This window comes from Caulobacter ginsengisoli, assembly GCF_030814835.1.
Lineage (GTDB): Bacteria > Pseudomonadota > Alphaproteobacteria > Caulobacterales > Caulobacteraceae > Caulobacter > Caulobacter ginsengisoli.
In genome coordinates this window covers 163,955-217,852 of the sequence record NZ_JAUSVS010000007.1, presented here as the reverse complement: position 1 = coordinate 217,852, position 53,898 = coordinate 163,955, and the positions used below count along the sequence as shown (strand labels likewise).

Genomic DNA, 53,898 nt, shown 5'->3' with positions numbered 1-53,898 from the left:
GCCTCGTTGAGGCTGGGCGAATCCACGGTCTGGCGGGCGGCGGCGAGCATGCGAACGTAAATGGAACATTTTGGCCGCTTCGAAAAGGGCTTGAAATTAGCGCAAAGACTAATTAGCTAGTCTGCTCATGAACGAGATCTTCAAGGCGCTGTCCCATCCCGCCCGCCGCCGCATGGTCGCCATGCTGCGGCAGGGACCGCTGGCGTCGGGGGATATCGCCGCCCGGTTCGACATGGCCTGGCCCACCGTCACCGCCCATCTCGCGGCGCTGAAGGCGGCCGGCCTGGTGGAGACCGAGCGGGACGGCACGACGGTGCGCTATCGGCTGGTCATCTCGGCCGCCGAGGAAGCCATCGCCTTTCTGATGCAACTGACCGGGACCGGTTCGGACGATCCCGAGGAGCCAAGCTCATGACTGCTTCGCAAAAGCGCTTCACCCTGACGGACTGGGCCGCCGCGGCGGGGATCGCCGGCATGGCCGGCCTGGCCTTCGCCGTCTGGCAATGGGGCAAGGCGGGCCCGCTGCCGGTGCATTTCAACTTCCAGGGCGTCGTCGACCGCTATGGCGACCGGCGGGAGCTGGCGCTGGGCATCGCGGCGATGGCGGCGGGTTCGGTCGCGCTCTGGATGGGCCTGGCCCTGTTGGCCCGCACCGACGCCGCCCAGGGCTGGAAGGACAGCCTGCGCCTTGGCCGGGGCCTGGTGGTGCTGGCCATGGGCTTCATGTCGCTGATCCTGGCCGGCATCGCCCTGGGCTGGGCCGGCGGGGGCCTGGGCCCGCAGCGCTGGACCCTGGGCCTGGTCGGGCTGCTGTTCACGGTCATCGGGGCGGTGATCGGCAAGGTCCGGCCCAACCCCATCGCCGGGGTGCGCACCTACTGGTCGCTGACCAGCCGCCTGGCCTGGGACAAGTCCAACCGCCTGGCCGGCCGGCTGTTCGCCCTGATCGGCATCGTCGCGGTCCTGGCCTCGCCCTTCGCGCCCATGCCCCTGGCCATGATGGCGCTGGTCGGCGCGGTCCTGGTCGCCGCCGCCTGGGCGGTGCTGGAGAGCTTCCTGGTCTGGCGCACCGATCCGGATCGGAAGGCCAAGGCGTAACCAGCTTCTTCTTCTTCTTCTTCTTCTTCCCTTTTCGTCATGGCCGGCCGAAGTGCCGGCCACCCATGAACTCGGTGGATCAGAAGAGTTTCGGACATCGCCGCCGCCAACCGTCAACTCTTGTGATCATGGGTGGCCGGGACAAGCCCGGCCATGACGGTTGAGAGAGGGTGGGGTCGCCAAACGACCGCTAGGCCGAGGCCTACGACCCCTGCAGCCGCGAAATCTCCAGCTCCAGCTCGCGGATGCGCAGGTCGGACTCCCGCTGGTGCCGCTGGTCCTTGCGCCAGCCCAGGATGGCGCCGGAGATGGCCCCGAAGGCGGTGAAGGCGAAGGTCAGGCCCGAGACGACCATGGTCCAGTCGACCGGCTTGGCCTGGCTGGCCGACTCGGCGACGCCCTCGGCGGCGGCGGCGGTCTTGTCCTCCGGCGGGGCGGCGTCGATGGCGTCGGTGACCGGGCTGGTGGCGTCGGCCACCGTGTCATAGCCCGAAGGCAGCACCCGATGGCGCAGCACCAGCGAGCCGGCGAAGATCAGGGCGGCCAGCGCCGCCAGCAGGGCCAGGGTGCGGGTCAAGCCAAACACCCGCTGTTTCTGTCTCTCGGTCATCTCAAGCCTCCCACGCTGTAGTAGCGATCCCGGCAGCAGGGCTAAACCTTACAGCCTGACTGGCGGATGAACACGATTTAACCGTATGGAGCCGCCGCGAATCCGCCGCGTTCATAGGTCGGTAATGCTATGGAGGGTTTCGTGCCGCTGGTTCGCGGGCGGCGCGCCCGATAGTTTCCCTGCAGGACTTCGAGATGAGCAACGGCCAATACGGGCGCCCCAGCGGGGGCGGCCTCTTCGGCGCCAAGGGGCAACGCAGAACCCCGCTGCAGGCCTTCGCCTACTGGACCACGGTGCTGGGCGTCTGGGGCCTGATCTTCCTGGTCGCCTTCTTCGCGGTGTTCGCCACCGACCTGCCCGACGTCTCGGGCCTCAACGCCGTCAAGCGCCAGCCCTCGATCTCCTACCTCGACCGCTCCGGCTCGCTGGTGGCGGTGCGCGGCAGCCAGTACGCGCCGCCGGTCGATCTGGACAAACTGCCCGCCTATGTCCCGAAAGCCTTCATCGCCATCGAGGACCGCCGCTTCTACTACCACCCCGGCTTCGATCCGCTGGGCATGGCCCGGGCCCTGGTCAAGGACGTCTCCTGCTGGTGCATCGCCGCCGGCGGCTCGACCATCACCCAGCAGCTGGCCCGCAACCTGTTCCTCACCCTGGACCAGACGCCCCGGCGCAAGGCCCAGGAGCTGATCCTGGCCATCTGGCTGGAGATGAAGTTCACCAAGAAGGAGATCCTGGCCCTCTATCTGAACCGGGTCTATTTCGGGGCCGGCGCCTATGGCATCGAGGCCGCCGCCAAGCGCTATTTCAACAAGCCCGCCTCCCAGCTGACCCTGGGCGAATCGGCCCTGCTGGCCGGGATGATGAAGGGCCCCTCGCGCTACAGCCCGGTCTCGGCCTCCAAGCGCGCCGCCAACCGCGCCACCATCGTGCTGGACGAGATGGTCCGCACCAAGGCCATCACCCCGGCGCAGCGCAAGGCCGCCTTCGCTTCGCCGGTCAGGGTCTCCTCGGTGCTGGCCAACCAGAGGGCGCAGTATTTCACCGACTGGATCGACGCCCAGGTCCGCAGCCTGGTGGGCGAGCCGACCGAGGATCTGGTGGTCGAAACCACCCTGGACCTGCCCATCCAGGCCGCCGCCGAGCAGGCGGTGAAGGCCGGGGTGCGCAACAACGCCAAGGCCGGGGTGCAGCAGGCCGCCCTGGTCGCCATCGACGGCGAGGGCCGCATCCGCGCCTATGTCGGCGGGGCCGACTACGGCGATTCCCAGTTCGACCGGGTGACCATGGCCAAGCGCCAGGCCGGCAGCGCCTTCAAGCCCTTCGTCTACCTCACCGCCATGGAGGCCGGGCGCAACCCGGGCCAGATGGTGGTCGACGAGCCGGTGAAGATCGGCAGTTGGGAGCCCAAGAACTATACCGGCCGCTATCTGGGCTCGATCACCCTGCAGACGGCCCTGGCCCAGTCGATCAATACGGTGGCCGCGCGGCTGGCCAACGATGTGGGCACCTCCAACGTCGCCTCGACCGCCAAGCGGCTGGGCATCACCTCGAAGATCCAGCTCGACCCGTCGATGGCGCTGGGGGCCGTCGAGGTCTCGCCGCTGGAAATGGCCCAGGCCTATGCGCCGTTCAGCAACGGCGGCTTCCTGGCCAAGGGCTACGGCATCGAGCGCATCCTGACGGCCAAGGGCCGCGTCCTCTACGACCACAGCGTCGACGACCGCCGCCGCCCCGCGGTGATCGGCTCGCCGGCCCTGCAGTATATGAACCAGATGATGCGCCAGGTGGTGCAGGGCGGCACCGGCACGCGGGCCCGCGTCCCCGGCTTCGACATCGCCGGCAAGACCGGCACCACCAGCGACTACCGCGACGCCTGGTTCGTCGGCTACACCGGCGGCTTCGTCACCGCCGTCTGGACCGGCCGCGACGACAACACGGTGATGCGGCGGGTGACCGGCGGCGGCGCCCCGGCCGAGATCTGGCGCGGCTTCATGGTCCAGGCGCTGCCGCGGCTGAAGACCCAGGCCATTCCGGGCGGCGTGATCGAACCGCCGGGCTCGACGGGCGTGACCGGGGCGCTGGGCGATCTGCTGTCGAACCTGGGGCTCAATCCCGGCGACGACAAACAGGAGACCCCGCCTCCGGTGGACGAGGCCCCACCGCCCAGGCAGGCGCCGGCGCCGGAAGAGTTGCCGTACTAGCCGATTTCCGCGCCTCCTCTCCTCTCCGAGGAGAGGTCGACTCTGAGCGCGCGAGCGCGAAGAGCGGGTGAGGAGACAGATCGGCGGCCACGTATCGGGGAAAACACCCTGCGCCTGCGGCATGCTGAACCGCCGCAAGGCTCCCCCTCCGTGGGACGCCGCCTTCGGCGTGTCCCTCGCTCCCCCTCGCAAGCGAGGGGGAGAGGCGCGCAAAGATTATCTCCCAAACGCGTGCAGCCGTGACCCCTCGCTCCGCAGCCACGCCCGGTGCGGGGCGGGATCGCCGATCAGGTCCTTCACCACCGCCCAGAACCTCGGCCCGTGATTGGCCTCGACCAGGTGGGCGCATTCGTGGGCGGCGACATAGTCGGCCACGGCGAACGGAGCCAGGGCCAGGCGCCAGCTGTAGCGGATCGAGCCCGGCTTGCCGGCCGGGCCGCCCTTGCAGGAGCCCCAGCGGCCCTTGGCGTCCATGATGGCCAGGTTGGGCATCGGCTTGCCCAGCTTCTCGGCGTAGACGGCGGTGCGTTCGGTCAGCACCCGGCGGGCCTCGGTCCTGATCAGGCGAATGGCCCGGTCGGCATAGGCGGCGTCATCGGGCGAGGTCAGCACGCCATCCTTGAGTTTGGCGCGGCCGGGGCCGGCCTCCAGCCGCACGGTCTCGCCGAACAGGGTGAGGGTTCCGCCGGGGGCCAGCCTTGCAGGAACCGGCAGGTCGGCCAGCTGGGCGGCGATCCAGTCGGTCTTGTCTCTGGCGAAGGCCACGGCTTCGGAGAGCCGCCGGGCGGTGGGGGCGATGGCCACCACCTCGCGCTTGACCCGGTCGACCCGCAGGCTGACCCGCCGGGCCCGGGGATTGACCGCCAGCCGCAGCGGATGGCCGGCCGTCTCCAGGCGGTCGCCGTGGGCGTAGGGCGCTTTGAACAGATTCATTGCCGCTAGGGATAAGCCTAGAAGTCGGGATCGCAAGCCCGGATGAAGTCGAACACCCTGGGGAAGATCTCTTCCCTGAAGCGCCGGCCGTTGAAGACGCCGTAATGGCCGACGCCTTCCTGCACATAGTCGAGCTTCAGGTTTTCGGGGATCGACGAGCAGAGCTCGTGCGCCGCCTGGGTCTGGCCGATGCCGGAGATGTCGTCCAGCTCGCCCTCGACGGTCATCAGGCCGATGTCGGTGATGGCGGCGGGCTTCACCAGGTTTCCGCGATGGATGAGCTCGCCCTTGGGCAGGGCGTAGGACTGGAAGACCAGGTCGATGGTCTGCAGGTAGAACTCCTCGGTCAGGTCCATGACCGAGAGGTATTCGTCATAGAAGGCGCGGTGCTTGTCGGCGCTGTCGCCGTCGCCGGCCACCAGGTGCTGGAAGAACTGCTGGTGGGCGCTCTGGTGGCGCTCCAGGTTCATCGACATGAAGCTGGCCAGCTGCACGAAGCCCGGATAGACGCGCCGCAATGCGCCCGGATAGGGGGCGGGCACGGTGTAGACCATGTTCGACTCGAACCAGGTGAAGGGCCGCTCCTCGGCCAGCCTGTTGGTCACGGTCGGGGAGAGGCGCGCATCGATGGGCGAGCCCATGAAGGTCATGGTGCGGGGGCGGCTGGGATCGTTCGCCTCGGCCATCAGGCTGGCGGCGGCCAGCACCGGCGGGCCCGGCTGGCAGACGGCGATGACATGGGCCCGGGCGCCCAGGGCCCGCAGCATCTGCTGAATGTGGTCGATATAGTCGTGGAAGTCGAAGCGGCCGTCCATCATCGGCACGTCGCGGGCGTTCGACCAGTCGGTGACGAAGACGGCGTGGTCGGGGGCGAAGGCCTCGACCGTGCCGCGCAGCAGGGTGGCGTAGTGGCCCGACATCGGCGCGACGATCAGCACGGCGGGGTCCAGCTGCAACTTGCCGGCCCGGCGCATGTCGGCCATGTCGCGGTCGAACTGGATCACCCGGCACCACGGGCTTTCCCAGACCACGGTCTCGCGCACCCGCACGGGGTGGCCGTTGACGGTGATCTCGTCGATGCCCCACTTGGGCTTGCCATAGCGGCGGGTGACGTTGGCGTAGAGGTCGGCGCCGGCATAGAGGTTGCGGCCGATGATCGAGTCGCGGGCCGGGTTGAGCGGCGAGGACCAGAAGTCCCGCGTCAGCCGGGCGGCGGCGCGCAGGGGCGAGGCGCCGTAGTAGGTGGCTTCATGGAGGGCATAGAGCATGCTGTCGGTGACCGCCGTTCTTGTTGCGGTGCAGCATAGCATGGTGAGGGTGAATAAAGTCCAGCCTTAGGTGTCGCAGGGGCGACGCAAGGTGGCTGACCGTGCTCCGCTCTCTCCTCGCCCCTAGGGCGAGGTGGCAGCGAAGCTGACGGAGTGGGGTGCGCGCCCGGCACTCAGGGGCAGAATGAAGCGTAGCAGTGGGGGGAACGCCTGTTCTTGTGTGCTGTAGTCGCTCCCCACTCCGGCCCTCCGGGCCACCTCGCCCTAGGGGCGAGGAGAGTTCTGTCGGCGGCCGATAGGCGGTGAGCTCACTCCCCCCGCATCCCCTTCTGGATCTGCGTCACCATCTCATCCGGCAGGTTGTAGACCAGCACCCGGTTGAAGCGGCCCTTGGGGTCCATCAGGTAGACGACGCTGGAATGGTTGACGCTGTAGTTCAGCCCGTCGCCGGCCTTCTGGTAGTAGACCTTGTAGGCCTTGGCCGCCTGGGCGACCTGCTGGTCGGAACCGGTCAGGGCCAGGGTCCCGGGCGGGGCGCCCTGGACGGCCAGCCATTCCTTGTTGTGGGCCGCGGTGTCCCGGGCCGGGTCGACCGAGATGAAGACGATCTTCAGGTCCCGGCCCTTGGGACCCAGGCGATCCTTCACGAGGGCCAGGTTCTGCAGGGTGCCGGGGCAGATGTCGGGGCAGTAGGTGTAGCCGAAGAACACCACGCTCCAGTGGCCCTTGAGCGCCGCCTCGGTGACCTGGGCGCCGTTCTGGTCGACCAGCTGGAAGGGGCCGCCGGGGCCGTCGCCGGCGCTTTTGGGGTCACCCCGCGAGGCCGTGAGGTAGTAGCCGACCGAGGCCAGCAGGGCGAACACCATGAAGCCCAGTAAAAACCATCGTGAGCGGTTCATGCGGCCTCGCCTTCCGGTCGAATACTGATCATTGTGGCCCGCATGGCTCCTGTTTCGCCCCCCGAGGCGCACCCCAAGGCGTCAGAACCCACAACGTCCGGTCTGTCGGGCCTCGATAGGCTGCGGCAGGCCCTGCTGCAAGACGCCGCCGACTTCTGGGCGGGCGGGGCGCGGCGGGGACGCCTGCGGACCCGCACCCTGATCCGGCTGCGCTGGCTGGCGGTGATCGGCCAGACGGCGACCGTGCTGTTCGTCGGCCTGGTGCTGAAGTTTCCCCTGCCCTGGATCCCCTGCTTCATCCTGATCGGCGTGGCGGCCGCCCTGAACATCGTCATCAGCATGGCCTCGCCCGGCCAGAGGCTGGCCGGCGACCGCGAGGCGGCGGGGCAGATCGCCTTCGATATCCTGCAGCTGACCGGCATGCTCTATCTGACCGGCGGCACGCTCAACCCGTTCTCGCTGCTGCTGATCGCGCCGGTGACCCTGGCGGCGGCCAGCCTGCCGCTGCGCCACACCCTGGCGCTCGGCCTGCTGGCGGTGGCGGCCAACATCATGCTGTCGGTCAGCGCCTGGCCGCTGCCCTCGGCCAACGCCGTGCCGTTCGATCCGCCGATCATCAACCGTATCGGGGCGGTGATCGCCCGCATCCTGGGGGTGATCTTCACCGCCGCCTATGCCTGGCAGGCCTCGGCCGAGGCGGCCCGCATGCAGCTGGCCCTGGACACCACCCATGTGGTGCTGGCCCGCGAGCAGCGGCTCTCGGCGCTCGGCGCCCTGGCCGCCGCCGCCGCCCATGAGCTGGGCACGCCGCTCGCCACCATCGCCATCGTCGCCAAGGAGATGGCCCGCAGCGCCCCGCCCGGCGGCCAGGTGCGCGAGGACGCCGAACTCTTGATCAGCCAGGCCGAACGCTGCCGCGAGATCCTGCGCCGGCTGACCGCCGACCCGATGGCCAGCGACGCCGTCCACGAGCGCATGAGCCTGCTGCAGATGGTCCAGGAGGCCATCGCCCCCCACGCCAAGAGCCCCGAGGTGCGGGTCGAGGCCATGGTTTCCGGGCCGCTCGACGTCGAGGCGCCGGACATCTGGCGCATGCCCGAGGTGCTGCACGCGGTGACCTCTTTCGTCGAGAACGCCGTCGACTTCGCCCGGTCCGAGGTGCTGGTCACCGCCCGGTTCGACAACCACAGCCTGTCGATCGAGGTGCGGGACGACGGTCCGGGCTTCGCGCCCGAGGTGCTGGCCAAGCTGGGCGAGCCCTATGTGACCAGCCGGCCGGGGGCGGAAGGCTCGCGTTCGGGCCATGTCGGCATGGGGCTGGGCTTCTTCATCGCCAAGACCCTGCTGGAACGAACTGGGGCTGTCGTGGATTTCCGCAATGGCCGCAGAGGTGGGGCGCAAATCACCGCCAAATGGCCGCGCGGCGTGATCGAAGCGCCCGTCATTGTCGATCCGTTTACGGGGCTTGATGAACAGTGACAAAACGCCGCACTATGTCCCGACACGCCTCTAGGTGGCTGCGTCGCCGCTTTGACCTCAGGAGCGGAATAAATGGTTGATCTGAACGATCACATCGCGGCCCTGCCGGACCGCAGTCTTCTGGTCCTGGACGACGATGCGCCACTGCGCACGCGGCTGGGCCGGGCCCTGGAACAGCGGGGTTTCGAAGTGACCCTGGCCGGGGGCGTCGCCGAGGCCCTGGGCGCGGTCCGGGCCCACGCCCCGGCCTTCGCGGTGCTGGACATGCGGCTGGACGACGGGACGGGGTTGAAGGTGGTCCAGGCCATCCGCGACGCCCGGCCGGAGTCCAAGGTCATCATGCTGACCGGCTATGGCAACATCGCCACCGCCGTGGCGGCGGTGAAGGCGGGGGCGGTGGACTACCTCTCCAAGCCCGCCGACGCCGACGACGTGGTCCGGGCCCTGCTGGCCCAGGGCGGCGCCTCCGCGGCCCCGCCGGAAAATCCGATGAGCGCCGACCGGGTGCGGTGGGAGCATATCCAGCGGGTCTATGAGCTGTGCAACCACAACGTCTCGGAGACGGCGCGGCGGCTGTCGATGCACCGGCGGACCCTTCAGCGAATCCTGGCCAAGCGGGCGCCGCGGTAGATGCAGCGCGCCTCTCCCCCTCGCTTGCGAGGGGGAGCGAGGGACACGCCGAAGGCGGCGTCCCACGGAGGGGGAGCCTTGCGGCGGTTCAGCATTCCGCCGGCGCAGGGTGTTTTCCCCGATACGTGGCCGCCGACCTGTCTCCTCACCCGCTCTTCGCGCTGGCGCGCTCAGAGTCGACCTCTCCTCGGAGAGGAGAGGAGTTGCGGCGGCGATCCAGGTCGATCGACCCGGCAGGCCAGGCCCTCGTCCAGGCCAGCTTGACCTCGCCCTCGCGGAAGGCGAACCGCGCCAGGTGTTCGGCGACGACGTCCTCCATGCGGGCCAGGACCGGCGCCTCGGCCGCCCGTATCGTGATCCGCAGCTCACCCGCATCGGCCCACAGCAGGCAGGGGCCGGACGGCAGGTCGATCCGGCCCTCCGCCGCATCGAAGTTCACCGGAAAGCAGTGGCCCCAATGCTTGCAGAGCTGGCTCAGATAGCGGGCCGCGCTGGCCGTTTTCAGACTGGCGTGGCTCTCCATCAGGCGCGCTCGATGGCGGAGGCGGCGGCGTCCAGGGCGTCGCAGATCACGGCGATCTGGTCCTGGGTCAGGGCCTGGCCGGTGGTCTTCAGCTTCAGGGCGGTGCGCAGGTTCTCGCGGGCCCGCAGGATCTGGGGCGAGAACATGGTCGAGCGCGAGGCGGCCTCGGCCATGCGGCCGAACAGGCCCGCCACGCCCGGCTCGTTGGCGGCCAGATAGGCCTGGCCCTCGTCGGTGATGGCGTAGAGCTTCTTGGCGCCCTCGATGGTGGCGGTGACCATGCCCATGTCCTCGAGCAGGGTCAGGGTGGGGTAGATGACGCCGGGGCTGGGGGCGTAGGCGCCGCCCGAGGCTTCCTCGATGGCCTTGATCAGGTCGTAGCCGTGGCGGGGCTTCTCGGCGATCAGCTTGAGGACCACGAACCGCAGGTCGCCGTGGTCGAACATCCGCCGCATGCCATGGCGACCGCGGCCGCCCTCATGATGGTGGAAACCGAAGCCGTGGCGGCCGTGATGGGCGCGGCCAAATCCGAAATGTCTGTGCATAGTGATATCGATCCTTTCAAGATATATCGCGTCTTAGATATATCGGAATCGTATCGAGTCAAGAGCATTTTAGACTGTATCTGTTTTGAATCCTCACCCGGAGGGGGAGGGGGACCGCGCCGAAGGCGTGGTGGAGGGGGTTGAAGCTACACTCACGATTCAAGCAAGGCCGCGGCGGATCGGCTGCGGATTCGCGGGCAGAGGTGGATGTAGCGGCTGACCCCCTCCACCATGCTTCGCATGGTCCCCCTCCCCCTCCGGGGGAGGATTTGCGGATTACCGAAACGCCTCAGCCAGCAGCCGTCCCTCCCGCGCCCGGCTGGACCCGGCCCGCCAGGCGACGACGATCTCGCGGCTGGGATGGTCGGCCTCCAGGTGGCGGATGGTCATGGGGACATGCTCGGTCAGGCCGGCATTGACCGCCATGGCCGGCAGGAAGCTGACGCCCAGGCCCGAGCTGACCATCTGCACCAGGGTCGGCAGGGAGGTGGCGGCGAAGCTTTCCTCGCTGCTGGGCCTGGGCGGTTCCAGGCCGCAGGCGGCCAGGACGTGGTCGCGAAGGCAGTGGCCGTCCTCCAGCAGGATCAGGTCGTCGCCCTCCAGGTCCTCAGGGCGCACCCGGCTCTCGCGGGCCATGCGGTGGTTGGCCGGGGCGGCGGCCAGCAGCTCGTCGTCGGCGACATGCTCCCAGGCCAGGCCGGTCATGTCATAGGGCAGGGCGATCAGGGCGGCGTCCAGGGCCCCGGCCCGCAGGCCCGCGATCAGCCGGCCGGTCAGGTCCTCGCGCAGGAAGAGGCGCAGCTTGGGAAAGCGCTGGCGCAGCACCGGCAGGGCCTTGGGCAGCAGATAGGGGGCGATGGTCGGGATGACGCCCAGCCGGAAGCGGCCGGTGAGCGGCTGGCCGGCGGTCTGGGCGGCCTGCACCAGGTCCTCGGTCTGGGCCAGGATGGCCTGGGCGCGGTGGACCGCCTCCTCGCCGGCGGCGGTGAGGATGACGCCCGAGCGGGCCCGGTCGACCACGGGGGCGCCCAGGATGCGCTCCAGCTCCTGGATGCCGGCCGACAGGGTGGGCTGGGTGACGTGGGCGGCCTCGGCGGCGCGGCTGAACGAGCCGTGCTCGGAGAGGAGCTTCAGATACTGGAGCTGGCGCAGGGTGGGGAGCATGGCGATAGGAATAATCTATCCAGCCGACCAAAACAATCGATTGGATTTATGATCCGGCGGTCCCTATCTCACTGGCTCAGGCGGTCCTCCCCGGCCGCCATCGCTTAATGAGAAGGAAGTCCTCGATGCTCGGCGTTGGCCAGAAATTCCCCGCGTTCAAACTCACGGGCGTCAAGCCCGGCTTCAACCGCCACGAAGAAAACGGCGTCAGCGCCTTTGAGACCCTCACGCAAGACAGCTTCCCGGGCCAGTGGAAGGTCATCTTCTTCTATCCCAAGGACTTCACCTTCGTCTGCCCGACCGAGATCGCCGAGTTCGCCCGCCTGGCCAAGGACTTCTCCGACCGCGACGCCGTCGTCCTGGGCGGCTCGACCGACAACGAGCATTCCAAGCTGGGCTGGCGCCGGGAGCACCCGGACCTCGACCGCCTGGCGATCTGGAACTTCGCCGACAACGGCGGCGTCCTGGCCCGCGCGCTCGGGGTTCTGGACGAGGAAGAAGGCGTCGCCCAGCGCGCCACCTATCTGGTCGACCCCAACGGGATCGTCCAGCACGTCTACGTCACCAGCCTGAATGTGGGCCGCGCCCCGGCCGACACTTTGCGGGTCCTGGATGCGCTGCAGACCGATGAGCTTTGCGCATGCAACCGTCCGCTGGGTGGAGACGTTCTGAAACCGGCAGCATAAGAGGCCGCCGACAACCGGACCCGCCGGACGGACGCCCCCCGCCGTCCAGCCTCAGTCCAACCGGCCGCTGCCGAACCGGGAGCCCGTGCTCCACAGCCCCCCCGATGGGCGCGGGCTCCCGGACTCTACTTACAAGCCTCTACCTTCCCAAATTCAAATCCGTCTTGAGGATCCCGCCATGTCGCTGGACGCCCTGCGCGACCGCCTGCCTTCTTACGCCAAGGATCTGAGCCTCAACCTCTCGTCCCTGGCCTCCGAGACCCTGCTCACCGACCAGCAGAAATGGGGCGCCTTTGTCGCCTCGGCCCATGCCGTCGGGACCGGCCCGGTGATCGCCGAGGTCGAGGCGGCGGCCCGCGAGGCCGGCCTGACCGACGCCGCGTTCGAGGCCGCCAAGGCCGCCGCGGCCATCATGGGCATGAACAATGTCTACTACCGCGCCCTGCACCTGCTGAAGAACGAGGAATACCGCACCCTGCCGGCGCGCCTTAGAATGAACGTCCTGGCCAATCCCGGCGTCGACAAGGTCGATTTCGAACTCTGGAGCCTGGCGGTCTCGGCCATCAATGGCTGCGGCATGTGCCTGGACGCCCACGAGCATGAGCTGAAGAGCCGGGGTGTCCCGAACACGGCCATCCAGGCGGCGCTGCGGATCGGGGCGGTGGTCAATGCGGTGAGTCGGGTGATCGCTTCCGAAAGCGCGTTGGTCGCGGCCTAGCGTCAAGCCCTTCCCCCGCCAGCGGGGGAAGGGCTTGGAGCCTCAGTCGGGCTTGCCCGTCTCCTCGAACCGCTTGAACCGCTCGAGTTGCTCGGTCAGCACCTTGTCCACTCCGGCCGGCCATTGGCCCAGCCCACCCCTGACGTAGCCGCCGACGGCGTAGGTCCAGGTGACGGTGGTGACGCCGTCCTTTTCGCCGAGGGTCCAGGCCATGTGGCCGTCCAGGCCGCTGAAGCTCAGCGGGCCCAGCGCTCCGGCGAACCGCAGCTGCTTGCCGGGCTGGGCGTCGATGACCGTCATGTGCAGGACGCCGCCGCCGGCCCAGGTTTCGCACCAGCAGCCGCCGGGCCGCGCGTCGATGGTGATGTTCCTGGCGTCGCCCGACCAGCTGTGGTCGCTTCCCCACCAGGCGCCGATCTTGACCAGGTCGGCATAGACCTTGGCAGCCGGGGCCTTGATGGCAGCGCTCTGGCGGACCTCGAAGCCGTTGGGCTGGCTGTCGACGACCTCAGCAGCGGCGGGACCGGCGAGCAGCAGAGCGGTGACGAAGACGATGGCGCGCATGGCGTTCCCCCTCAGGACGCCACACCGTAAGTCATTGCTTACAGAAAGGTCAAGCCGCCTCGAACCGCAGCGGCGCCCCCCAGAAGGCGGTGATCAGCCGGTTCTGCTCGCCGACCCGGCCCGTGGTCAGGAAGCGGCGCTTGCCTTCGCGGCCGGCCGACAGCTCGGGGTGACGCTCCAGATAGCGCTCCAGGGCGTCGGCGGTGGCGGCAGGCTGGTGGATCAGGGGCGTGCCGGGCGGCAGGGCGGCTTTGAACAGGTCGGCGATGATCTCGTAGTGGGTGCAGCCCAGGATCGCTCTGTCTGGGAGGCGCCCGATGCGGCGGCGCAGGGCCTCGACGTGACCGGCCACCGTCTGGGCCAGTTCGGCCTCGCCGGCGCCGTCCTCGATCATCCGGGCCAGGTTGGGGCAGGGCTCGGAGAACACCGCCACGTCCTGGCGGCGCTTGTCGATCTCGATCTCGAAGACGCGGCTGGCGGCGGTGCCCGGGGTGGAGAAGACGCCCAGGATGTCGACCTTCTCGACCTTGTCGCCATGGCGGTCGGCCTCATGCTCCCAGGGCATGCCGGTGGCCGCCTCGATGGTCGGGACGATGATGCCCAGCACGTTCACCGGCCGGCCCAGCTCGCGCCGATAGGTCGGCAGCCAGGTCTGCTGCAGGCGGCGCAGCGCGATGGCCGAGGCGGTGTTGCAGGCCAGGACCACCAGGCTGACCCCCTCGTCGAAGAGGCGGATACAGCCGGCCTTGGTCAGCTCGACGATTTCCTCGCCGGGCCGCCCGCCGTAGGGGGCGTTGGCCTGGTCGGCCAGGTAGATGAGGTCGGTATGGGCCAGCCGCTCGACCAGCGCGCGGTGCACGGAAAGACCGCCAATTCCGGAATCGAAAACGCCTATCGCCATGGCCCAGCGCTTAGCCCCGCGACAGGCCGCCGTCCATACCGCTAAGCTTCGGGTCCCAGGCGGGGAGGCTCATGGAACCGTTCGACTATCTGCTGACCTTCGCGGCGATCGTCATGGGCATCGCGGTGTCCGACGTCTTCGTCAGCCTCAACCGGCTGCTGGCGGCGGGATCGCGGGTGAAATGGGACTGGCTGGGCCCGCTGGCGGCCCTGGCGGCGCTGCTCAAGATCCTCACCCAGTGGTGGGCCTGGTATTCGGTGCGGGGCAGCGCCCCGGCGGTGACCTTCGAGCTGTTCGCCCTGCTGGTGGCCAGCGTCGGCCTGCTGTTTCTGATGTCCAGCGCCGCCCTGCCCGACGAGGTGGGGCCCGAGGGCGTCGATCTGAAGGACAGTTTCGCCGCCGCCTCTCGCCGCTACTTCCTGCTGTTCGCCCTGCACACGCCGCTGCTGTGGCTGTTCGTCTGGGGCCTCAGCCAGCGCAGCGACTATCCCGCCCCCTATCTCTTCAACCTGGGCCATCTGGCCCCCGCCACGGCCCTGATCCTGGTCTTCGTCCGCAACCGCTGGGCCCAGGGCGGCTTCCTGGCGGCCATGTGCGGCCTCTACCTGTGGCAGGGCTTTGGGCATCCCCTGCCCAGCTAGGGTTGCTCTTTGCATTACAACCCCTTCATGTGACGACCCCGTGCCTTTGCCATAGGGTCCCCCCAGCAATTTAAGCCTCTGGAGCGCCTTTCCTTGAAACGCCGCACTTTCCTGGCCGCATCCGCCGCCGCTGTCACCGCCGCCGCGATCAATCCCAGCCTGGCCCTGGCGGCCGAGGACAACCCCCTGCTGGCGACCTGGACCGGCCCGCACGGCGGCGTCCCGCCCTTCGACAAGGTCAAGGTCGAGCACTTCAAGCCGGCGATCATGAAGGGCATCGAGCTGAACCGGGCCGACATCGCGGCCATCGCCGCCAACCCGGCGCCCGCCAATTTCGACAACACCCTGCGCGCCATGCAGGCCAGCGGCGATCCCCTGACCCGCGCCGCCTCGATGTTCAACATCTACACCTCGACGCTCAGCAGCGACGACATGCAGAAGGTCGAGCAGGAGGTCACCCCGGTGTTCGCCGCCTTCGGCGACGAGATCACCCAGAACGAGGCCCTCTTCGCCCGGGTCAAGGCGGTCTACGACACCCGCGGGACGGCCGGGCTGACCGACGAGCAGAAGCGGCTGGCCTGGCGCACCTACAACAACTTCGCCCGCCAGGGCGCGGCCCTGAACGGGGCCGACAAGAAGCGGCTGGCCGAGATCAACCAGCGGCTGGCCACCCTCTATACGACCTTCAGCCAGAACGAGCTGGCCGACGAGGAGGACTACACCATCCTCCTGGAAGAGGGTGACCTGGCCGGGCTGCCCGACTCGCTGAAGGCCGCCGCCGCGGCCACGGCCGAGGACAAGGGCCAGAAGGGCAAGTGGATGCTGACCAACACCCGCTCGTCGGTCGAGCCCTACCTGACCTATGCCTCCAAGCGCGACATGCGCCAGAAGGCCTGGAAGATGTGGATCTCGCGCGGCGACAACGGCAACGCCCACGACAACAACAAGATCATCACCGAGATCCTGGGGCTGCGGGCCGAGAAGGCCAAGCTGCTGGGCTTCAAGACCCATGCGCACTGGATCACGGCCGGCCAGATGTCTGGCACGCCGGACGCGGCCATGGACCTGATGCTGCGGGTCTGGAAGCCGGCCGTGGCGCGCGTCCACGAGGAAGTGGCCGACATGCAGAAGATCGCCGACGCCGAGGGCGGCGGGCTGAAGATCGAGCCCTGGGACTATCGCTACTACGCCGAGAAGGTCCGCAAGGCCCGCTACGACCTCGACCAGAACGAGGTGAAGCCCTACCTGCAGCTCGACAAGATGCGCGAGGCCATGCACTGGGCCGCCGGCCAGATCTACGGCTTCAAGTTCGCCGAGATCCATGACGTGCCGGTCTGCCATCCGGACGTCCGGGTCTGGGAAGTGACCAAGGGCGGCAAGCGGGTCGGCCTGTGGTATTTCGACCCCTACGCCCGGGCCGGCAAGCAGTCGGGCGCCTGGATGAACGAGTACCGCACCCAGGAGAATTTCCGCGGCTTCGTGACCCCGATCGTCTCCAACAACTGCAACTTCGTGAAGGGCAAGCCGGGCGAGGCGGTGCTGATCTCCTGGGACGACGCCTCGACCATGTTCCACGAGTTCGGCCACGCCCTGCACGGCCTCAACTCCAACGCCCACTACCCGCAGCTGGCCGGCACCAACGTCGCCCGCGACTTCGTCGAGTTCCCCAGCCAGCTCAACGAGCACTGGCTGCCGACCAAGGAGGTGCTCAGCCGGTTCGCCGTCCACTACCAGACCGGCAAGCCGATCCCCGAGGCGCTGGTCAAGAAGATCAAGAACTCCGAGACCTTCAACCAGGGCTTCATCACGGTGGAATACCTGGCCAGCGCCCTGGTCGACATGAAGGCCCACCTGGCCGGCGCCACGCCCATCGATCCCAAGGAATTCGAGAAGGCCACCCTGGCCGAGATCGGCATGCCGGCCGAGATCGTCATGCGTCACCGCATGCCGCACTTCGGGCACATCTTCTCGGGCGACGGCTATTCGGCCGGCTACTACGACTACATCTGGGCCGACACCCTGACCGCCGACGCCGCCGAGGCTTTTGCAGAAGCGCCCGGCGGCTTCTACGACAAGCCCACCGCCAAGCGGCTGCATGACAGCATCATGAGCGTGGGCGACACCATCGACGCGGGCGAGGCCTTCCGCCGCTTCCGCGGGCGGGACGTGAATGTCGATGCGCTGATGCGGGATCGCGGGTTCCCGGTGGCGTAGAAGATGCGGCGCCTCCTCTCCTCTTCGAGGAGAGGTCGACTCTGAGCGCGCCAGCGCGAAGAGCGGGTGAGGAGACAGGTTGGCGAAAGCGTGTCGGGGGAACCACCCCGCGCCAGCGGCATGCTGAACCGCCGCAAGGCTCCCCCTCCGTGGGACGCCGCCTTCGGCGTGTCCCTCGCTCCCCCTCGCAAACGAGGGGGAGAGGCGCGTCAGGCTGCCTTCCTCGGTCCCAGCGTCACATGCGCGATCCAGAAGATCACCGGGATCAGCACCCAGCACAGGTGCGCCAGGCCGATGTAGCCCGCGGCCGCCAGCCCGAAGCCGGCCGCGAAGGCTATCCCCGGCGAAGCGGCCCGCACGGTGCGGTAGGCCCGCTCGCGGCCGGTCATGCCGTCCATAAGCCGGCCGCCGTCGCGCGAGGCGACCAGCAGCAGCAGGGTGGTCGCCGCCGAGGTGAAGACCATCTGCGCCGAATAGACCTGCCAGGCCGCCGCCCCCGGGCCCGCCTCGCCCAGCAGGGCGGAGGAGAAGGGGATCAGGGTCACCGCGAACAGGAAGACCAGGTTGGCCCACACGGTCGGCCAGTCGAAATGCTCCAGCCGGCGCAGGGTGTTCATGTGGGCGATCCAGAACACACCGGCCAGGGCGAAGCTCATGGTGAAGGCGATGAAATGGCCGGTCATGCCGCGCAGGGCGGCCACCAGGTCCGGGCCGCTCTCCGCCACCGGCGGCTTCAGCTCCAGGACCAGCAGGGTCATGGCGATGGCGAACACCGCGTCGGTGAAGAACAGCAGCCGGTGAACCAGCCGGTGTTCGCTGTCGTCCGGCCTGGTGGCCTTCATCGGGGGCTTGGAAGCCGGCCGAGCCGCTGGTTTCTTCGCCGACGGTCTGGCCATGCCTCTCCCCCCAGATGATCAGGCGGTCGCCGCGCCCTTGCGTCCGAGCACGAAGGCGATCGCCAGCCCCGCGACCACATAGCCGACGAACCCGATGAACATGTAGGCCAGGGTGTAGTCGAGAGGAAAGCCGTACCAGATGTGGTACGAGCTGTTTGTCGCCACCAGGGCGCCAAAACCGATCAGGCTCGCCACCCCGACCCGCCGGCCGAAGGTCGCCGCCGTCGACCCCGCCACCACGAAGGCGACCACCAGGGCCTGGACCAGGTCGAAGATGAACTCCTTGATCAGGGCCGGGGCCATGCCAAAGCCCGTGCCCGGCTGGTTGTAGACGATGATCCCGAAGCTCTTGGTCGCCATGTCGGCCATCTGGGCCTTCATGGCCGCGTCCTGCTCGGCCTTGGTCGATGTCTCGGTCAGGCCGCTGCCCGGGAACATGTAGAAGCCGCTCTGCTTGAGGTCCGCGTCCAGCGCCGCCACGGCGGCCGAGCCCTTGGGCGCCTCCTTGACCCCGATTTCGGCCAGCGGCGACATGTGCGCGCCCGCCAGCCAGATGAACATCACGATGCCGCCGGCCAGGCCAGCCAGTAGAGTCCGTCCCATCGTTTCCTCCCAGATGATGGTTGTCGTAAGCGAAGGCTAACCGAAAGACCGTTGTTCGTCGAGGCGCCCTTGGCCGGTCGTCCCGGCGGGCCTATCTGAGCGGCATGCTCCAGATCACCGGCATCGACCACCTCGTCCTGCGCGCCCACGACGCCCCGCGCCTGATCAAGTTCTACACCGAGGTGCTGGGCCTGGCCGTCGAGCGGGACCAGAGCGCCATCGGCCTGACCCAGCTGCGGGCCGGAACCAGCCTGATCGACATCGTCGCCGTCGACAGCCTGCTGGGCCGCCTGGGCGGCGCCGGCCCGGCCGCCGAGGGCCGCAACCTCGACCATTTCTGCCTCAACGTCGCCGGCTTCGAGCTGGAGGCGGTGCGCGCCCATCTCGAAAGCCACGGCGTGGAGATCGGCGAATCGGGCGTGCGCTACGGTTCGGGCGGCGAGGGGGTGTCGCTGTATCTGAGGGACCCCGAGGGCAACGGGCTGGAACTGCGGGGCTAAAGCCGTCTCGTCAGACGTGCTGGACCGTGCATAGTGACCGCTCAATCTGGGGAGGCCTGTCATGGGCGGTCTGCAACCAACACACTGGATTATCTACCTGCTGGTCATCTTCGCCTTCATCTTTCCGGTCTGGCGCATCCTCAGCCGCATCGGCCTGCCAGGCGCCCTGTCGCTGCTGATCATCGTCCCGCTGGTCAATCTGATCATGCTGTGGGTCGTGGCCTTCATCGCCTGGCCCCGGGACAAGGCCGCGAACTTGACCGCGGACGTCTTTTAAGCGCATAAGCCGCGCCTTCCGGCGCAATCCATCAGCGCCCTCCACCGCCACGGTCCCGGTTCCACGTCCTCACGCAGCGAAGCGTTAGGACAACGAATATGCCGGATGAGGGCGGCGAGGACCCCCGTCGACGTGATCGTCCGCGGGGGCTGATTGGCTTGTGCGAATGAGGTCTTGAATGTTTGACGGCCTGACAGAACGGCTCAGCACCGTATTCGACCGGCTCTCCGGTCGCGGCGTGCTCAGTGAGAAAGACGTCGAGGAGGCGCTGCGCGAGGTCCGCGTGGCCCTGCTGGAGGCCGACGTCGCCCTGCCGGTGGTCAAGGACTTCATCACCAAGGCCAAGGAAGCGGCCACGGGCGAGGCGGTGATCCGCTCGATCCGCCCCGCCGACCAGGTGGTCAAGATCGTCTATGACGGCCTGATCGAGATGCTGGGCGGCGAGGAGCCGGTCCCGCTGACCATCGCCCTCAACCCGCCCAGCGTCATCCTGATGGCCGGCCTGCAGGGCTCGGGCAAGACCACGACGGCGGCGAAGCTCGCCCTGCGGCTGTCGAAGATGGACCGCAAGAAGGTCCTGATGGCCTCGCTGGACACCCGCCGTCCGGCCGCCATGGAGCAGCTGGCCACCCTGGGCAAGCAGATCGAGGTCGAGACTCTGCCGATCCTGGCGGGCCAGTCGGCGACCGACATCACCAGGCGCGCCATGAGCGCCGCCAAGCTGGGCGGCTACGACATCCTCATCCTCGACACCGCCGGCCGCACCACGCTGGACGAGGGGATGATGAGCGAGGCGGCCGAGATCGCCCGCATCTCGCAACCGGCCGAGACCCTGCTGGTCGCCGACAGCCTGACCGGCCAGGACGCGGTGCGCACCGCCAAGGCCTTCCATGAGCGCCTGCCGCTCACCGGCCTGATCCTGACCCGGGCCGATGGCGACGGGCGCGGCGGCGCGGCCCTCTCCATGCGGGCCGTCACCGGCCTGCCGATCAAGTTTCTCGGCGCCGGCGAAAAGGTCGACGCCCTCGACGTCTTCGACGCCCGCCGAGTCGCCGGCCGCATCCTGGGGCAGGGGGACGTCATCGCCCTGGTCGAGAAGGCCTCGACGGACCTCGACCAGGCCAAGGCCGAGGCTATGGCCAAGCGGCTGGCCAAGGGCCAGTTCGACCTGGACATGATGAGCGACCAGCTGGCCCAGATGGAAAAGATGGGCGGCATGCAGGGCATCATGGGCCTGCTGCCGGGCGTGCAGAAGATCAAGCAGCAGGTCGCCGAGGCGGGCTTAAGCGACAAGATGCTGGCTCGCCAGCGCGCCATCATCTCTTCGATGACCAAGGCCGAGCGCAAGAAGCCCGACATCCTGGCCGCCTCGCGCAAGCGCCGCATCGCCGCCGGTTCCGGCGTCGATGTCGCCGAGATCAACCGCCTGCTGAAACAGCATCGCCAGATGGCCGACGCCTTCAAGATGATGAGCCGCGACGGCGGCAAGGGCTTTGCCCGCATGGCCGGCATGATGGGCGGCGGCGGCATGGACCGCCTCAAGAACCTGGGCGGCGGCAAGCTGGCCGCCCCCGACCCCGCTCAACTGGAAGCCCAGATGAAGAACCTGCCGGGCCTTGGCGGTCCGGCCGTGAACCCCAACGCCCTTCCGGGCCTCGGCGGGCCTGCCCTGCCGCCCGGTTTCAACCCTTTCAAGAAGAACTAGGACCTACCCCCATGTTGAAGATCCGTCTCGCCCGTGGCGGCGCCAAGAAGCGCCCCTACTACTCGATCGTCGTCGCCGACAGCCACTCGCCCCGCGACGGCCGCTTCATCGAGAAGGTCGGTACTTACAATCCCCTGCTCAAGAAGGATGACCCCACGCGGATCACCCTGAAGCTGGAATCCATCGAAGCCTGGCTGAAGAAGGGCGCCCAGCCCACCGACCGCGTCGCCCGTTTCCTCAGCAACGCCGGCCTGGTGCAATGGGCCCACGGCAACAACCCCACCAAGGGCAAGCCGGGCAAGAAGGCCGAGGAACGCGCCGGCGAGCGCGCCAAGCGTGAAGAAGACCGCGCCGCCGCCGCCGCCGAACTGGCCGCCAACCCGCCGCCGGCCCCCGAGCCCGAGCCCGAAGTTGTCGAGGCTCCGGCTGAAGAGGCTCCGGCCGCCGAAGCCCCCGCCGAAGAGGCCCCCACCGCCGAAGCTGAAGCCGCTCCGGCCGAGGCCGCTGCTGAAGAGGCTCCCGCCGCTGAAGAAGCTCCCGCCGCTGAAGCTGAAGCCGCGCCTGCCGAAGCCGAAGCGGCTCCGGCTGACGACGCCGACAAGCCCGCCGAGTAGTGGCGGAGGCTCTGATCCAGGTGGGCCGGGTCGCGGGCGCTTTCGGCGTCCGCGGCGAGGTCCGCCTCAGCGCCTATACCGAGGACCCCCTGGCGCTCGTCTCCTACAGGACGCTGCTGCGCCAGGACGGCTCCCTTGGGCTGACGATCACGCAAGGCCGCCCCGCCAAGGGCGGCCTTGTCTGTCGCTGCCTGGAGATCGAGACCAAGGAACAGGCCGACGCCCTGCGCGGCCTGCGCCTCTTCGTCCCCAGAGCCTCGCTGCCCGAGCCGGATGAGGACGAGTTCTACCTGACCGACCTGGTCGGCCTGCGGGTCGAGACCCCCGAGGGCGCGCCGCTGGGCGCCATCAAGTCCGTCCAGGACTTCGGGGCCGGCGACATCCTGGAAATCACCCCGGCCGAAGGCGGCCCGACCTGGTACCTGCCCTTCACCCGCGAGGCCGTGCCACAGGTGCTGATCGGCGAGGGCCGGGTGGTGGCGATCAAGCCGGAAGAAGTGGAGTAACGCGCCTCCTCTCCTCTACCGAGGAGAGGTCGACTCTGAGCGCGAAGGCGCGAAGAGCGGGTGAGGAGATTCCCACGCCGGCCGGCACCTGATCCCCCACGCCCACACCAAGCTGAACCGCCTGCGGCGGCCACCGTGGGAATCTCCTCACCCGGAGGCAGCGCCTTCGGCGCATGCCTCTCGACCTCTCCTCTACCGAGGAGAGGAGTTGTGGCGCGGCGCCATCCGCTCTCTAATTCCGCCACGGAACAGGGAGAAGGACGATGAGCTACATCAGCGGCTTCGTGCTCGCGGTCCCCACCGCCCGCAAGCAGGACTATATCGACATGGCCCGCAAGGCCGCGGAGGTCTTCAAGGACTGCGGCGCGATCCGGGTGGTCGAGTGCTGGGGCGACGACGTGCCCGACGGCAAGGTCACCGACTTCAGGATGGCGGTGAAGGCCGAGCCCGACGAGACGGTGGTGTTTTCCTGGGTCGAATGGCCGTCGAGGGAGGCCTACGACGCCGGCAACGAGAAGATGATGGCCGACGAGCGCATGCAGCCGGGCGCGATGGAGGTGGTGTTCGACGGCAAGCGGATGATCTACGGCGGTTTCGCGCCGATGCTCGACGAGCGCTTCGGCGGCTAGTCCTTCACCCGCATCAGGCATTCCTGCGCCACCGAGGCCAGCAGGCGGCCATCGCGGCTGTACATCTCGCCTCGCAGGAACCCGCGGCCCTGCGACGTCGACGGGCAGTCCTGGTCGAACAGGATCCAGTCGTGAAAGTCGGACGGGCGGTGGAACCACATGGCGTGGTCCAGGCTGGCCGACTGCAGGCCGGGGGTCTGCCAGGTCAGGCCGTGGACTCGTAGCGCCGTCTCCATGAAGGCCATGTCGGAGGCATAGGCCAGGGCGGCCTGCTGCAGCTTGATGTTGTCGCCGATGGGGGCTTTGGAGCGCATCCAGACCTGCTTGCGCGGCGGCTTGGGGACGGGGTTGAAGATGTCCTGCGGGTCGGGCCAGCGCACGTCGACCGGGCGGCGCTTCATATGCTCGATCATCTGCGGGGGCAGCTTGCTGTTGTCGGCCAGGGCCCGGTCCCATTCGGTGAGGATGTCCTCGGGGCTGGGGGCGGCGGGCATGGGAAACTGGTGCTCCAGCCCCTCCTCCTGGACCTGGAAGCTGGCCGCCAGGTTGAAGATCTGCTTGCCGTTCTGGATGGCGATCACCCGGCGGGTGGTGAAGCTGCCGCCATCGCGCGAGCGGTCGACCTCGTAGAGCACGGGGATGCGCACATCGCCCGGGCGGATGAAATAGGCGTGCAGGGAATGACAGACCCGGTCCTCGACCGTCTCGTAGGCGGCCAGCAGCGCCTGGGCGATGACGAACCCGCCGAAGATGCGCGGGAAGCCGTCATTGGGCGAGACGCCCCGGAACAGGTTCATCTCGATCGGTTCGAGCGCCAGGGTCTCGATCAGGTTTTCAGTCTCTTCCATGGGGGCGCTTTAGGCCGGAGCGGGAGAGGGGGCAAGCGGGAGTGATTGCCAGACGCGCGGCGCCAATTCAGTGTGCGGTCATGAACAGGGTTCAGCCATTCGTCGCCGCGCTTGCCGCCCTGGCCATCGGCCTAGGCCCGCCGCTGGCGTTCGCCGCCGAACCGGCGCCGGCCGTGCCTGCCGTCCAGGGGCCGATCAAGGCGACGGCGGAGGAGTGCGCCCTGGTCGGCCTTGTCATGACGTCCCAACTCCGGCCCGGCATGAACCGCGACGTCTATTCGATCGACGGCCCCTACCGCGACAATCGGGCCGGCTCGCAGGACTTCGCCGTCCGCCTGCGCGCCCGCCTGCCGACGCTGACGCCCGCCCTGGCTCTGGAATTTGCCCAGGACATCATGGCCCCCGCGCCCTACGTCTATTACATGGACTGCGACTGGGCCGCCTACGGGCAGCCTGCCAGGGTGGAGCCCAGGGTGTGTTTCGCCCCGGATGGACCCTGCGAGACCATCCAGGAACCCATGCCGCCCTTCATCAACGTGGCCCGTCCCTGGATTTCGCGGTCGGGCCAGGACGCCCTGGTTCGGCTGAAAGTGCCGTTCAGCGTCGATCAGGGCGACAGCTATATCTGTCATCTGCGCCGAACCGCCGCCGGGTGGACCATCGCCGGCTGCCAGCGCCAGCAATACTGAGGCCTCAGGTCCCGCCAGCGGCGGGTTGCGGTTGTCCACGCGCCGTGCTGACTTCGGGTCATGAACCGCCAAGCCCAGCGCCTTGCCGTCGTCGCCATCGTCCTGGCCCTGGCCGCAAGCGGACCGGCGGCCTCCCAGACGCAACCGGCGCAAGCGATGCCGGCGCCCCGGCCCCAGGCGTGCGTGCCCACGGCCCTGGCCATCCGGGCGCTCGCCCCGGAGGGCGCGTCTCCTGTCTTCCTGTCCTTGGAACGTTTCCACCAGTTGGATCAGGACACCCTGGTCTCGGCTCTGCGCGCCGGGGCGCCTTCGATCGACGCCTACACGCTCCGGGACTTCTACAAGCAGATCAAGGCCGGCGATGGCGGCGCCTACGACCTGGCCTGCGACTGGGCGGGCCTGGAGGTGTCGGCTCCGTCGGATGGCCGCGCGCCGATGCGAATCTATCATCCCCTGGTCTCCAAGGATGGCCGGGAGGCGCTGGTGATGATCGAGGCGCCGGGCGAGAACGGCGGGGTGCGTGTCTGCCATCTCAAGGCCAGCGGCAAGGCCTGGGCGTCCATGGCGTGCCGGGTCCAGATTTTTTAGGGCTCAGCCGCTGAACGCCGTCCGCTGCTGTTCCAGGATGCGCTCGGCGGTCGTCATGGGGTCTTCGTCCAGCAGGACCAGACCGTTGCTGACCAGGCCGACGAAGCCGTGCACGGTGGTCCAGGCCATGGCCATGCCGGCGGCGACGGTCAGGCCGCCGGGCCGGGGGGTGGCGGCCACCGCCTCGCCCAGGACCGCGCCGCAGCGCCCGCCCGCCTCGGCCATCTCGCCGTCGGGGACCTGCAGGTAGGTGGGGCGGAACATCATCGTATAGAGGGCCGGATGGGCCAGGCCGAAGGCGACATAGGCCCGGCCCGTGCCCTTGAGGCGATCGAACGGGTCGTCGCCGGCGGCGTCGCGGGCCGCGATCATCGCCTCCGTCAGCTTGTCGAAGGCGTGGGCCAGCACCGCCGAGATCAGGGCCGCGCGGGTGGGGAAATAATGGGCCGGCGCGGCGTGGCTGACCCCGGCCAGCCGGGCGCAGGCGCGCAGGGAAACCTTGTCGTCCGTCTGGGCCTCGATCAGCTGGGTGGCGGCGTCGAGCAGGGCGGCGCGCACATCCGAGGGTCGCGACTTCCGAAGATTCGCGGTTAAGCTACCGTTGTTCGGCAAATCGCCAACTCCTGCTTGACACTGTCAAGCGGACACTTTATCAGCTTGACACTGTCAAGCAAAGGGGAGCGCCAAATGAACTACGCCCAGCTTTTCGGCATCGCCAACCTCATCGCCCTGGTCACCTGGGCGGCCCTGGCCCTGGCCCGGTTCGTCACGCCGCTGCGCCGCTTCGTCGATCCGGCCGCCAGCTACTGGGTCCCGGCCCTGTTCGCCGCCGGCTATGTCTGGCTGATCGCGCCGGGCTTCGTCGGCGTCCTGCAGCACAACAGCTTCGGCTCCCTGGCCGGGGTGGCGACGCTGTTTGCCGATCCCCGCAACCTGCTGGCCGCCTGGGTGCATATCCTGGCCTTCGACCTTTTCGTCGGCGGCTGGATCGCCCGCAAGAGCGCCGAGGAGAACATCTCGGCCTTCCTCGTCGTCCCCATCCTGCTCTTCACCTTCATGTTCGGCCCCGGCGGCTACCTGACCTTCATGCTGGTCCGCCTGGCCATGCGGAAAGGCGCACCATGACCACCTTCGACACCGAGACCCGCCCCGCCGCCCTCGGCCTGCGCGGCTGGAACCCGCCGCTGACCTGGGCGGGCCTGGCCTTCCTGGCCATGATGATCCCCACGGCCTGGCTGGCCCTGCACGACCCGCGCACGTTCAACGGCGTCAATGTCTGGGACAAGCCGCTGAAGTTCGAGCTGTCGATCGCCATCTTCCTGCTCATGGCCGGCTGGGTGTTCACCCGTCTGCCGAGCGGCTGGGCCCGCACCGGCTGGGGCCGCTACACGGTCTGGACGCCGATCGTCGCCTCGCTGGGCGAGATGGCCTACATCGCCTGGCGCGCCAGCCGCGCCGAGGCCTCGCATTTCAACCAGTCCACGCTCACCGCCATCGTGCTCTACGCGGTGATGGGGGTCGGGGCCCTGGCCCTGAGTTCCACCGCCCTGGTCCAGGGAATCGCCGTCCTGAGGACGCCCAACACCGCCGGCGACAACCCGGTGTTCCGCGCCGCCCTCGGCTGGGGCCTGGTCCTCACCTTCGTGCTGGGCGCCAGCCTCGGCGGCTATATGAGCGCCCAGACCAGCCACTGGGTCGGCGGGATTCAGAGCGACGCCGCCGGCCTGCCCCTGTTCGGCTGGTCGACCACCGGCGGCGACCTGCGCCCGCCCCACTTCCTGGGCATCCATGCCAGCCAGATCATCCCGGTCGCCGCGCTGGTCATCATCCGGCTGTTCGGCAAGGCGGCGGGGCTGCTGACGGGCCTGTTCGTCGCCGGCTACATCGCCCTGGCCATCGCGGTGTTCGTCCAGGCGCTGATGGGGCTGCCGCTGATCGCGCTTTAGCCATCATCCCCGTGCTAAAGGGGCGGCGTTCCATCCGGAGTTTCCGATGTTCGCCGCCCCGCTTCTCGCCGGCCTGATCCTGGCCCAACTGCCTGCCGGCCCCCCGCCTGTGAGCCTGGGCTTCGGCGAGGCTCTGGCCCGGGCCGAGCGCTACGAGAGCGACGCCAAGGCCGAGGCCTGGCGCGCCGCCAAGCTCGACCCCTTCCTCGACGGCCGTATGGAGCCGCTGTTCGCCAAGTGCGAGGCCGGCATGACCGCCCCGGTCAGCTTCACCCTGGTGATCAGCTTCAAGGCCGGCCGCTTCGACCGCATCGAATCCAACGACGACGGCCCGGTCGCCCGCTGCATGGCCGACGCCTTTGAGCGCTTCCCCTATCCCGCCCCGCCCTATCCCGACTTCGCCGAAGAGGTGCGGATGAAGCTGACGGGCGGACGGTGAGCCTGGCCGCCGTCATCCTGGCTGGAGCGGTCCTGACCGGCGGCGGCGACGCCGAATGCGCGGTCCTGGCCGCCGCGGCCGCCTTGCTTCGCGACACCCAGGAATTCTCGTCGGGGGACGTCAGCCAGACGGCCCTGCCGACCCGGACCCTGGCCCCGCCATCCGGCGGTCCCAATGAATTCAAGGGCCTGCGGATGACGTCCGGGCGACGCGACCTGGCCGAATGTCCAGGCTGGATCGCGCAGGCCAAGGCCAATGGCTGGACCCTCGCCGCGCCCAGCCGTCGCCAGCTGACCTACCCGGGTCCATCGAATCTGCGATGGTTTTCCAGGCCCGCCTTTTCCCGGGACGGGCGGACCGCGCGCGTGATCTTCGGCAGCGGAGGCCGGTGGGGCGGGGTGATCCTGGACCTTCGCCTGACCGAGACCGGCTGGGTGGCGGACGACGAACGCACACTCTTCGTTACCACGGACTGACGGGGCTAGGCGGCGCCGGAGGCCCATGCGAGGCTCGCCCCATGCTCCTGCTCCCCCTGATCCTCGCCGCCGCCCTCACCACCCCGGCCACCCCCACGCCCGGCTATGCCGAGGCCCTGGCCCGCGCCGAGCGCTACGAGAAGCAGTTCAGCGAATTCCGCATCAAGACGCTCTTCGGGATGCTGGGGCCGCATATTCCCGAACTGGTGAACCGTTGCTCGCCGGGTCCCCGTCCGACGAAGCGGGAGTTCAAGCTGATCCTCAGCTATGCCGACGGCCGGTTCGCCAAGGTCGAGACGGACAACGCCGACCCGGCCGCTGCCTGTTTCCAGGCCGCGCTCGCCGAGCTGACCTATCCGGCCCCGCCGGTCCCCGACTTCGCCGAGGAGATGACCATGGTCCTCGAGGCGGACGACGCCCGGCCGCCCGGCGCGCCCGATAAGCACTGACAGAGGGGCCGGCGGCCATGAAATCCGTCTTCATCGTCCTGGGGGTCACGGCGATCCTGGCCGCGGCGGCCTATGGCCTGTTCGGCCAGTGGGGGCGACCGATTGAGCCGGGCCCCTTGGTGCGGGCCAACGCCGACGAATGCGCCGTCGCGGCGCTGGTCAGCCAGGGCTTCGGTGAAGGGACGACGAGGGTGGAATGGCCTGGCCATCGCATCGTCAACCCGCCCAGCCTCTATGCCCGCCTGATCAGCCTGCCCCAATATTTCCGGAAGGAACTGCACCGGACCTTCCCGGCCCTGACGGAACCTGAACTACGGGCCCTGGCGCGGGCCGAGTTGCAAGGCGAACTCTCGCCCGGCCCCTATCGTCTCGATTGCGATTGGCGGGCCCTGGGCTCGCCGCTGACGCCGGCGAGCGGCCGGACCTATCGGCACGCCTTGAGCCAGCCGTTGATCGCGGGCGACCTCGCCGTTGTCTCCTATTCGCATGGCAGGGCGCTGGCGGCCATGGGCGGCCAATGCTTCTATCGCCGCATCGCCGGTCAGTGGCGCCGCCAGGCCTGTGGCGGCGGCTGGATCTCCTGAGGACGCCGGGGTGGAAGCATGGCGCGAGACGAAATGACGGTCGCCCGCTCGGCTCTGCTGGCCCTGATGATACTGGCGCCGATGCCGAGCAGCGCCCAGCCGGCCCCCGCGCCTTCCGCTGACTGCGCCGTGATCGCGGCGGCCGTCGAGGATTGGGACGAATTGCGCAACACCCTGTCTCCCGACTTCATAGAACGCCTGGATGAGCCGTCGCCGCCCTGGCCGCTGCAAACCCTGGAGGGGCAGCTGGAGCTGCCCGGTCCGAGAATGCCCCTGCTCACCGGGAGTTGCCCCGCGCCCGACGGCCGGCCTGTCAGGGTGATCCAGCCGCTTTATTCCGCGGATCGCAAGCTGGTCCTGGTCCGGCTGTATCAACGCGGCTCGTGGCGGGGCTACCTGCTCGAGCCAAGCGGCGAGACCTGGGTGGTCCGCGTGAGCCGTCCGCTCTGGCCACTCGAGAAGCCGATCGACATCGAAGGGGTCATCTAGCTGTCGCGTCCGGGCCCGCTGCGCTACAAGCCGCGCCCATGTCCCCCCGAACGTCCTTCGACGCCACCGTCCTGACCATGTTCCCGGAAGCCTTCCCCGGCCCGCTCGGCGTGTCGCTGATCGGCACGGCCTGGCGCGAACAAGGCCTGTGGAGTCTGGAAACGGTGGACATTCGCGGCTTTTCCAAGGATAAGCGCGGCTTCCTCGACGACACCCCTGCCGGGGGTGGCCCGGGGCAGGTGATGAAGGCGGACGTGATCGGGGCTGCGCTCGACAGCGTGGAGATCCGGGGACGGCCGCTTTTGTGCATGAGCGCCCGGGGTCGGCCCCTGACCCAGGCGCGCGTCAGAGAGTGGGCCAAGGCGCCGGGGATCATCGTCCTCTGCGGGCGGTTCGAGGGGGTGGACCAGCGGGTGCTCGACGCCCGGGGGTTCGAGGAGGTCGCCGTCGGCGACGCGGTCCTGGCCGGTGGCGAGGTCGCGGCGATGCTGGTGATCGAGGCCTGCGTTCGACTGGTCCCGGGTGTGCTGGGACAGGCCGAAAGCATCCGTGACGAAAGCTTCGAGGACGGGCTCCTCGAATATCCGCAGTACACGAGGCCGCGGACGTTCGAAGGGCTGGATATCCCCGAGGTGCTGGTGTCCGGCGACCACGGCAAGGTCGCCAAATGGCGCCAGCAGATGCGTGAAGAGACCACCCGCGAGCGGCGGCCCGATCTTTGGGCGGCCTACCTCGCCAATCAACAGGCAAAGGGCGGCAAAGCCCAAGGAGAATAGAGTTATGGCGATCAATGTGATCAAGCAGCTGGAGAAGGAAGAGACCGAGCGTCTCGCCGCCCTTCGCAAGACCCCCGAGTTCCAGCCCGGCGACACCGTCCGCGTCAATGTGCGGATCAAGGAAGGCGAGCGCGAGCGGATCCAGGCCTATGAAGGCGTCTGCATCGGCCGCCAGGGCGCCGGCCTCCACGAGAGTTTCACGGTCCGCAAGATCAGCTTCGGCGAAGGCGTCGAGCGGGTCTTCCCGATCATGTCCCCGATGATCGAATCCATCGAGGTCAAGCGCCGCGGCGTCGTCCGCCGCGCCAAGCTCTATTACCTGCGCGACCGCCGCGGGAAGAGCGCCCGTATCGCCGAACGCGCCATGGGCAGCCGCGAGCGGCCGGAAGCCGACGCCGAGTAGGCTTCGGTTCAGGTTTGAGTTCGAGAGGCCCCGCTGGAAACGGCGGGGCTTTTTCTATTCCGCCCCCGGCGGGGGCGGACGACCTCGCCAGAGCGAGGTCCGGTGAGGGTTTCCAAAGCCGTGCGGTGGTCGGCTGTGATTGGTTGCGGCCTGTGTGCCAGGCGCCTCGCCACGGCGGACGGCTGATACTCTCGACTTGTCGCCGCACGGCCTTGGAAACCCTCACCTGGCTGCTCACGGGCGCGCTGCGGGCGCGCCTCGGAGCGGCCGTCCGCCCCCGCCGGGGGCGGAGTAGTCAGGCCAGCATCTCGCGCCACCTCTGCACCACCGGCATGAAGTCGTCCGGCTCGCGCTCGTAGAGCAGCGTCCCCTCCGGAAACCCCGTCCAGCCCTGGGCGCTCGAGGTCCAGAAGGCGGCGGCCGGGACCAGCCAGCCGGTGTCGTCCAGCGTGCCCGGCCGCAGGGTCACGGTCTGGGGTCCGCGCGGCGGCTCGGTGAAGAGCCGGGTCCCGCAATCCTCGCAGAACCGTTGCGGGATGACCCGCCCGCTCTCCGCCGTCCGCGCCCAGGTCGCCGGCTCGCCCCGGGTCAGGGCGAAGCGCTCGCGCAGCAGCGGCATGGCCAGGCTGAAGGCCGCGCCGGTGAGCTTCTGGCAGTCGGTGCAACAGCAGGCGAAGACCCCGATCGGCGCGCCGCTGACCTCGTAGCGGATCGCCCCGCAGGCGCAGCCGCCGTGGATGGGGAAGGCGGGCAGGGTCACGGTCATCGCGCGCTCTCCTTCACATACTCGGCCAGCCCGGCCACCAGATGGTCGAACATCAGCCGCATGCGGCGGCTGGCCTTGAGGTCCTCGTGCATGGCCACCCACATCTCCAGTTCGAACTGGAACTGGCCGTTCAGGATGGGGACCAGATTGGGGTCGCGGGCGGCGATGACCGGCTGGCAGGCGCAGATCCCGACCCCGGCCCTGAGCGCCGCCAGCTGGGCCAGGTCGCTGTCGGTGCGATAGGCGAATAGCTCGCGATGGATGGTCAGGCCCGTCCGGCCCATGATCTCGTCCAGGGTGCGGATCGAGGGGATGACGCGGTCATAGCCGATCAGGCTGTGGTTGGCGGCCAGGTCCTCCAGGTCGCGCGGCTCGCCCCGGGCCTGCAGATAGCTGCGATGGGCGTAGAACTGCAGCCGCACGCTGCCGATGCGTTTGGCGGTCAGGGCGGCCTGGGTGGGCGGGGTCATCCGGACGGCGATGTCGACATCGCGCCGCAGCAGGTCCTCCACCGCGTTGGAGGGCGACAGCTCCAGGGCCACGCCCGGATGCTCGCGGTGGAACTCGGCCAGGATGGCGGGCAGCACCTCGCTGCCGACGATCTCGCTGGCGCTGATGCGGATGACGCCGCGCTCCGGGTCGGCCCCGCCGGCGGCGGTGCGGACCAGGGCGGCGGCGGCGGCGGACATGGCCTCGGCATGGGGCTTCAGCGCCAGGGCCGCCTCGGTGGGGTTGAGGCCGCCGGGCGAGCGGGTGAACAGCGAGAGGCCCCCCAGGCTGGCCTCCAGCGCCTCGATATGGCGGCCGACCGTGGGCTGGGCCAGGCCCAGGCGCCGGGCCGCGCCCGACAGGCTGCCGGTCTCGATCACCGCCAGCAGCGAGCGGTAGAGGTCCCAGTCCGGTCCGCGGCTATCCATGCGGATATGTATAGCGGCGCTACAGCTTTCGACAATTCCGAATAGGCGGCGGCGGGATCATCTTGCAGCCAAGCAAGGAGACTTCCCCATGACCCCTCCCAAGACCGCTCTCGTCATCGGCGCCACCGGCGGCTTCGGCTCCCACACCGCGCTCGCCCTGATCAAGCGCGGCTGGACCGTCCGGGCCCTGGCCCGCGACCCGGCCTCCGCCGCCGAGCGGATGGGGACCCGTACGCCCATCGACTGGGTGAAGGGCGACGCCATGGATGCGGCCAGCGTGGTCGCGGCGGCGAAAGGCGCGGACCTGATCGTCCACGCCGCCAACCCGCCCGGCTATCGCAACTGGAAGGGGACGGTGATCCCGATGCTGGCCTCGACCCTCGCGGCGGCCAGGGCCAGCGGCGCCCGCATCCTGTTCCCGGCCAGCGTCTACAATTTCGCCCCGGACAGCGGCGCCAACATCGGCGAGACCGCGCCGCAGCAGCCGGTGACCCGCAAGGGCAGGCTCCGCGTGCGCATGGAGGCCATGCTGCGGGAGGCGGCCGAGCGCGACGGTGTCCGCACCCTCGTCCTGCGGGCCGGCGACTTCTTCGGCCCCGGCCCGGGCGGTCAGTCCATGGACTGGCTGACCATCCGCCGCGGCGGCCGGGTCCGCGCCGTCTATGCGCCGGGCCCCAGCCATGTCGGCCACGCCTTCGCCTACCTCCCTGATCTGGGCGAAACCGCCGCCCGCCTCGCCGACCGCGAGGCTGAGCTGCCGGCCTTCGCCGCCTTTCATTTCACCGGCCACTGGCTGGGCGGCGCGCAAGGGCTGGCCCAGTCGGTCCGCCGGGTGCTGGACCAGCCGAACCTGCCGATCCGGCCCTTCCCGGAGGCGGTCATCCGGCTGATCTCGCCCTTCAACGAGACCCTGCGCGAGCTGCTGGAGATGCTCTATCTCTGGAAAAAGCCCATTGGCCTCGACAACGCCAGGCTGGTCGCCTTCCTGGGCGAGGAGCCTCACACCGCCCTCGACACGGCGGTGCGGGCGACACTGGACGACATGGGCGTGCTGGAAGAACCACCGGTTCGGCTGTTCCTGCAGCCGGCGTAGGCCAACACCCAAACACCGCTCATCCCCGCGAAAGCGGGGACCCAGGCTTTTTGCTGTTGAGGGCGGTTCTGACAGGTCCGGGCGGCTGAAAGTCCGCTACGAAAAACACCTTGGTCCCCGCTTTCGCGGGGATGAGCGGAGGTGGGGAGTGGTTTAGCCCGCCTTCTCCAGCGGCTGGCAGATCGGCCGCGACTTCAGGTCCAGCTTGCTCAGCTCATTGGCCGGCTTGACCCCCAGGGTCTTGGCGAATTCCAGGTTGCCCTCGGCGATGGCCTCGAGGAGGCGGCCGGTGTTGCGGGCGCTGGCCGAGGCCTCGACCAGGCGCCAGCGGCGCTCGCCGGTGATCGGTTCGTCCTGGCGCCGCAGCGACTGCAGCACGGTCCACTGGTCCTGCTCGCGCTGGGCCAGGCCGTCGAACTGGATCATGCTGTTGTAGAGCAGGCTGTAGATCAGCAGCTTGTCGGCCCCCAGGTGTTTGGACAGCAGGTCGGAGGCCTCGCTGTTCCAGGCGCCGTGGCCGGTGAAGAAGTAGGGGGCGCGGCCGACGTCTTTCCAGGGGCCCTTGGCGCCGCTGCGGGCCAGGACCGCGTCGATGGCGTCCAGCTTGGCGACGATGCAGCCATTGGCCCGCACCCTGAGCGCCAGGACATCGACATAGCTTTCCAGCTCCTTGTCCATCGAGACCTTGATCTCGTTGGCCCGCTCGCGCTCGCGGAAATCATTGGCCACCTCGCCGGCGACCAGGGCGATCAGCACCCCCAGGATGACGATGGCCACCTCGCGCAGGAAGTGGAGGGCGCCGGGGCCGGGGTTGATCGGCAGCTTCATGGGCCGATTTCCGCATGCCGGAGGGCGTTTGTCACCCCGCCCGTTCGACGCAACTTCCTGCCCTGAACGGCCCGTCACCCCTGGACTTGGCGGCACAGCCTGCCTAGATCGCGCCCATGGCCGGCAAGACCCTCTATGACAAGATCTGGGACGCCCATCTGGTCGCCGAGCGCGACGGCGAGAGCGTCATCTATATCGACCTGCACCTGATCCACGAGGTGACCACGCCCCAGGCCTTCGCGGGGCTGCGGGCCGCCGGCCGCGCCGTGCGCCGGCCCGACCGCACGCTCGCCGTGGCCGACCATAATGTACCGACCGAGGGCCAGGCCAAGGGCGTCGACGCCGTCGCCGACGAGGAGGCGCGCCTGCAGCTGCAGACCCTGGCCCGCAACGTCAAGGACGCCGGCATCGAGTTCTTCCCGATGGGCGATATCAGGAACGGCATCGTCCATGTGGTCGGGCCCGAGCAGGGCCGCACCCAGCCGGGCATGACCATCGTCTGCGGCGATTCCCACACCTCCACCCACGGCGCCTTCGGGGCCCTGGCCCAGGGTATCGGCACCTCGGAAGTCGAGCATGTCCTGGCGACCCAGACCCTGCGCCAGCGCAAGGCCAGGAACTTCCGGGTCTGGATCGAGGGCGAACCGCCGCCCGGCGTCGGGGCCAAGGACTATGCGCTCGCGGTGATCGGGGCGATCGGCACGGCGGGGGGCACCGGCTACGTCATCGAATACGCCGGCGACGCCATCCGGGCCCTTTCGATGGAGGGCCGCATGACCCTCTGCAACCTGACCATCGAGGCCGGGGCGCGGGCCGGGCTGGTGGCGCCGGACGAGACCACCTTCGACTATATGCGGGGGCGTCCCGCCTCGCCCAAGGGCGGGGCCTGGGAGCTGGCGCTGGAGAACTGGAAGAGCTTCTTCTCCGACCCGGACGCGAAGTTCGACCGCGAGATCCGCATCGACGCCGCCGCCCTGATCCCCATGGTCACCTGGGGCACCAGCCCCGAGGACGTGGTCCGCATCGACGGCTTCGTCCCCGATCCGGCGACCTACGAGACCGCCGACAAGCGCGCCGCCGTGGAAAAGGCCCTGGCCTATATGGGGCTGACGGCGGGCCAGCCGATCACCGAGGCCCGCATCGACCGGGTGTTCATCGGCTCCTGCACCAACAGCCGCATCGAGGACCTGCGGGCCGCCGCCGCCATCGCCAAGGGCCGCAAGGTGGCGTCCCATGTCGCCGCCATGGTGGTGCCGGGCTCAGGGTTGGTGAAGGCCCAGGCCGAGGCCGAGGGGCTGGACGTGATCTTCCGCGAGGCCGGCTTCGACTGGCGCGAGCCGGGCTGCTCGATGTGCCTGGCCATGAACCCCGACAAGCTGCAGCCGGGCGAGCGCTGCGCCTCGACCAGCAACCGCAACTTCGAAGGCCGCCAGGGCCGCGCCGGCCGCACCCACCTGATGAGCCCGGCCATGGCGGCGGCGGCGGCCATCGCGGGGCACATCGCTGACGTGCGGGACCTGGACTGAGATGCCGACCGTCCTGCGCTGGAACGGCTATCGCTTCTTTTTCTTCTCGAACGAGCGAGGCGAGCCGCCGCACGTCCATATCGACAAGGCCGGCAACACGGCCAAGATCTGGCTGGCCAGCGCGGAAGTCGCCCGCAATGTCGGCTTCAATGCCAGGGAGATTGCCGAACTATCTGCTAAGGTTGAGGCGGAGCGAGCCCAGTTTCTGGAGGCGTGGCGTGAGCATTTCAGCGGTCAAAATTGATCCCCGCGTAGAGAGCGTGGCCGTCGACGACCGGCGGCTTGAGGTCGTGCTGCGCGATGGCCGAACCATTTCCGCGCCCACCGCTTGGTTTCCGAGGCTGGCGCGAGCCGACGCGGCCCAGCGGGCTGACTGGGAAGTTTCGGCGGCCGGATTGGGCATCCATTGGCCGCAGATCGATGAGGATCTCAGCGTCGAAGGTCTGTTGCGCGGCGGCGGCGGCGCGGCCTGAATGATCGACGGTCTGGACCACATCGCCATCGCTGTCCGCGATCTGGACGCCACAGTCGCGTCTTATGAGAAACTGACTGGCCATAGCGCCGACTGGCGGGCCGGCTTCCCCGGCGCCCGTCATGCCTACATCCAGCTGGGCAATACCGCCCTGGACATCGTCTCGCCCACCGGCGAGGGGCCCTCGGGCGATGTGCTGCGGGCCCGGCTCGACAGCCATGGCGAGGGCATCTGGGGCCTGGCCCTGGCCGTGTCCGACATGGCCAAGGTGCGCCACCGGCTGGAGCGGGTCAGCCTGCGCTCCAGCGAGCCGGGCCCGATGACCGGCCTGGCCGAAGACGGCGCGACCCGAACCTGGCTGACCTCGGTCCTGCATCCCAAGGCCACGCACGGGACCAACCTCTTCCTGGTCGATGTCCCGAAGGCGGGGCCGCCCTGGGCCCCGTCCCCGCTGGCCGCCGACCCGGCCGCCGCGGTCTCTGGCCTGGACCACGTCGTCGTGCGCACCCCCGATCCCGAACGGGCCGCCGCCCTCTACGGCGCGCGGTTGGGCCTCGACATGCGGCTGGACCGCTCCAACCCTGACTGGGGCAGCCGGCTGATGTTCTTCCGCCTGGGCGACCTGGTCGTCGAGGTGGCCCATGACCTGAAGGCCGGGGTCTCGGCCGGTCCCGACAGCCCCTGGGGCCTCTCCTGGCGTGTCCCCGATCCTGACGCCGCCCGCGCCCGGCTGGCCGCCGAGGGCTTCGACGTCTCCGAGGTCCGCACCGGCCGCAAGCCCGGCACCCGGGTGTTCACCGTCCGCGACGCCCCGAACGGCCTGCCGACCCTGATGCTGGGCCTGGAGAAGACCCCATGAAAGCCTTCACCCGCCTCGACGGCCGCGCCGCGCCCCTGGCGCTGGCCAATATCGACACCGACCAGATCATCCCCAAGCAGTTCCTCAAGACGGTGGAGCGCGAGGGGCTGGCCAAGGGGCTGTTCTACGACCTGCGCTTCGACGGCGAGGGACGGCCGCGCGAGGACTTCGTGCTCAACCGGCCGGAATACAGGGGCGCCCAGGTGCTGATCACCGGCGACAATTTCGGCTGCGGCTCCAGCCGCGAGCATGCGCCCTGGGCGCTGCAGGACTTCGGCATCCAGTGCGTGATCGCGCCCGGTTTCGCCGACATCTTCTTCGGCAACTGCCTGAACAATGGCCTCTTGACCGTCATCCTGCCCCCCGACCAGGTCGAGGCGCTGATGGACGAAGCCAAGGGGGGCAACCACCTGTTCACCGTCGATCTGGAAAGCCAGACGGTGACCGCCCCGTCCGGCGCCAAATACCATTTCGACATCGATCCGGGCCGCAAGGAAAAGCTGCTCAAGGGCCTGGACGCCATCGGCGAGACCCTGGAGGTGGCCAGGGATATCGACGTCTATGAAATGAAGCAGGCGCTGCAACGGCCCTGGCTGGAGCGCGCCTGATGATCCTGGTGCTGGGAACCGTCCGGCTGCCGGTCGAGAACATCGAAAAAGCCCGCAGTGCGATGGCCGCCATGGTGGCCGGCAGCCGGGCCGAGGATGGCTGTATCGAATACGCCTACAGCGAGGACCTGCTGGACCCCGGCCTGATCTGGGTGACCGAGGCCTGGCGCGACCGCGATTGCCTGAAAGCCCATTTCCAGACGGCCCATATGGCGGCCTGGCGGCAGGTCTGGCCGTCGCTGGGGATTGGCGAACGCAATCTCGCCCTCTACGAAGCCGGCGACCCCGAACCTCTCTAGTTTCCCGCTCATCCCCGCGAAAGCGGGGACCCAGGTGTTTTTCGTTACAGCCTTGCCGCCACTCAGACCTTTCAGAACCGCCCCAAAACAATAAAAAGCCTGGGTCCCCGCTTTCGCGGGGATGAGCGGATTAAAGTACAGACCCTAGAGCGAGACCCCGATGACCCAGACCCTCCTGCTGCTGCCGGGCGACGGCATCGGTCCCGAAGTGACGGCGGAAGTGCGCCGGGTGGCCGAAAGGCTCACCCCCGACCTGAACCTGGAAGAGGCCCTGCTGGGCGGCTGCTGCTTCGACGCCCACGGGGTGTCGATCACCGACGAGACGGTGGCCCGGGCCAAGGCGGCCGACGCGGTGCTGATGGGGGCGGTCGGCGGGCCGCAATGGGCCAGTGCGCCGCGCGCGCAACGCCCGGAAGCGGGGTTGCTGCGGCTGCGCAAGGAGATGCAGGTGTTCGCCAACCTGCGCCCGGCCCTCTGTTTCGACGCCCTGGCCGACGCCTCGACCCTCAAGCGGGAGGTGATCGCGGGCCTGGACATCATGATCGTCCGCGAACTGACCGGCGGGGTCTATTTCGGCGAGCCGCGCGGGGTGGAAAAACTCGACGACGGCCAAAAGCGCGGCTTCGACACCCAGACCTACACGACCTCCGAAATCCAGCGGGTCTGCCGGGTGGCCTTCGAGCTGGCCCGGGGGCGGCGCAACAAGGTGACCTCGGCCGAGAAGTCCAACGTCATGGAAAGCGGCATGCTGTGGCGCGAGGTCGTCACCGCCCTGCACGCCAAGGAATATCCGGACGTGGAGCTGGAGCACATGCTGGCCGACAACGCCGCCATGCAGCTGGTCCGCCGCCCGACCCAGTTCGATGTGCTGGTCACCGACAACCTGTTCGGCGACATCCTGTCGGACGAGGCCGCCCAGCTGACCGGGTCTTTGGGTATGCTGCCCTCGGCGGCGTTGGGCGATCCCGGCCGGCCGGGCTTGTATGAACCCATCCACGGCTCGGCCCCCGACATCGCCGGCAAGAGCGCGGCCAACCCGCTGGCCGCCATCCTCAGTTTCGAAATGGCCCTGCGCTGGTCGCTGGGCCGGGGCGAGACGGCGGATCGGCTGTTCAAGGCGGTGGAGGCGGCGCTGGCGGCCGGGGCGCGGACGGCGGACCTGGGCGGGTCGCTGAAGACGGCCCAGATGACCGACGCGGTGCTGAAGGCGCTGGGCTAGACCGCGCTCACCACCCGCAGCACCCGGGCGGCGTAGCTGCGGCCCACCGGGATGGCCTGGCCGTCGGCGGCGATCAGTTCGTAGGTGCGGTCGCCCAGCCGGCGCAGGCCGGACATGGCGGCGATGCGGACGATGGCCGAGCGGTGGACGCGCAGGAAGCTGTCCGGCGGCAGCCGCGCCTCCAGGGCCCGCAGGCGGTCGCGGATCAGATAGCTGCGCGCCGCGGTGTGCAGGCGGACATAGTCGCGCTCGGCCTGCAGCCAGACCAGGCTGGAGACCGGCAGCCGACGGCGGCTGTCGCCGTCCGGCGCCCACAGGGCCAGGTCCTGGTCCCACTGGCGCAGCGCCTGGACGACCGCGCGCAGTTCGCCGACCTGCTCGACCGCATGACGTCCCTGCACCGCCGCCCGGGCCCGGGCCACGGCCTCGCGCAGGCGGCGCGGCTCGACCGGCTTGAGCAGATAGTCGGCCCCGGCCAGGTCGAAGGCTTCCAGCGCATAGCGGCCGAAGGCGGTGACGAAGACCACCACCGGCGGCGGCTCGACGTCCAGCCCGCGGACCAGGTCCAGGCCCGAGAGGCCCGGCATCTCGATGTCCAGCAGCACCAGGTCGGGACCGGTTCCGACGATCAGCTCCAGGGCCGCCGGGGCGGTCCCGGCGGTTCCCACCACCTCCAGGTCGGGGATGGCGCGCAGCAGGGACTGCAGGCGGCGCACGGCCACCGGCTCGTCGTCGACGATGACGCAGCGAAGGGTCATGGGGGCAGAGTCATCGCGGCAGGACCAGCTCGACCCGCCAGCCGTGCGGCTCGGCTGGGCCGCTGTCGAGGCGAGCGGCCTCGCCATAGAGGACCGCCAGCCGGCGGCGGACGTTTTCCAGCCCCAGACCCGAGCCCGGCTTGGGCGACACCGGCCGGGCGTCGTCGACAACGATGAGGCGCAGGCGCTCGCCGTCGCGCTCGGCCCGCACGGTCAGGGTGACCAGGCCCTCGGTGCGGGCGACGCCGTGGGTGAAGGCGTTCTCCAGGATCGGCTGCAGGATCAGGCTGGGGACCTGCCAGCTGCGCAGGGCCTTGGGCGCGGCGTCGACGAAATGGAAGCGGTCTTCGAAGCGGGCGGCCTGGACCTCGATATAGCCGCCCTGGTCGGCGAGCTCGGCGGCCAGGGACCGGAAGGCCGGCAACTGGCGGTCCAGCGAGCCGCGCAGCAGGCGCGACAGGGCCATGACCGTGCGGTTGGCCCGCTCGGGCTGGGCCTCGAGGATCAGGCCCGAGACGGTGTTGAGGGCGTTGAACAGGAAGTGCGGGTCGATCTGCTGCAGCAGGGCGCGGTTGCGGGCCTCGGCCACCGCTCGCTGGGCTTCGACCAGGGCCAGGCTGGCGTTGCGCACGCGGGTGTCGGACTCCAGCGCGAAATACAGCGCCGCCCAGGCCAGGAACACCCAGGCGTCGCCCATGGCGCTGCCGATCCAGTGGGCGAGCGTGGTCTCGCCCCAGCGCGGGACGATGATCCCAAAGACCAGCTCGGCGAAGGCGGCCTCGACCAGGGCGGCCAGGGCGCAGAGGCTGACGGCCAGGCCCAGGCGCTGGACCAGCGGCCGCTCGACAGTGGCCGCCAGGGGCCGGACCATGGCCCAGCAGAGGCCCGCCCCGGCCAGGCAGACCGGAATCCGCCGCAGGGCCCGCTCGAACAGATAGGGCATGGGGGTGATCGCCCAGTCGGCGGTCCAGGCGGCATAGGCCACCAGCCAGACGACCAGGGTGGCGACGGCGAGGGTGCGGCGGGGCAGGGCGGGCGCGGCCTGGTGGGCGGGCATGACGGCGATGGTCGTGCATTCGCAGGATCACCGCCAGCCGCTTCGTCGCGCGGATTCGGCGGCTCGTCGCGCGCGGGACCGCCGGTCGCGCGGCGGCGGCGGCCGGACGCAGCGCCCGCGCCGCGATCCCGGGAGGCGGGCCAGCCTGCATGGCCAACCCGGGAGAGCCGACGTGATACGCCCTGTCCTGCTGCCGCTGCTCGCCCTGGCTGTTCTGGCCCACCCCGCCCGGGCCGCCGAGCCGGGACCGCCGGCCAGCGCCGTCCGGGCCCAGGGCGAGGTGACCCTGGATGGCCGGCTGGACGAGGCGACCTGGCAGGCGGCGCCGGTTCTCGACCGGTTCGTCGAATACTATCCCGGTGACCTGACCCCGCCGACCGAACGGACCGAGGTCCGCTTCCTCTATGACGACCGCTATCTCTATGTCGGCTTCCGGCTGTCGCTGCGGGAGGTCGACAAGCTGCGCAAGCCCTTCGTGCGGCGCGACAAGGTCGGGGGGACCCATGACTATGTGCAGGTCTATCTCGACCCGCAGGGGTCGGGGCGGAACGGCTACATGTTCCGGGTCAATGCGCGGGGGGTGAAGACCGACGGCCTCAACGACGAGGCCAAGCAGAGCGAGACCCTGGATCCCGACTACGACTGGGACGCCGCCACCAGCATCGACGCCGGCGGCTGGACGGCCGAGATGCGCATCCCGCTCTCCACCCTGCGGATCACCCGCACCGGGCCGCAGGGCTGGCTGATGGTCGTCACGCGGGGGGTGCCGCGCGGGCAGTACGCCATCATCTCCACCGCCCGGTTTCCGAAGAACGCCAGTTGCTTCTACTGCTACGCCAGCCCGCTGGAACTGCCGGACCTGACCCCGAAAACCGAGACCCTGATCGTCACCCCCTCGGTGACCGGGACCGCGCGGCGCGACGAGGGCGCGGCCGGGTCGGGGGATCACAGCCGCGGCCAGGTCAGCCTGGACCTCAAATGGCTGGCCTATCCGGGCGGGGTCGTCGACCTGGCCATCAAGCCCGACTTCAGCCAGGTCGAGGCCGACGCGCCGCAGCTGACCGGCAACCTGCGGTTCGCGCCCAACCTGCCGGAAAAGCGGCCGTTCTTTCGCGAGGGGCTGGACCTGGTCTCCACCCAGATCCCGGCCTTCTATACCCGCACGGTCCTCGCCCCGGACCTGGGCCTGAGGTTCACCCAGCGCTCGGCCGGGTTCAACGCCACCGCCTTCCTGGCCCGCGACGTCGGCAAGCCGGCCATCCTGGAGCCGGGACTGCTGCAGTCGCGGCTGGCCTTCCCCGACTTCGACAGCACGGTCGCCTTCGGTCACGGCAAGTGGGTGCGGGGCGCGGCCGACGCCGGCCTGCTGTTCGCCGCCAAGCGCAACGACGACGGCAGCTCCAACAGCGTGGCGGGCTTCGACGCCAGCTGGGGCGACGCCACCGACCGGGCGGCCGGCCAGGTCCTGGGCTCCTGGACCCGCGATCCCAACCGGCCCGACCTGATCGCCGACTGGCATGGCCAGAGCCTGGCGGGAACGGCCCTGGCCCTGCGCTGGGACCATACGGCCGAGACCCTGTGGACGGTGAAATACAACCTCTATTCCGAAGGCTTCCGCAGCTGGCTGGGCTATGCGCCGCGGGTCGGCTACCAGGAGGGGCTGGTCGACCTGCGGCGGCCCCTCTACCCCAGGGGCTGGATCGTCAACGACGTGACCCCCTATGTGACCTATGACCGGCTGGCGCCGCTCAATCGGGGCGGCGGCGAGCAGGACCTGGCGCTGGGTTTCACCAGCTATGGCGTCCGCAACCTGTCGGTCGACGTCTCGGTCCATCCCGACACCCGGGTGCTAACCCGCCAGGGCGATGAGCGGCGGACCCGCACCCTGCAGTGGACGATCTCGGCCGTGCCGGCCGGGCGGGTGCCCCAGGTGGCGACCACCGGAACGGTCGGGACCATGATCGACTTCGCCACTGGCGAGGTGGTCGACGGTTCGACCCTGAGCCTGAGGCTGCGGACCCGGCCGCTGGATCGCCTGGAGCTGGAGGCCTGGTGGTCGAGGAACCGGCTGGGCGACGCGCCCGGCGGCGGGACCCGGCTGGACGAGACGGCCGGCGAGCTGATGGCCACCTGGTATTTCGGGCCGGCCTTCTATGCCATGGCCGACTACCAGACCTATCGCGGCCGGCGGACCTGGCCGGCGGCGGACCGGTTCTCGTCCAGCCTGGCCAGCCTGCAGTTCGCCTGGGAGGCGCGGCCCGACCTGCAGCTGTTCTGGGGCGCCCGCAGCGGCGCCGAGCGGCCGGACGATCCGGCGGACCGGGGGCGGTCGACCGAGGTCTATTTCAAGGTCTCGCGGACCATCAGAACCGGGCGTGGAGACTAGCCCCTCGGCGGCAGCACCATCTGGGTCTGGGTCACCAGCGCCACCAGCTTGCCGCCCTCGCCCTCGATGCGGGTCTGCCAGACGCTGGACCTGCCGCCGATATGGGCCGGCAGCGAGACGGCGGTGACGTAGGTCCCGGCCTTGGCGGCGCCGATGAAGTTGGTCTTGCTTTCGATGGTGGTGGTCAGGGCGCCTTCGGGCAGGTTCAGGGCCGCCCCGACCGCGCCCAGGGCGTCGGCGAAGGCCATCACCGCCCCGCCGTGCAGGATGGCGCCGGCGGTGCAGAGGTCGTCGCGGACCAGCAGGCGGCCCTCGACGCGGTCCTTGGCGGCGCTCAGGATTTCCACCCCCATCAGCCGGCTGAACGGCATGACCGAAACGTCCAGCTCCATCGCCCTCTCCCGGTTCTGACAAAAGCTTAACTGGCGCCATTCCGCGCCCGGCGCCAAGCCTCTCGAACTGGGAGGACCGTCGATGAAGCTTGCCCCCGCCCTGACCGTGGCCGCCCTGACCGTGGCGGCCCTGAGCGTAAGCGCGGCCGTGGCCCAGACGCCGGGGCCGGCGCCCGCCCCCTGCGCGGCCGCCGAGCACCATCAGTTCGACTTCTGGGTCGGCCGCTGGGACGTCTATCCGATGGCCAAGCCAACCAAGCTGGTCGCCCACTCGCTGATCGAGTCCCTCTATGGCGGCTGCGCCATCCGCGAGAACTGGATGCCGCTGGCCGGCGGCGGCGATGGCGGCAGCCTCTCCAGCTTCGTCGCCGACGAGAAGGGCTGGCGGCAGACCTGGGTCGACGCCAGCGGCGCGCGGGTCGATTTCAAGGGCGGCTATGTCGGTGAGGCCATGGTGCTGACCGGCTTCTGGCCCGGCGTGCTGGGCCCCGGCAAGGGCGCCCTGATCCGCATGACCTATACCCGCCAGCCCGGCGGGGCGGTGCGCCAGCTGGGCGAGGCCTCGACCGACGACGGCAAGACCTGGCAGCCCAATTTCGACTTCATCTATCGGCCTTCGAGCCTGAAGACGCCACTCGGCGGCTGACGGTTCGACAAGGGGGATTTTCAGTTGAGTTTCGTGAACACTCTGCCGGCTGGGATCGGCCTGGCGACGGCCCTGCTGGCCGCCTCGGCCGCCAGCGCCCAGACGCCGCAGGCTCCGACCCCGGCGCCCGCGCCCGCCGCCCCGGCGCCAAAAACCGAAGGCACGACCGTCTCCGGCGTCACCGTCAAGGCCGGCGATCCGCCGATGAAGAGCAGCATCGACAGCCGCAGCTACAGTGTCGCGGGCGACCTGCAGGCGACCAGCGGCTCGGTCGCCGACGCCCTCAAGCGCATTCCCTCGGTCGAGGTGGACATCGACGGCAACGTCACCCTGCGGGGCGATCCCAGCGTGACTATCCTGATCGACGGCAAGCCCTCCGGGGCCATGAAGAGCCAGAGCCGGGCCGACGTCCTGCAGCAGATGCCCGCCGATCGGATCGACCGGGTCGAGGTGATGACCAACCCCGGCGCCCAGTATTCTCCGGAAGGCACCGGCGGGGTGATCAACCTGATCACCAAGAAGGGCGACAAGGCCGGGGCCGGCGCCTCGGGGGCGATGCGGGTCAGCGTCGGCGACCAGCAGCGCTACAACGCCGGGGTCAATTTCGCCTACAACAACGCCAAGCTCTCGGTGTCGGGCGATGCGGGCCTCAACCGCTACGCCAACCGGTTCCAGGCTCATGACGACCGCCTCTTCACCGGGCCGGGCGGGACCATCCGCCGCCTGCAGCTGGGCCGTGGCCAGAACGCCGGGCTGGGCTGGAACTCGCGGCTGGGCGCCGACTACGACCTGAATCCCAAGAACCACCTGAACGCCGAGTTCAGCTACGGCAGCTTCCCGAACGATTTCAGCAACTTCACCGACTACCAGACCTTCAACGCCCTGGGGACGCCGGTCGGCCGCACCCAGCGCCGGGCCGAGATCGACATCGGCGGCGCCTACGCCAACGCCTCGCTGGGCTGGCGGCGAACCTTCGCCGGGGACGATCACAGCCTGAGCCTGGAACTGGACGGCAGCACCTGGCGCAACCACCAGTTCGCCGACTTCGAGACGACGACCAGCCTGCCGGCGACGCCGACGGTGTTCGAGGACCTGGACGTGCGTATCTGGTCCAAGGAGCTGGACCTGAAGGGCGACTACAGCCGGCCCATGCCGGGTTCGGCCCGGCTGAAGGCGGGGTTCGACCTGGACCGCACCAAGGACCGGTTCGGCAGCCTGGCCGCCAAGGGGCTGACCCTCAACACCAAGGTGTTCGACCCCACCCAGAGCCACCAGCTGACCTTCGACGAGACGGTGCTGTCGGCCTATCTGACCTATGAGAAGCCGTTCGGGGACCTGACGGTGCTGGGCGGCCTGCGCTACGAGACGGCGACGAACGATATCGACCTGCCGACCACCGGCTTCACCAACAGCCATGGCTACGACAAGCTCTATCCCTCGCTGCACCTCGACTACAAACTCAGCGACACCAGCCGGCTGAAGGCCAGCTATTCCCTGCGCATCACCCGCCCCAACTCCTGGGACCTGGACCCCTTCCCGGTGAAGCTGGACGCCCTCAACTACCGGCAGGGCAACCCCAACCTCGAGCCCAGCGAGACCCAGTCCTGGGAAGCCTCGTTCGAATACCGCAAGCAGCGGAACTACTATCTGCTCACCGCCTTCTGGCGCGAGAACGAGAACGGCGTCACCGACGTGGTCACGGACCTGGGCGGCGGGCAGACCCTGACCACCAAGGCCAACCTGGCCACCAGCCGCTCGGGCGGGATCGAGTTCGTCGTCAACCGCGCCCTTTCCAAGACCCTCAGCCTGAACGCCACCGGCACGGCGCTGTACAACCAGATCGACGCCACCTCGCTGGGCTACAGCGGCGACCGGTCGACCTATGCGTTCGGCGGGCGGGCCAGCCTGGACTGGCAGGTCACGCCCGTGGACCTGCTGCAGTTCAACACCGTCCTCAACGCCAAGGCGCTCACCCCGCAGGGCTATGTCAAACCCACCTACGGGGTGAACCTGGGCTACCGGCGCAAGCTGAACGACCGGCTGTCCCTTACCGTCACCGCCACCGACATCTTGGAGACCTTGAAGAACGAGGTGGTCTATGACGCGCCGGACGTGAAGGGGACCTTCACCCGCCGCCGCTCGAGCCGGGGCGTCTTCATCGGCCTGCGCTACCGGTTCGGGGCCGGCAAGCCGCAGCGCGAGGGCTTCGACTACAACGCCGGCAACGGCGGCGGCGCCGGCGGCCCGCCGAGCTAGGGCTCCAAACTCCTTACCCGTAGGGGGAGGACGACCGCGCCAGAGCGCGGTCCGGCGGGGTCTTCGGGCAGGGGCATTGATCGGTCGAGGCTGAGCTCGGGTGAATTGCGAGGCGCCGAGGCTCGGCGAAACTTGGTCCTGACCACCGCCTTGGTCGAACACCCCCACCGGGCCGGCCGCGGGCGCGCCGTCCGCCCCCTACGGGGGCGAAGTCGTCTTTCTTTTGCCCCGTTGGCGAAACACGCTTAGGTGGGCGTGATTTGGGGGAGTCGTCAGTGCGTGTCGTGAAATCCGTGCCGGCCAGTGTCGGCTTCGTCGGCATGCTGCTGGCCGCCTCGGCCGTCGAGGCCCAGACGGCGCCCGCGCCCAACCCACCGGCCGCCAAGCCCGCGCCGAAGACGGAGGGAACGACCGTCTCGGGCGTCACCGTCAAGGCCGACGAGCCGCCGGTCAAAACCTCGATCGACCGCCGCAGCTACAGCGTCTCGGGCGACCTGCAGGCGACCAGCGGCTCCATCGCCGACGCCTTGAAGCGCATTCCGTCCGTCGAGGTCGACATCGATGGCAATGTGAAGCTGCGCGGCGATTCCAGCGTCACCATCCTGATCGACGGCAAGCCCTCGGGCGTGATGAAGGGCCCCGGCCGCGCCGACGCCCTGTCGCAGCTGCCGGCCGACCAGATCGACCGGGTCGAGGTGCTGACCAATCCCGGGGCCGATTTCTCGCCCGAGGGGACCGGCGGGGTCATCAACCTGGTGACCAAGAAGGCCAGCCGGTCGGGGGCTGGGGTCTCCGGCTCGGTGCGGGGCAACATCAACACCAGCGGCCGCACCAACGGCGGGCTCAACTGGGCCTACAACAACAGGAAGCTGTCACTGTCGGCCAATGCCGGCTTCTGGACGTTCGACACCCGGTTCGACACGGTCGACGACCGCACCCTGGGCGGGGCCTTCCGCCGGCGGTCGGTCAACACCGCCACGCTGACGGGCGCGGGGGGCAATCTGCGGCTGGCGGCCGACTACGCGCTGGACGCCAGGAACCGGATCAGCGGCGAACTCAACGTCTTCGCCTACGGGCCCAGCTTCGAGACCCGTTCGCGCTACGAGAACTATGACGTCCTGGGGGTGCTGACCGGCCTCACCGGCCGCCGCGGCGAGTCGGACAATCGCTCGTCCTCCGGCGACGCCTCGCTGAGCTGGCGGCGCGAGTTCACTGGCCAGGACCACAATCTCACCCTGCAATTGAACCGCGACCGCTGGGTGTCGGACAACGACTCCCTCTACCGGCTGTTCTCCGTGACCCCGGCCGGCGTCGACAGCTTCGAGGGGACCGACAGCCACAGCGTCTCCGACGACCTGAGCCTGAAGGGCGACTACAACCGCCCCATGCCCGGCGAGTCCCGGCTCAAGGCCGGCTTCGAGCTGCAGCGCAGCAAGGTCGACAACGACAATGTCTTCTCGGTCGGGCCCTCGAAGCCGGGCCTGGTCTTCGATCCGGCCCGCTCGCACCGGCTGATCTTCGACGAGAAGGTCGGCTCGGCCTATCTGACCTATGAGCGGCCGTTCGGCGACCTGACCCTGCTGGCCGGCCTGCGCTATGAGACCGCCAGCAACGACCTCGACCTAGTGACCACCGGCCTGAAGACCAGCCACGGCTACGACCGGTTCTATCCCTCGCTGCATCTCGACTATCGGCTGAGCGACACATCGCGGCTGAAGGCCAGCTATTCCTTAAGGATCATGCGGCCCGGGGCGGGCGACCTGGACCCCTTCCGGACCTATTCCGACGCCTTCAACTATCGGCAGGGCAACCCCAACCTCGAGCCGTCCGAGACCCGCTCCTGGGAGGCCTCCTACGAATACCGCAAGGACCGCAGCTACTACCTGGTCACCGCTTTCTGGCGGCAGACCGACAACGGGATTACCGACCAGCTGGTCGATCTGGGCGGCGGGGTGCTGCTGACCACCAAGGCCAACCTGGCCCAGAACAGCTCGGGCGGGCTGGAGTTCGTCGTCAACCGCGCTCTGACCAAGACGCTGAGCGTGAACCTGACGGGCACGGGCTTCTACAACCAGATCGACGCCGGCGCGTTCAGCCTGGGCCGCGACCGGTCGGCCTGGTCGGTCAGCGGCCGGGCCAGCTTCGACTGGCAGGCCTCGCCCAACGACCTGGTCCAGGTCAACGCGGTGGCCAACGGCGGGTGGATCACGCCGCAGGGCCGTATCGAGCCGACCTACCAGGTGAACCTGGGCTATCGGCGCAAGCTGAACGAGCGCTGGTTCCTGACCCTGACCGCCACCGACATCTTCGACAGCATGGACGGCCGCACGGTGCTGGACGCGCCGGGGCTGACGGGGTTCTCGACCCGCGACGTCTCGAGCCGCGGCGTCGGCATCGGCCTGCGCTACCGCTTCGGGGCCGGCAAGCCGCAGCGCGACCCGGCCTTCGACTACGGCGGCGGGGGCGGCGGGCCGGGGTAGGCGCGCCGGGTTGATTTGCCCCGGTGGCGAAACACGCTTAGGTGGACGTAGATCGAGGGGGGCTCTGTCGGTGCGTGTTGTGAAGTCCGTGCCGGCGAGCGTCGGCTTCGTCGGCATGCTGCTCGCCGCCTCGGCCGCGGAGGCCCAGACCGCGCCCACGCCCAGTCCGCCGGCCGCCAAGCCCGGGCCGGCCAGTTCTCCGCCAGCGAGTCCGCCGCCCGCGCCGAAGTCGGAGGGGACCACGGTCTCCGGCGTCACCGTCAAGGCCGACGATCCCCCGGTCAAATCCTCGATCGACCGCCGCAGCTACAGTGTCGCGGGCGATCTGCAGGCCACCACCGGCTCGATCGCCGACGCCCTCAAGCGCGTGCCGTCGGTCGAGGTCGATATCGAGGGCAATGTCCGGCTGCGCGGAGAATCCAGTGTCACCATCCTGATCGACGGCAAGCCCTCGGCGATCATGCGGGGCGGCGGCCGGGCCGACGCCCTGCAGCAGATACCGGCCGACCAGATCGAGCGGGTCGAGGTCCTGACCAACCCCGGCGCGGACTTCTCGCCGGAGGGGACCGGCGGGATCATCAACCTGGTGACCAAGAAGGCCAGCAAGGCCGGAGAGGGCGTCTCCGGTTCGGTGAAGGGTAATGTCGGCACGGGCGGCCGCTACAATGGCGGCGTCAGCTGGAACTACAATTCCAAGGCGCTCACGGTGTCCCTCGACGCCGGCCTCTCGCGCACCTCCAGCCGTTCCGAGTCGCGCGGCGACCGCACCGTGACCGGGATCGGCGGGACCTTCCGCCGGCGGTCGGAAGGCCGGTCCCGGAGCGAAGGCGAGAGCTACTCCCTGCAGGCCTCCGCCGACTACGAACTGGACCCGAAAAACCGGTTGAGCGGCAATGTCAGCTATTTTGCCTCTTCCTACGCCTTCGGCGGCGACTCCCGCTCCACCATCGCCGATCCGGCGGGCGTCCTGGTCAGTGACAGACCGAACCGGGGCAGCACCGGCAGCGACTCCAATTCGCTCAGCGGCTGGCTCAGCTGGCGGCGTGAGTTCACCGGCGAGGACCACAACTTCACCCTGGAACTGCAGCGCAGCCGCTGGGGCTACGACAGCGACTCCGTCTACCAGTACGACAACCTGGTCCCGCCGGCGCCCAGCCAGTTCGAGCGTTCCGACAGCCGCTCGACCGACGGCTACTGGAACTTCAAGGGCGACTACAAGCGCCCGATGCCCGGCTCTGGCCGCTTCAAGGCCGGCTTCAACTTCGAGCAGAACGAGAGCGACAACGACACGGTCTATTTCAGCGGCCCGACCAAGGGCTCGACCCTCTTCGACCCGACCCGCTCGCACCGGCTGATCTTCGAGGAGACGGTGCTGTCGGCCTATCTCAGCTACGAGCAGCCGTTCGGCGACCTGACGGTGCTGGCCGGCCTGCGCTACGAGAGCGCCACCAACGACATCAACCTGCTGACCACCGGCCTGAAGTCCAGCCACCGCTACGACCAGCTCTATCCGTCCCTGCACCTCGACTACCGGCTCAGCGAGACCAGCCGGCTCAAGGCCAGCTATTCGCTCAGGATCAGCCGTCCGCGCGGCTACGACCTCGACCCGTTCCGGACCTATTACGACGCCTTCAACTACCGGCAGGGCAATCCCAACCTCGAACCCTCGCAGAGCCAGTCCTGGGAGGGTTCTTACGAGTACCGCAAACAGCGCAGCTACTATCTGGTCACCGGCTTCTATCGCCAGACCAAGGACGGCATCACCGACGAGACGATCGACCTGGGCGGCGGGGTGCTGCTGACCACCAAGGCCAACCTGGCCCGGAACCGCTCGGGCGGGCTGGAGCTGGTGGCCAACCGGTCCCTGACCAAGACCCTGCGCCTCAACCTGACCGGCACGGCCTATTGGACACAGATCGATGTGGGCTCGCTCGGCTATGGCCGGGACCGGTCCGCCTGGTCGGTGGGCGGCCGGGCCAGCCTCGACTGGGACATCAGCCCGAGCGACCTGTTGCAGGCCCAGGCCGTCGTCACCGCCAAGCGCATCATGCCTCAGGGCTATGCCGAGCCGACTTTCGGCCTGAACCTCGGCTATCGACACAAGCTCACTGACCGGCTGCTGCTGACGATCACCGCCAGCGACGTCCTCGACAGCCTGGACCGGCGCATCGTGCTGGACGCGCCGGGCCTGAAAGGGGTCTCGGCCAGCAGCAGCACGACCCGGGGCGTGTTCATCGGCCTGCGCTATCGCTTCGGCTCCGGCAAGCCGCAGCGCGACCCCGGTTTCGACTACAACGCCGGTTCGGGCGCCGCCGGGCCGCCCGGCTAGACCACCGCCTCGGCCACCATGATCTGCGGGTCCTCGGCAAAGCCCATGAACTCGCCCAGGATCGCCTGCACCGTCTCGCCGCCGAAGTCCTCGCCCATGAAGCCGGCGAGGTCGGGGATGTCGAACATCTCGACATAGTCGATCGGCGGCTTGCCGTCGGGGTCCAGCAGCATGCCGGTGGTGCGGTGGGTCACGAAGCTGGCCACCCGGGTCAGGCCGCGCATGGTGGGATAGTCGCGGGTGGTGATCCAGGTCTCGAAATCGGCGGGCGCGACGCCGGCCTTCAGCTTGTAGGTCAGGATGATCTTGGACATGGCTGCCCCCTTCAGTGTGGAGGGGAAGCTAGATCGGGTTGGCGCTTCGGCAACCGCCTGAAAGGGGGGCGGACAGGCAGCAAGGGTTCAACCACGAAAAACACGAAAAGGAAGATAGGGTCCACGAACCACACGAACCACACGAACAAGGGCGCCTTCGGCGCCGATCCATTTCGATCCGCCGACTTTCAGCCGCCGGCCTTTTCGTGTTTTTCGTGGTTCACCTTGCAGACGAGGCCGAAAAGGGCGCCGTTCGGCGCGGACCTGTTCGTGTGGTTCGTGTGGTTCGTGGACTCTTCTTCTGAACCCGCCCTCAACTTTCCTCAGCTTGCGCCTATATGCGGCGGGGCGTAACACGCCGCCTTCAAGCAAGGAGAAGCCATATGGGTTACCGGGTCGCCGTCGTGGGCGCCACGGGCAACGTGGGCCGTGAGATGTTCAACATCCTCGAGGAATTGAATTTCCCCGTGGACAAGATTCACGCCATCGCCTCGCGCAAATCCATCGGCATCGAGGTTTCCTTCGGCGACCGGATCCTCAAATGCGAGGACCTGGCGCAGTTCGACTTCTCCACCGTCGACCTGGTGCTGATGAGCGCCGGCGGGGCGGTGTCCAAGGAATGGTCGGAGAAGATCGGCCGGGCCGGGGCCATCGTCATCGACAACTCCTCGGCCTGGCGGATGGACCCCGACGTGCCGCTGATCGTGCCGGAGGTGAACCCCGACGCCATCGAGGGCTTCGCCAAGAAGAACATCATCGCCAACCCCAACTGCACGACGGCGGGGCTCTTGGTGGCGCTCAAGCCGCTGCATGACGCGGCGAAGATCAAGCGGATCGTGGTCTCGACCTACCAGTCGGTCTCCGGCACCGGCAAGGAGGCCATGGACGAGCTGTGGGACCAGACCAAGGGCGTCTTCGTCCTGGGTCCGTCCGAGCCGAAGAAATATCCCAAGCAGATCGCCTTCAACGTCATCCCGCAGTGCGACTCCTTCCTGGAGGACGGCTCGGGCGACACCAAGGAAGAGCGCAAGATCGCCGACGAAACCCACAAGATGCTCGACCCCGACATCAAGGTCAGCGCCACCTGCGTGCGGGTGCCGGTGTTCGTCGGCCACGGCGAGGCGGTCAATATCGAGTTCCACTCGGCGCTGGACGAGGACGAGGCCCGCGACATCCTGCGCGAGGCCCCCGGCCTGATGGTGGTCGATAAGCGCGAGGACGGCGGCTATGTGACGCCGAAAGAGGCCCAGGGCGAGTTCCCGGTCTTCGTCAGCCGCATCCGCAATGACCCCACGCTCGAGCATGGCCTGTCGATCTGGGTCGTCTCGGACAACTTGCGAAAAGGCGCGGCTCTCAATGCCGTGCAGATCGCCGAGCTCCTGCACGAGCGCGGCCTGATCAAGCAGCGGGCGATCGCCTAACATGAGCCCGGCTGTTGCGCCGGGCGGCGAGGGCCGCGCGGCGTTGACGGCCGGCCTCGCCTGCTACGGTCTCTGGGGGTTCCTGCCCCTCTATTTCCACCTGCTCGGAACCATGGGTGTGGGCCCGGCCGAGATGATCGCCCACCGCTGCGTCTGGTCGGTGTTCTGGGCGGCCCTGCTGGTCTGGCTGGCCCGGCAGGGACCGGAGATGCGGCGGGTGCTGACCGAGCCCCGCACCCTGGGCATCCTGGCGCTTTCGACCCTGGCCATCCTGATCAACTGGTCGATCTATGTCTGGGCGGTGGCGGCTCACCGGGTGATCGAGGCCAGCCTGGGCTACTATATCAATCCGCTGCTCAACATGGCGGTCGGGGCGGCGCTGTTTCGCGACCGCCTCGGCCTGGCCGGCAAGATCGCCATTGGCCTGGCCGTCGTCGGCGTGGCGGTCCAGACCCTGGCGCTGGGTCACCTGCCCCTGATCTCGCTTGGCCTGGCGGTGAGCTTCTGCGCCTACGGCGTGCTGCGCAAACAGGTGCGGGCCGAAGCCCAGACTGGCCTGCTGATCGAGTGCCTGTACATGGCCCTGCCGGGCCTGGCCTATGTGCTGTGGCTGCAGCAGCAGGGCGGCGGCCATTTCCTGGCCGGCCCCAGCCACACCCTGCTGCTGCTCGTCGCCGGCCCCGCCACCGTCGTGCCCATGGTGCTGTTCGCCTGGGCCGCCCGCCGGCTGTCGCTGACGGCGCTGGGTTTCCTGCAGTTCACCGCACCGACCCTGCAG

At 69.0% G+C, this 53,898-nt stretch carries 61 protein-coding genes and 1 pseudogene (2 of these 62 only partly in view); 41 read left to right on the top strand and 21 right to left on the bottom strand.

What is annotated here, in order from left to right; translation table 11 throughout:
* A pseudogene (gene recQ, locus QO010_RS17395) lies at positions 1–50 on the bottom strand (DNA helicase RecQ); its annotated part reaches 1,795 nt to the left of the window's first position; the annotation flags it as partial.
* Between the two features lie 77 nt (positions 51–127).
* On the opposite strand from recQ, the gene QO010_RS17390 reads away from it, so the two are divergent.
* Positions 128–415: a metalloregulator ArsR/SmtB family transcription factor gene (locus QO010_RS17390; RefSeq protein WP_307351224.1), complete on the top strand. Its 288-nt coding sequence runs from the start codon at positions 128–130 to the stop codon at positions 413–415.
* Complete coding sequence (locus QO010_RS17385; protein WP_307351222.1) at positions 412–1,098, top strand: SdpI family protein; 687 nt, start codon at positions 412–414, stop codon at positions 1,096–1,098. Before QO010_RS17390 ends, QO010_RS17385 begins: the two co-directional genes overlap by 4 nt.
* Before the next feature lie 202 nt (positions 1,099–1,300).
* On the opposite strand, the gene QO010_RS17380 is transcribed toward QO010_RS17385, so the two are convergent.
* Positions 1,301–1,708, bottom strand: coding sequence for a hypothetical protein (locus QO010_RS17380; protein WP_307351221.1), 408 nt, complete (start codon positions 1,706–1,708; stop codon positions 1,301–1,303).
* Between the two features lie 194 nt (positions 1,709–1,902).
* Between QO010_RS17380 and QO010_RS17375 the strand changes: the two genes are divergently transcribed.
* Entirely contained in the window at positions 1,903–3,912 is a 2,010-nt protein-coding gene (locus QO010_RS17375; protein WP_307351219.1) for a transglycosylase domain-containing protein, read from the top strand.
* A 216-nt stretch (positions 3,913–4,128) separates the two neighbouring features.
* Here the strand turns inward: QO010_RS17375 and QO010_RS17370 are convergent, their stop codons facing one another.
* The 3 genes from QO010_RS17370 to QO010_RS17360 all read right to left on the bottom strand — a co-directional run bounded on the left by QO010_RS17370 (position 4,129) and on the right by QO010_RS17360 (position 7,012).
* A complete protein-coding gene (locus QO010_RS17370) occupies positions 4,129–4,845 on the bottom strand; it encodes a M48 family metallopeptidase (protein WP_307351217.1) in 717 nt (238 codons plus the stop codon).
* A 17-nt stretch (positions 4,846–4,862) separates the two neighbouring features.
* Positions 4,863–6,113, bottom strand: coding sequence for a polyhydroxyalkanoate depolymerase (locus tag QO010_RS17365; RefSeq protein ID WP_307351215.1), 1,251 nt, complete (start codon positions 6,111–6,113; stop codon positions 4,863–4,865).
* A gap of 308 nt (positions 6,114–6,421) precedes the next feature.
* A complete protein-coding gene (locus tag QO010_RS17360; protein ID WP_307351213.1) occupies positions 6,422–7,012 on the bottom strand; it encodes an SCO family protein in 591 nt (196 codons plus the stop codon).
* A 42-nt stretch (positions 7,013–7,054) separates the two neighbouring features.
* Between QO010_RS17360 and QO010_RS17355 the strand changes: the two genes are divergently transcribed.
* A complete protein-coding gene (locus tag QO010_RS17355; RefSeq protein ID WP_307351211.1) occupies positions 7,055–8,491 on the top strand; it encodes an ActS/PrrB/RegB family redox-sensitive histidine kinase in 1,437 nt (478 codons plus the stop codon).
* A gap of 72 nt (positions 8,492–8,563) precedes the next feature.
* On the top strand, positions 8,564–9,121 hold the full coding sequence (locus QO010_RS17350) for an ActR/PrrA/RegA family redox response regulator transcription factor (RefSeq protein ID WP_307351209.1): 558 nt from the start codon (positions 8,564–8,566) through the stop codon (positions 9,119–9,121).
* A gap of 145 nt (positions 9,122–9,266) precedes the next feature.
* Here QO010_RS17350 and QO010_RS17345 read toward each other — a convergent pair whose 3' ends face one another.
* From QO010_RS17345 to QO010_RS17335, 3 genes are all read right to left on the bottom strand, one after another.
* Positions 9,267–9,644 carry a DUF2218 domain-containing protein gene (locus tag QO010_RS17345; protein WP_307351207.1) on the bottom strand — a complete coding sequence of 126 codons (378 nt, stop codon included), beginning with the start codon at positions 9,642–9,644 and terminating at the stop codon, positions 9,267–9,269.
* Entirely contained in the window at positions 9,644–10,189 is a 546-nt protein-coding gene (locus QO010_RS17340; RefSeq protein ID WP_370873779.1) for a PadR family transcriptional regulator, read from the bottom strand. Before QO010_RS17340 ends, QO010_RS17345 begins: the two co-directional genes overlap by 1 nt.
* Before the next feature lie 276 nt (positions 10,190–10,465).
* Positions 10,466–11,353 carry a hydrogen peroxide-inducible genes activator gene (locus QO010_RS17335; protein ID WP_307351205.1) on the bottom strand — a complete coding sequence of 296 codons (888 nt, stop codon included), beginning with the start codon at positions 11,351–11,353 and terminating at the stop codon, positions 10,466–10,468.
* A gap of 125 nt (positions 11,354–11,478) precedes the next feature.
* On the opposite strand from QO010_RS17335, the gene QO010_RS17330 reads away from it, so the two are divergent.
* Together QO010_RS17330 and ahpD are read left to right on the top strand one after the other, a co-directional pair.
* Positions 11,479–12,039 (top strand): peroxiredoxin, encoded by a 561-nt coding sequence (locus tag QO010_RS17330; protein WP_307351204.1) that lies wholly within the window; start codon positions 11,479–11,481, stop codon positions 12,037–12,039.
* Positions 12,040–12,217: 178 nt separating this feature from the next.
* Entirely contained in the window at positions 12,218–12,757 is a 540-nt protein-coding gene (gene ahpD, locus QO010_RS17325) for an alkylhydroperoxidase, AhpD family (RefSeq protein ID WP_307351202.1), read from the top strand.
* A gap of 42 nt (positions 12,758–12,799) precedes the next feature.
* Here ahpD and QO010_RS17320 read toward each other — a convergent pair whose 3' ends face one another.
* Complete coding sequence (locus QO010_RS17320) at positions 12,800–13,321, bottom strand: SRPBCC family protein (RefSeq protein WP_307351200.1); 522 nt, start codon at positions 13,319–13,321, stop codon at positions 12,800–12,802.
* Between the two features lie 49 nt (positions 13,322–13,370).
* Entirely contained in the window at positions 13,371–14,222 is an 852-nt protein-coding gene (locus QO010_RS17315) for a glutamate racemase (RefSeq protein WP_307351198.1), read from the bottom strand.
* Positions 14,223–14,293: 71 nt separating this feature from the next.
* Between QO010_RS17315 and QO010_RS17310 the strand changes: the two genes are divergently transcribed.
* Positions 14,294–14,863: a hypothetical protein gene (locus QO010_RS17310; RefSeq protein WP_307351195.1), complete on the top strand. Its 570-nt coding sequence runs from the start codon at positions 14,294–14,296 to the stop codon at positions 14,861–14,863.
* A gap of 93 nt (positions 14,864–14,956) precedes the next feature.
* Positions 14,957–17,077 (top strand): M3 family metallopeptidase, encoded by a 2,121-nt coding sequence (locus QO010_RS17305; RefSeq protein WP_307351192.1) that lies wholly within the window; start codon positions 14,957–14,959, stop codon positions 17,075–17,077.
* A gap of 209 nt (positions 17,078–17,286) precedes the next feature.
* Here the strand turns inward: QO010_RS17305 and QO010_RS17300 are convergent, their stop codons facing one another.
* Positions 17,287–17,919, bottom strand: coding sequence for a TMEM175 family protein (locus QO010_RS17300; protein WP_307351191.1), 633 nt, complete (start codon positions 17,917–17,919; stop codon positions 17,287–17,289).
* A gap of 72 nt (positions 17,920–17,991) precedes the next feature.
* Positions 17,992–18,576: a hypothetical protein gene (locus QO010_RS17295; RefSeq protein WP_307351189.1), complete on the bottom strand. Its 585-nt coding sequence runs from the start codon at positions 18,574–18,576 to the stop codon at positions 17,992–17,994.
* 104 nt (positions 18,577–18,680) lie between these two features.
* On the opposite strand from QO010_RS17295, the gene QO010_RS17290 reads away from it, so the two are divergent.
* From QO010_RS17290 to QO010_RS17265, 6 genes are all read left to right on the top strand, one after another.
* Entirely contained in the window at positions 18,681–19,076 is a 396-nt protein-coding gene (locus QO010_RS17290; RefSeq protein ID WP_307351187.1) for a VOC family protein, read from the top strand.
* A 61-nt stretch (positions 19,077–19,137) separates the two neighbouring features.
* Entirely contained in the window at positions 19,138–19,353 is a 216-nt protein-coding gene (locus QO010_RS17285) for a hypothetical protein (protein WP_307351185.1), read from the top strand.
* Between the two features lie 178 nt (positions 19,354–19,531).
* Positions 19,532–21,058, top strand: coding sequence for a signal recognition particle protein (gene ffh, locus QO010_RS17280; protein ID WP_307351184.1), 1,527 nt, complete (start codon positions 19,532–19,534; stop codon positions 21,056–21,058).
* Positions 21,059–21,069: 11 nt separating this feature from the next.
* Positions 21,070–21,672 carry a 30S ribosomal protein S16 gene (rpsP, locus tag QO010_RS17275; RefSeq protein ID WP_442320010.1) on the top strand — a complete coding sequence of 201 codons (603 nt, stop codon included), beginning with the start codon at positions 21,070–21,072 and terminating at the stop codon, positions 21,670–21,672.
* Positions 21,672–22,178, top strand: coding sequence for a ribosome maturation factor RimM (gene rimM / locus QO010_RS17270; RefSeq protein WP_307351181.1), 507 nt, complete (start codon positions 21,672–21,674; stop codon positions 22,176–22,178). Before rpsP ends, rimM begins: the two co-directional genes overlap by 1 nt.
* A 263-nt stretch (positions 22,179–22,441) precedes the next feature.
* Positions 22,442–22,807 (top strand): DUF1428 domain-containing protein, encoded by a 366-nt coding sequence (locus tag QO010_RS17265; RefSeq protein WP_307351179.1) that lies wholly within the window; start codon positions 22,442–22,444, stop codon positions 22,805–22,807.
* Here QO010_RS17265 and QO010_RS17260 read toward each other — a convergent pair.
* Positions 22,804–23,655, bottom strand: coding sequence for an acyl-CoA thioesterase (locus QO010_RS17260; RefSeq protein WP_307351177.1), 852 nt, complete (start codon positions 23,653–23,655; stop codon positions 22,804–22,806). The two genes, QO010_RS17265 and QO010_RS17260, sit on opposite strands and share 4 nt — an antisense overlap.
* Positions 23,656–23,735: 80 nt before the next feature.
* On the opposite strand from QO010_RS17260, the gene QO010_RS17255 reads away from it, so the two are divergent.
* Together QO010_RS17255 and QO010_RS17250 are read left to right on the top strand one after the other, a co-directional pair.
* Complete coding sequence (locus QO010_RS17255; protein WP_307351175.1) at positions 23,736–24,344, top strand: hypothetical protein; 609 nt, start codon at positions 23,736–23,738, stop codon at positions 24,342–24,344.
* Between the two features lie 60 nt (positions 24,345–24,404).
* Entirely contained in the window at positions 24,405–24,932 is a 528-nt protein-coding gene (locus QO010_RS17250) for a hypothetical protein (RefSeq protein ID WP_307351173.1), read from the top strand.
* Positions 24,933–24,935: 3 nt separating this feature from the next.
* On the opposite strand, the gene QO010_RS17245 is transcribed toward QO010_RS17250, so the two are convergent.
* Positions 24,936–25,490 carry a TetR/AcrR family transcriptional regulator gene (locus QO010_RS17245; protein ID WP_307351171.1) on the bottom strand — a complete coding sequence of 185 codons (555 nt, stop codon included), beginning with the start codon at positions 25,488–25,490 and terminating at the stop codon, positions 24,936–24,938.
* A 129-nt stretch (positions 25,491–25,619) separates the two neighbouring features.
* Here QO010_RS17245 and QO010_RS17240 point away from each other — a divergent pair, with 129 nt between their 5' ends.
* Genes QO010_RS17240 through rplS form a run of 9 tightly spaced genes read left to right on the top strand, consistent with a single transcriptional unit; the run spans position 25,620 to position 30,494 of the window.
* The gene (locus QO010_RS17240; protein WP_307351170.1) at positions 25,620–26,057 is read left to right on the top strand and encodes an ABA4-like family protein; all 438 of its coding nucleotides are present in this window, start codon (positions 25,620–25,622) and stop codon (positions 26,055–26,057) included.
* Positions 26,054–26,878: a hypothetical protein gene (locus tag QO010_RS17235; protein WP_307351168.1), complete on the top strand. Its 825-nt coding sequence runs from the start codon at positions 26,054–26,056 to the stop codon at positions 26,876–26,878. Before QO010_RS17240 ends, QO010_RS17235 begins: the two co-directional genes overlap by 4 nt.
* Positions 26,879–26,924: 46 nt before the next feature.
* On the top strand, positions 26,925–27,317 hold the full coding sequence (locus QO010_RS17230) for a hypothetical protein (RefSeq protein WP_307351167.1): 393 nt from the start codon (positions 26,925–26,927) through the stop codon (positions 27,315–27,317).
* On the top strand, positions 27,314–27,793 hold the full coding sequence (locus tag QO010_RS17225; protein WP_307351166.1) for a hypothetical protein: 480 nt from the start codon (positions 27,314–27,316) through the stop codon (positions 27,791–27,793). Before QO010_RS17230 ends, QO010_RS17225 begins: the two co-directional genes overlap by 4 nt.
* A gap of 41 nt (positions 27,794–27,834) precedes the next feature.
* Positions 27,835–28,242 carry a hypothetical protein gene (locus QO010_RS17220; RefSeq protein ID WP_307351165.1) on the top strand — a complete coding sequence of 136 codons (408 nt, stop codon included), beginning with the start codon at positions 27,835–27,837 and terminating at the stop codon, positions 28,240–28,242.
* 17 nt (positions 28,243–28,259) lie between these two features.
* Positions 28,260–28,826: a hypothetical protein gene (locus tag QO010_RS17215; RefSeq protein ID WP_307351164.1), complete on the top strand. Its 567-nt coding sequence runs from the start codon at positions 28,260–28,262 to the stop codon at positions 28,824–28,826.
* Between the two features lie 18 nt (positions 28,827–28,844).
* Positions 28,845–29,315 carry a hypothetical protein gene (locus QO010_RS17210; RefSeq protein ID WP_307351163.1) on the top strand — a complete coding sequence of 157 codons (471 nt, stop codon included), beginning with the start codon at positions 28,845–28,847 and terminating at the stop codon, positions 29,313–29,315.
* A gap of 38 nt (positions 29,316–29,353) precedes the next feature.
* The gene (gene trmD / locus QO010_RS17205; RefSeq protein ID WP_307351162.1) at positions 29,354–30,091 is read left to right on the top strand and encodes a tRNA (guanosine(37)-N1)-methyltransferase TrmD; all 738 of its coding nucleotides are present in this window, start codon (positions 29,354–29,356) and stop codon (positions 30,089–30,091) included.
* A 4-nt stretch (positions 30,092–30,095) separates the two neighbouring features.
* Positions 30,096–30,494: a 50S ribosomal protein L19 gene (rplS, locus tag QO010_RS17200; protein WP_307351161.1), complete on the top strand. Its 399-nt coding sequence runs from the start codon at positions 30,096–30,098 to the stop codon at positions 30,492–30,494.
* Positions 30,495–30,789: 295 nt separating this feature from the next.
* Here the strand turns inward: rplS and QO010_RS17195 are convergent, their stop codons facing one another.
* Positions 30,790–31,260, bottom strand: a complete 471-nt coding sequence (locus QO010_RS17195) for a GFA family protein (RefSeq protein ID WP_307351159.1) — start codon at positions 31,258–31,260, stop codon at positions 30,790–30,792.
* Positions 31,257–32,177 carry a LysR family transcriptional regulator gene (locus QO010_RS17190; RefSeq protein WP_307351156.1) on the bottom strand — a complete coding sequence of 307 codons (921 nt, stop codon included), beginning with the start codon at positions 32,175–32,177 and terminating at the stop codon, positions 31,257–31,259. The genes QO010_RS17195 and QO010_RS17190 overlap by 4 nt, the downstream gene beginning before the upstream one ends.
* An 88-nt stretch (positions 32,178–32,265) precedes the next feature.
* Here QO010_RS17190 and QO010_RS17185 point away from each other — a divergent pair, with 88 nt between their 5' ends.
* On the top strand, positions 32,266–33,270 hold the full coding sequence (locus QO010_RS17185) for an NAD-dependent epimerase/dehydratase family protein (protein ID WP_307351154.1): 1,005 nt from the start codon (positions 32,266–32,268) through the stop codon (positions 33,268–33,270).
* 153 nt (positions 33,271–33,423) lie between these two features.
* Here the strand turns inward: QO010_RS17185 and QO010_RS17180 are convergent, their stop codons facing one another.
* Positions 33,424–34,098 carry a hypothetical protein gene (locus QO010_RS17180; protein WP_307351152.1) on the bottom strand — a complete coding sequence of 225 codons (675 nt, stop codon included), beginning with the start codon at positions 34,096–34,098 and terminating at the stop codon, positions 33,424–33,426.
* A 116-nt stretch (positions 34,099–34,214) separates the two neighbouring features.
* Between QO010_RS17180 and leuC the strand changes: the two genes are divergently transcribed.
* The 7 genes from leuC to leuB all read left to right on the top strand — a co-directional run bounded on the left by leuC (position 34,215) and on the right by leuB (position 39,081).
* Positions 34,215–35,624, top strand: a complete 1,410-nt coding sequence (leuC, locus tag QO010_RS17175) for a 3-isopropylmalate dehydratase large subunit (RefSeq protein ID WP_307351149.1) — start codon at positions 34,215–34,217, stop codon at positions 35,622–35,624.
* A 1-nt stretch (position 35,625) separates the two neighbouring features.
* Entirely contained in the window at positions 35,626–35,868 is a 243-nt protein-coding gene (locus tag QO010_RS17170; protein ID WP_307351147.1) for a DUF4160 domain-containing protein, read from the top strand.
* Positions 35,843–36,097: a DUF2442 domain-containing protein gene (locus QO010_RS17165; RefSeq protein ID WP_307351145.1), complete on the top strand. Its 255-nt coding sequence runs from the start codon at positions 35,843–35,845 to the stop codon at positions 36,095–36,097. Before QO010_RS17170 ends, QO010_RS17165 begins: the two co-directional genes overlap by 26 nt.
* Positions 36,098–36,955: a VOC family protein gene (locus QO010_RS17160; protein ID WP_307351144.1), complete on the top strand. Its 858-nt coding sequence runs from the start codon at positions 36,098–36,100 to the stop codon at positions 36,953–36,955. It abuts the gene before it with no gap.
* On the top strand, positions 36,952–37,563 hold the full coding sequence (gene leuD / locus QO010_RS17155; protein ID WP_307351142.1) for a 3-isopropylmalate dehydratase small subunit: 612 nt from the start codon (positions 36,952–36,954) through the stop codon (positions 37,561–37,563). Before QO010_RS17160 ends, leuD begins: the two co-directional genes overlap by 4 nt.
* Positions 37,563–37,862, top strand: a complete 300-nt coding sequence (locus QO010_RS17150) for a putative quinol monooxygenase (RefSeq protein WP_307351140.1) — start codon at positions 37,563–37,565, stop codon at positions 37,860–37,862. The genes leuD and QO010_RS17150 overlap by 1 nt, the downstream gene beginning before the upstream one ends.
* Before the next feature lie 160 nt (positions 37,863–38,022).
* Positions 38,023–39,081, top strand: coding sequence for a 3-isopropylmalate dehydrogenase (gene leuB, locus QO010_RS17145; RefSeq protein WP_307351138.1), 1,059 nt, complete (start codon positions 38,023–38,025; stop codon positions 39,079–39,081).
* Here the strand turns inward: leuB and QO010_RS17140 are convergent.
* Both QO010_RS17140 and QO010_RS17135 read right to left on the bottom strand, forming a co-directional pair.
* Positions 39,078–39,839 (bottom strand): LytR/AlgR family response regulator transcription factor, encoded by a 762-nt coding sequence (locus tag QO010_RS17140; protein WP_307351136.1) that lies wholly within the window; start codon positions 39,837–39,839, stop codon positions 39,078–39,080. The two genes, leuB and QO010_RS17140, sit on opposite strands and share 4 nt — an antisense overlap.
* 10 nt (positions 39,840–39,849) lie before the next feature.
* A complete protein-coding gene (locus QO010_RS17135; RefSeq protein ID WP_307351134.1) occupies positions 39,850–40,896 on the bottom strand; it encodes a sensor histidine kinase in 1,047 nt (348 codons plus the stop codon).
* A 172-nt stretch (positions 40,897–41,068) separates the two neighbouring features.
* Between QO010_RS17135 and QO010_RS17130 the strand changes: the two genes are divergently transcribed.
* Positions 41,069–43,282, top strand: coding sequence for a carbohydrate binding family 9 domain-containing protein (locus QO010_RS17130; RefSeq protein WP_307351132.1), 2,214 nt, complete (start codon positions 41,069–41,071; stop codon positions 43,280–43,282).
* Here QO010_RS17130 and QO010_RS17125 read toward each other — a convergent pair.
* Positions 43,279–43,674 carry a PaaI family thioesterase gene (locus QO010_RS17125; RefSeq protein WP_307351130.1) on the bottom strand — a complete coding sequence of 132 codons (396 nt, stop codon included), beginning with the start codon at positions 43,672–43,674 and terminating at the stop codon, positions 43,279–43,281. The genes QO010_RS17130 and QO010_RS17125 overlap by 4 nt on opposite strands.
* A gap of 82 nt (positions 43,675–43,756) precedes the next feature.
* Between QO010_RS17125 and QO010_RS17120 the strand changes: the two genes are divergently transcribed.
* The 4 genes from QO010_RS17120 to QO010_RS17105 all read left to right on the top strand — a co-directional run bounded on the left by QO010_RS17120 (position 43,757) and on the right by QO010_RS17105 (position 51,385).
* The gene (locus tag QO010_RS17120; RefSeq protein WP_307351127.1) at positions 43,757–44,320 is read left to right on the top strand and encodes a hypothetical protein; all 564 of its coding nucleotides are present in this window, start codon (positions 43,757–43,759) and stop codon (positions 44,318–44,320) included.
* Between the two features lie 33 nt (positions 44,321–44,353).
* Positions 44,354–46,576, top strand: a complete 2,223-nt coding sequence (locus QO010_RS17115; protein WP_307351260.1) for a TonB-dependent receptor domain-containing protein — start codon at positions 44,354–44,356, stop codon at positions 46,574–46,576.
* Positions 46,577–46,851: 275 nt separating this feature from the next.
* A complete protein-coding gene (locus tag QO010_RS17110; RefSeq protein WP_307351126.1) occupies positions 46,852–49,056 on the top strand; it encodes a TonB-dependent receptor domain-containing protein in 2,205 nt (734 codons plus the stop codon).
* Positions 49,057–49,135: 79 nt separating this feature from the next.
* A complete protein-coding gene (locus tag QO010_RS17105) occupies positions 49,136–51,385 on the top strand; it encodes a TonB-dependent receptor domain-containing protein (protein ID WP_307351124.1) in 2,250 nt (749 codons plus the stop codon).
* On the opposite strand, the gene QO010_RS17100 is transcribed toward QO010_RS17105, so the two are convergent.
* Positions 51,382–51,699, bottom strand: a complete 318-nt coding sequence (locus tag QO010_RS17100; protein ID WP_307351123.1) for a RedY/HapK family protein — start codon at positions 51,697–51,699, stop codon at positions 51,382–51,384. The genes QO010_RS17105 and QO010_RS17100 overlap by 4 nt on opposite strands.
* A gap of 383 nt (positions 51,700–52,082) precedes the next feature.
* On the opposite strand from QO010_RS17100, the gene QO010_RS17095 reads away from it, so the two are divergent.
* Positions 52,083–53,120, top strand: coding sequence for an aspartate-semialdehyde dehydrogenase (locus QO010_RS17095; protein WP_307351122.1), 1,038 nt, complete (start codon positions 52,083–52,085; stop codon positions 53,118–53,120).
* Position 53,121: 1 nt separating this feature from the next.
* Positions 53,122–53,898, top strand: partial view of an EamA family transporter RarD gene (gene rarD, locus QO010_RS17090; protein WP_307351119.1) — the 5' portion only. Its footprint extends 135 nt past the window's final position; the window shows 777 of its 912 coding nt (coding positions 1–777); its start codon is at positions 53,122–53,124; its stop codon lies beyond the right edge, outside the window.

Coding starts and splice junctions, on each gene's coding strand:
- QO010_RS17390 (WP_307351224.1), top strand. CDS start 128: ATGAACGAGATCTTCAAGGCGCTGTCCCATCCCGCCCGCCGCCGCATG.
- QO010_RS17385 (WP_307351222.1), top strand. CDS start 412: ATGACTGCTTCGCAAAAGCGCTTCACCCTGACGGACTGGGCCGCCGCG.
- QO010_RS17380 (WP_307351221.1), bottom strand. CDS start 1,708: ATGACCGAGAGACAGAAACAGCGGGTGTTTGGCTTGACCCGCACCCTG.
- QO010_RS17375 (WP_307351219.1), top strand. CDS start 1,903: ATGAGCAACGGCCAATACGGGCGCCCCAGCGGGGGCGGCCTCTTCGGC.
- QO010_RS17370 (WP_307351217.1), bottom strand. CDS start 4,845: ATGAATCTGTTCAAAGCGCCCTACGCCCACGGCGACCGCCTGGAGACG.
- QO010_RS17365 (WP_307351215.1), bottom strand. CDS start 6,113: ATGCTCTATGCCCTCCATGAAGCCACCTACTACGGCGCCTCGCCCCTG.
- QO010_RS17360 (WP_307351213.1), bottom strand. CDS start 7,012: ATGAACCGCTCACGATGGTTTTTACTGGGCTTCATGGTGTTCGCCCTG.
- QO010_RS17355 (WP_307351211.1), top strand. CDS start 7,055: ATGGCTCCTGTTTCGCCCCCCGAGGCGCACCCCAAGGCGTCAGAACCC.
- QO010_RS17350 (WP_307351209.1), top strand. CDS start 8,564: ATGGTTGATCTGAACGATCACATCGCGGCCCTGCCGGACCGCAGTCTT.
- QO010_RS17345 (WP_307351207.1), bottom strand. CDS start 9,644: ATGGAGAGCCACGCCAGTCTGAAAACGGCCAGCGCGGCCCGCTATCTG.
- QO010_RS17340 (WP_370873779.1), bottom strand. CDS start 10,189: ATGCACAGACATTTCGGATTTGGCCGCGCCCATCACGGCCGCCACGGC.
- QO010_RS17335 (WP_307351205.1), bottom strand. CDS start 11,353: ATGCTCCCCACCCTGCGCCAGCTCCAGTATCTGAAGCTCCTCTCCGAG.
- QO010_RS17330 (WP_307351204.1), top strand. CDS start 11,479: ATGCTCGGCGTTGGCCAGAAATTCCCCGCGTTCAAACTCACGGGCGTC.
- ahpD (WP_307351202.1), top strand. CDS start 12,218: ATGTCGCTGGACGCCCTGCGCGACCGCCTGCCTTCTTACGCCAAGGAT.
- QO010_RS17320 (WP_307351200.1), bottom strand. CDS start 13,321: ATGCGCGCCATCGTCTTCGTCACCGCTCTGCTGCTCGCCGGTCCCGCC.
- QO010_RS17315 (WP_307351198.1), bottom strand. CDS start 14,222: ATGGCGATAGGCGTTTTCGATTCCGGAATTGGCGGTCTTTCCGTGCAC.
- QO010_RS17310 (WP_307351195.1), top strand. CDS start 14,294: ATGGAACCGTTCGACTATCTGCTGACCTTCGCGGCGATCGTCATGGGC.
- QO010_RS17300 (WP_307351191.1), bottom strand. CDS start 17,919: ATGAAGGCCACCAGGCCGGACGACAGCGAACACCGGCTGGTTCACCGG.
- QO010_RS17295 (WP_307351189.1), bottom strand. CDS start 18,576: ATGGGACGGACTCTACTGGCTGGCCTGGCCGGCGGCATCGTGATGTTC.
- QO010_RS17290 (WP_307351187.1), top strand. CDS start 18,681: ATGCTCCAGATCACCGGCATCGACCACCTCGTCCTGCGCGCCCACGAC.
- QO010_RS17285 (WP_307351185.1), top strand. CDS start 19,138: ATGGGCGGTCTGCAACCAACACACTGGATTATCTACCTGCTGGTCATC.
- ffh (WP_307351184.1), top strand. CDS start 19,532: ATGTTTGACGGCCTGACAGAACGGCTCAGCACCGTATTCGACCGGCTC.
- rpsP (WP_442320010.1), top strand. CDS start 21,070: ATGTTGAAGATCCGTCTCGCCCGTGGCGGCGCCAAGAAGCGCCCCTAC.
- QO010_RS17265 (WP_307351179.1), top strand. CDS start 22,442: ATGAGCTACATCAGCGGCTTCGTGCTCGCGGTCCCCACCGCCCGCAAG.
- QO010_RS17260 (WP_307351177.1), bottom strand. CDS start 23,655: ATGGAAGAGACTGAAAACCTGATCGAGACCCTGGCGCTCGAACCGATC.
- QO010_RS17255 (WP_307351175.1), top strand. CDS start 23,736: ATGAACAGGGTTCAGCCATTCGTCGCCGCGCTTGCCGCCCTGGCCATC.
- QO010_RS17250 (WP_307351173.1), top strand. CDS start 24,405: ATGAACCGCCAAGCCCAGCGCCTTGCCGTCGTCGCCATCGTCCTGGCC.
- QO010_RS17240 (WP_307351170.1), top strand. CDS start 25,620: ATGAACTACGCCCAGCTTTTCGGCATCGCCAACCTCATCGCCCTGGTC.
- QO010_RS17235 (WP_307351168.1), top strand. CDS start 26,054: ATGACCACCTTCGACACCGAGACCCGCCCCGCCGCCCTCGGCCTGCGC.
- QO010_RS17230 (WP_307351167.1), top strand. CDS start 26,925: ATGTTCGCCGCCCCGCTTCTCGCCGGCCTGATCCTGGCCCAACTGCCT.
- QO010_RS17220 (WP_307351165.1), top strand. CDS start 27,835: ATGCTCCTGCTCCCCCTGATCCTCGCCGCCGCCCTCACCACCCCGGCC.
- QO010_RS17215 (WP_307351164.1), top strand. CDS start 28,260: ATGAAATCCGTCTTCATCGTCCTGGGGGTCACGGCGATCCTGGCCGCG.
- QO010_RS17210 (WP_307351163.1), top strand. CDS start 28,845: ATGGCGCGAGACGAAATGACGGTCGCCCGCTCGGCTCTGCTGGCCCTG.
- trmD (WP_307351162.1), top strand. CDS start 29,354: ATGTCCCCCCGAACGTCCTTCGACGCCACCGTCCTGACCATGTTCCCG.
- rplS (WP_307351161.1), top strand. CDS start 30,096: ATGGCGATCAATGTGATCAAGCAGCTGGAGAAGGAAGAGACCGAGCGT.
- QO010_RS17195 (WP_307351159.1), bottom strand. CDS start 31,260: ATGACCGTGACCCTGCCCGCCTTCCCCATCCACGGCGGCTGCGCCTGC.
- QO010_RS17190 (WP_307351156.1), bottom strand. CDS start 32,177: ATGGATAGCCGCGGACCGGACTGGGACCTCTACCGCTCGCTGCTGGCG.
- QO010_RS17185 (WP_307351154.1), top strand. CDS start 32,266: ATGACCCCTCCCAAGACCGCTCTCGTCATCGGCGCCACCGGCGGCTTC.
- QO010_RS17180 (WP_307351152.1), bottom strand. CDS start 34,098: ATGAAGCTGCCGATCAACCCCGGCCCCGGCGCCCTCCACTTCCTGCGC.
- leuC (WP_307351149.1), top strand. CDS start 34,215: ATGGCCGGCAAGACCCTCTATGACAAGATCTGGGACGCCCATCTGGTC.
- QO010_RS17170 (WP_307351147.1), top strand. CDS start 35,626: ATGCCGACCGTCCTGCGCTGGAACGGCTATCGCTTCTTTTTCTTCTCG.
- QO010_RS17160 (WP_307351144.1), top strand. CDS start 36,098: ATGATCGACGGTCTGGACCACATCGCCATCGCTGTCCGCGATCTGGAC.
- leuD (WP_307351142.1), top strand. CDS start 36,952: ATGAAAGCCTTCACCCGCCTCGACGGCCGCGCCGCGCCCCTGGCGCTG.
- QO010_RS17150 (WP_307351140.1), top strand. CDS start 37,563: ATGATCCTGGTGCTGGGAACCGTCCGGCTGCCGGTCGAGAACATCGAA.
- leuB (WP_307351138.1), top strand. CDS start 38,023: ATGACCCAGACCCTCCTGCTGCTGCCGGGCGACGGCATCGGTCCCGAA.
- QO010_RS17140 (WP_307351136.1), bottom strand. CDS start 39,839: ATGACCCTTCGCTGCGTCATCGTCGACGACGAGCCGGTGGCCGTGCGC.
- QO010_RS17135 (WP_307351134.1), bottom strand. CDS start 40,896: ATGCCCGCCCACCAGGCCGCGCCCGCCCTGCCCCGCCGCACCCTCGCC.
- QO010_RS17125 (WP_307351130.1), bottom strand. CDS start 43,674: ATGGAGCTGGACGTTTCGGTCATGCCGTTCAGCCGGCTGATGGGGGTG.
- QO010_RS17120 (WP_307351127.1), top strand. CDS start 43,757: ATGAAGCTTGCCCCCGCCCTGACCGTGGCCGCCCTGACCGTGGCGGCC.
- QO010_RS17100 (WP_307351123.1), bottom strand. CDS start 51,699: ATGTCCAAGATCATCCTGACCTACAAGCTGAAGGCCGGCGTCGCGCCC.
- QO010_RS17095 (WP_307351122.1), top strand. CDS start 52,083: ATGGGTTACCGGGTCGCCGTCGTGGGCGCCACGGGCAACGTGGGCCGT.